Source organism: Mycobacterium colombiense, assembly GCF_001665835.1.
GTDB lineage: Bacteria > Actinomycetota > Actinomycetes > Mycobacteriales > Mycobacteriaceae > Mycobacterium > Mycobacterium colombiense_A.
Map to the genome: position 1 here is coordinate 1 of NZ_LZSX01000090.1, position 56,491 is coordinate 56,491.

Annotated in this window: 55 protein-coding genes and 1 pseudogene (1 of these 56 cut by a window edge); 22 read left to right on the forward strand and 34 right to left on the reverse strand. The window is 65.5% G+C overall.

Going from position 1 to position 56,491, the window contains the following annotated elements; translation table 11 throughout:
* Window positions 1-93: 93 nt before the first annotated feature.
* The 3 genes from A5760_RS22925 to A5760_RS22935 all read right to left on the reverse strand — a co-directional run bounded on the left by A5760_RS22925 (window position 94) and on the right by A5760_RS22935 (window position 3,006).
* Window positions 94-867 (reverse strand): enoyl-CoA hydratase/isomerase family protein, encoded by a 774-nt coding sequence (locus tag A5760_RS22925; protein ID WP_064885081.1) that lies wholly within the window; start codon window positions 865-867, stop codon window positions 94-96.
* A gap of 59 nt (window positions 868-926) precedes the next feature.
* The gene (locus A5760_RS22930; protein ID WP_064885084.1) at window positions 927-1,949 is read right to left on the reverse strand and encodes a YihY/virulence factor BrkB family protein; all 1,023 of its coding nucleotides are present in this window, start codon (window positions 1,947-1,949) and stop codon (window positions 927-929) included.
* 73 nt (window positions 1,950-2,022) lie between these two features.
* A complete protein-coding gene (locus A5760_RS22935; RefSeq protein WP_064885086.1) occupies window positions 2,023-3,006 on the reverse strand; it encodes a GGDEF domain-containing protein in 984 nt (327 codons plus the stop codon).
* Window positions 3,007-3,199: 193 nt separating this feature from the next.
* On the opposite strand from A5760_RS22935, the gene hrpA reads away from it, so the two are divergent.
* The 3 genes from hrpA (at window position 3,200) to A5760_RS22950 (ending at window position 9,863) form a co-directional block, all read left to right on the forward strand.
* On the forward strand, window positions 3,200-7,180 hold the full coding sequence (gene hrpA, locus A5760_RS22940) for an ATP-dependent RNA helicase HrpA (protein ID WP_064885088.1): 3,981 nt from the start codon (window positions 3,200-3,202) through the stop codon (window positions 7,178-7,180).
* Between the two features lie 114 nt (window positions 7,181-7,294).
* The gene (locus tag A5760_RS22945) at window positions 7,295-8,821 is read left to right on the forward strand and encodes an FAD-dependent monooxygenase (RefSeq protein WP_196772182.1); all 1,527 of its coding nucleotides are present in this window, start codon (window positions 7,295-7,297) and stop codon (window positions 8,819-8,821) included.
* A gap of 64 nt (window positions 8,822-8,885) precedes the next feature.
* A complete protein-coding gene (locus A5760_RS22950; protein ID WP_064885090.1) occupies window positions 8,886-9,863 on the forward strand; it encodes a hypothetical protein in 978 nt (325 codons plus the stop codon).
* Between the two features lie 31 nt (window positions 9,864-9,894).
* Here A5760_RS22950 and A5760_RS22955 read toward each other — a convergent pair whose 3' ends face one another.
* A complete protein-coding gene (locus A5760_RS22955; RefSeq protein WP_040629827.1) occupies window positions 9,895-10,077 on the reverse strand; it encodes a hypothetical protein in 183 nt (60 codons plus the stop codon).
* A gap of 134 nt (window positions 10,078-10,211) precedes the next feature.
* Here A5760_RS22955 and zwf point away from each other — a divergent pair, with 134 nt between their 5' ends.
* On the forward strand, window positions 10,212-11,711 hold the full coding sequence (zwf, locus tag A5760_RS22960) for a glucose-6-phosphate dehydrogenase (protein ID WP_064885092.1): 1,500 nt from the start codon (window positions 10,212-10,214) through the stop codon (window positions 11,709-11,711).
* 16 nt (window positions 11,712-11,727) lie between these two features.
* Here zwf and A5760_RS22965 read toward each other — a convergent pair whose 3' ends face one another.
* Complete coding sequence (locus A5760_RS22965) at window positions 11,728-12,651, reverse strand: class I SAM-dependent methyltransferase (RefSeq protein WP_064885094.1); 924 nt, start codon at window positions 12,649-12,651, stop codon at window positions 11,728-11,730.
* Window positions 12,652-12,836: 185 nt separating this feature from the next.
* On the opposite strand from A5760_RS22965, the gene A5760_RS22970 reads away from it, so the two are divergent.
* The gene (locus A5760_RS22970; protein WP_064885096.1) at window positions 12,837-13,718 is read left to right on the forward strand and encodes an HpcH/HpaI aldolase/citrate lyase family protein; all 882 of its coding nucleotides are present in this window, start codon (window positions 12,837-12,839) and stop codon (window positions 13,716-13,718) included.
* Between the two features lie 118 nt (window positions 13,719-13,836).
* Window positions 13,837-15,072 carry an osmoprotectant NAGGN system M42 family peptidase gene (locus A5760_RS22975; protein ID WP_064885098.1) on the forward strand — a complete coding sequence of 412 codons (1,236 nt, stop codon included), beginning with the start codon at window positions 13,837-13,839 and terminating at the stop codon, window positions 15,070-15,072.
* 5 nt (window positions 15,073-15,077) lie between these two features.
* On the opposite strand, the gene A5760_RS22980 is transcribed toward A5760_RS22975, so the two are convergent.
* The 3 genes from A5760_RS22980 to A5760_RS22990 all read right to left on the reverse strand — a co-directional run bounded on the left by A5760_RS22980 (window position 15,078) and on the right by A5760_RS22990 (window position 18,134).
* Window positions 15,078-16,535 carry an aldehyde dehydrogenase family protein gene (locus A5760_RS22980; protein ID WP_064885100.1) on the reverse strand — a complete coding sequence of 486 codons (1,458 nt, stop codon included), beginning with the start codon at window positions 16,533-16,535 and terminating at the stop codon, window positions 15,078-15,080.
* A gap of 95 nt (window positions 16,536-16,630) precedes the next feature.
* Window positions 16,631-17,398 carry a class I SAM-dependent methyltransferase gene (locus A5760_RS22985; protein ID WP_064885102.1) on the reverse strand — a complete coding sequence of 256 codons (768 nt, stop codon included), beginning with the start codon at window positions 17,396-17,398 and terminating at the stop codon, window positions 16,631-16,633.
* A 52-nt stretch (window positions 17,399-17,450) separates the two neighbouring features.
* Window positions 17,451-18,134: a GAP family protein gene (locus A5760_RS22990; RefSeq protein ID WP_064885104.1), complete on the reverse strand. Its 684-nt coding sequence runs from the start codon at window positions 18,132-18,134 to the stop codon at window positions 17,451-17,453.
* A 272-nt stretch (window positions 18,135-18,406) separates the two neighbouring features.
* Here A5760_RS22990 and A5760_RS22995 point away from each other — a divergent pair, with 272 nt between their 5' ends.
* Window positions 18,407-18,871 (forward strand): lipocalin-like domain-containing protein, encoded by a 465-nt coding sequence (locus A5760_RS22995; protein ID WP_064885106.1) that lies wholly within the window; start codon window positions 18,407-18,409, stop codon window positions 18,869-18,871.
* 48 nt (window positions 18,872-18,919) lie between these two features.
* The gene (locus A5760_RS23000; RefSeq protein WP_064885108.1) at window positions 18,920-19,681 is read left to right on the forward strand and encodes an SDR family NAD(P)-dependent oxidoreductase; all 762 of its coding nucleotides are present in this window, start codon (window positions 18,920-18,922) and stop codon (window positions 19,679-19,681) included.
* 31 nt (window positions 19,682-19,712) lie between these two features.
* Here the strand turns inward: A5760_RS23000 and A5760_RS23005 are convergent, their stop codons facing one another.
* Window positions 19,713-20,366, reverse strand: a complete 654-nt coding sequence (locus A5760_RS23005) for a heme oxygenase (biliverdin-producing) (RefSeq protein WP_064885110.1) — start codon at window positions 20,364-20,366, stop codon at window positions 19,713-19,715.
* Between the two features lie 294 nt (window positions 20,367-20,660).
* On the opposite strand from A5760_RS23005, the gene A5760_RS23010 reads away from it, so the two are divergent.
* Window positions 20,661-21,104 carry a limonene-1,2-epoxide hydrolase family protein gene (locus A5760_RS23010; protein ID WP_064885112.1) on the forward strand — a complete coding sequence of 148 codons (444 nt, stop codon included), beginning with the start codon at window positions 20,661-20,663 and terminating at the stop codon, window positions 21,102-21,104.
* A gap of 29 nt (window positions 21,105-21,133) precedes the next feature.
* On the opposite strand, the gene A5760_RS23015 is transcribed toward A5760_RS23010, so the two are convergent.
* Both A5760_RS23015 and A5760_RS23020 read right to left on the reverse strand, forming a co-directional pair.
* Window positions 21,134-21,676, reverse strand: coding sequence for an FKBP-type peptidyl-prolyl cis-trans isomerase (locus A5760_RS23015; RefSeq protein ID WP_419538272.1), 543 nt, complete (start codon window positions 21,674-21,676; stop codon window positions 21,134-21,136).
* A gap of 80 nt (window positions 21,677-21,756) precedes the next feature.
* On the reverse strand, window positions 21,757-22,191 hold the full coding sequence (locus A5760_RS23020; protein WP_064885114.1) for a MarR family winged helix-turn-helix transcriptional regulator: 435 nt from the start codon (window positions 22,189-22,191) through the stop codon (window positions 21,757-21,759).
* Window positions 22,192-22,236: 45 nt separating this feature from the next.
* Between A5760_RS23020 and A5760_RS23025 the strand changes: the two genes are divergently transcribed.
* The gene (locus tag A5760_RS23025; RefSeq protein WP_064885116.1) at window positions 22,237-22,875 is read left to right on the forward strand and encodes a TIGR03086 family metal-binding protein; all 639 of its coding nucleotides are present in this window, start codon (window positions 22,237-22,239) and stop codon (window positions 22,873-22,875) included.
* Between the two features lie 27 nt (window positions 22,876-22,902).
* Here the strand turns inward: A5760_RS23025 and A5760_RS23030 are convergent, their stop codons facing one another.
* The 4 genes from A5760_RS23030 to A5760_RS23045 all read right to left on the reverse strand — a co-directional run bounded on the left by A5760_RS23030 (window position 22,903) and on the right by A5760_RS23045 (window position 26,257).
* Entirely contained in the window at window positions 22,903-23,196 is a 294-nt protein-coding gene (locus A5760_RS23030; protein ID WP_419538271.1) for a DUF732 domain-containing protein, read from the reverse strand.
* A 238-nt stretch (window positions 23,197-23,434) separates the two neighbouring features.
* Window positions 23,435-23,632, reverse strand: coding sequence for an NAD(P)H-binding protein (locus tag A5760_RS23035; protein ID WP_064885120.1), 198 nt, complete (start codon window positions 23,630-23,632; stop codon window positions 23,435-23,437).
* 26 nt (window positions 23,633-23,658) lie between these two features.
* A complete protein-coding gene (locus A5760_RS23040; RefSeq protein WP_064885122.1) occupies window positions 23,659-24,843 on the reverse strand; it encodes a cytochrome P450 in 1,185 nt (394 codons plus the stop codon).
* A complete protein-coding gene (locus A5760_RS23045) occupies window positions 24,830-26,257 on the reverse strand; it encodes an ABC1 kinase family protein (RefSeq protein WP_082279584.1) in 1,428 nt (475 codons plus the stop codon). The genes A5760_RS23040 and A5760_RS23045 overlap by 14 nt, the downstream gene beginning before the upstream one ends.
* A gap of 52 nt (window positions 26,258-26,309) precedes the next feature.
* Between A5760_RS23045 and A5760_RS23050 the strand changes: the two genes are divergently transcribed.
* Window positions 26,310-26,939, forward strand: coding sequence for a TetR/AcrR family transcriptional regulator (locus A5760_RS23050; RefSeq protein WP_064885126.1), 630 nt, complete (start codon window positions 26,310-26,312; stop codon window positions 26,937-26,939).
* Between the two features lie 45 nt (window positions 26,940-26,984).
* Here A5760_RS23050 and A5760_RS23055 read toward each other — a convergent pair whose 3' ends face one another.
* The gene (locus tag A5760_RS23055; RefSeq protein WP_064885128.1) at window positions 26,985-27,425 is read right to left on the reverse strand and encodes a nuclear transport factor 2 family protein; all 441 of its coding nucleotides are present in this window, start codon (window positions 27,423-27,425) and stop codon (window positions 26,985-26,987) included.
* Between the two features lie 64 nt (window positions 27,426-27,489).
* On the opposite strand from A5760_RS23055, the gene A5760_RS23060 reads away from it, so the two are divergent.
* Complete coding sequence (locus tag A5760_RS23060; protein WP_064885193.1) at window positions 27,490-28,284, forward strand: ArsR/SmtB family transcription factor; 795 nt, start codon at window positions 27,490-27,492, stop codon at window positions 28,282-28,284.
* A 125-nt stretch (window positions 28,285-28,409) separates the two neighbouring features.
* Here A5760_RS23060 and A5760_RS23065 read toward each other — a convergent pair whose 3' ends face one another.
* The 5 genes from A5760_RS23065 to A5760_RS23085 all read right to left on the reverse strand — a co-directional run bounded on the left by A5760_RS23065 (window position 28,410) and on the right by A5760_RS23085 (window position 33,874).
* On the reverse strand, window positions 28,410-29,603 hold the full coding sequence (locus A5760_RS23065) for a serine hydrolase domain-containing protein (RefSeq protein ID WP_064885130.1): 1,194 nt from the start codon (window positions 29,601-29,603) through the stop codon (window positions 28,410-28,412).
* Window positions 29,600-31,063, reverse strand: a complete 1,464-nt coding sequence (locus tag A5760_RS23070) for a biotin carboxylase (protein ID WP_064885132.1) — start codon at window positions 31,061-31,063, stop codon at window positions 29,600-29,602. The genes A5760_RS23065 and A5760_RS23070 overlap by 4 nt, the downstream gene beginning before the upstream one ends.
* A gap of 178 nt (window positions 31,064-31,241) precedes the next feature.
* Window positions 31,242-32,546: a cytochrome P450 gene (locus A5760_RS23075; RefSeq protein WP_064885134.1), complete on the reverse strand. Its 1,305-nt coding sequence runs from the start codon at window positions 32,544-32,546 to the stop codon at window positions 31,242-31,244.
* Between the two features lie 162 nt (window positions 32,547-32,708).
* On the reverse strand, window positions 32,709-33,182 hold the full coding sequence (locus tag A5760_RS23080) for an SRPBCC family protein (protein ID WP_064885136.1): 474 nt from the start codon (window positions 33,180-33,182) through the stop codon (window positions 32,709-32,711).
* Complete coding sequence (locus A5760_RS23085) at window positions 33,179-33,874, reverse strand: DUF899 domain-containing protein (protein WP_064885138.1); 696 nt, start codon at window positions 33,872-33,874, stop codon at window positions 33,179-33,181. Before A5760_RS23085 ends, A5760_RS23080 begins: the two co-directional genes overlap by 4 nt.
* Window positions 33,875-34,038: 164 nt before the next feature.
* Between A5760_RS23085 and A5760_RS23090 the strand changes: the two genes are divergently transcribed.
* Window positions 34,039-34,359, forward strand: a complete 321-nt coding sequence (locus tag A5760_RS23090; protein ID WP_064885140.1) for a hypothetical protein — start codon at window positions 34,039-34,041, stop codon at window positions 34,357-34,359.
* A gap of 74 nt (window positions 34,360-34,433) precedes the next feature.
* Here A5760_RS23090 and A5760_RS23095 read toward each other — a convergent pair whose 3' ends face one another.
* Both A5760_RS23095 and A5760_RS23100 read right to left on the reverse strand, forming a co-directional pair.
* Window positions 34,434-35,225 (reverse strand): SDR family NAD(P)-dependent oxidoreductase, encoded by a 792-nt coding sequence (locus A5760_RS23095; RefSeq protein ID WP_064885142.1) that lies wholly within the window; start codon window positions 35,223-35,225, stop codon window positions 34,434-34,436.
* Window positions 35,226-35,305: 80 nt separating this feature from the next.
* Window positions 35,306-36,100 carry an SDR family NAD(P)-dependent oxidoreductase gene (locus A5760_RS23100; RefSeq protein WP_196772183.1) on the reverse strand — a complete coding sequence of 265 codons (795 nt, stop codon included), beginning with the start codon at window positions 36,098-36,100 and terminating at the stop codon, window positions 35,306-35,308.
* Between the two features lie 68 nt (window positions 36,101-36,168).
* Between A5760_RS23100 and A5760_RS23105 the strand changes: the two genes are divergently transcribed.
* Window positions 36,169-37,176 carry a sigma-70 family RNA polymerase sigma factor gene (locus A5760_RS23105; protein ID WP_064885146.1) on the forward strand — a complete coding sequence of 336 codons (1,008 nt, stop codon included), beginning with the start codon at window positions 36,169-36,171 and terminating at the stop codon, window positions 37,174-37,176.
* Between the two features lie 11 nt (window positions 37,177-37,187).
* Here A5760_RS23105 and A5760_RS26820 read toward each other — a convergent pair whose 3' ends face one another.
* The 5 genes from A5760_RS26820 to A5760_RS23125 form a co-directional block, all read right to left on the reverse strand.
* Window positions 37,188-37,592, reverse strand: a complete 405-nt coding sequence (locus tag A5760_RS26820; protein WP_155764431.1) for a hypothetical protein — start codon at window positions 37,590-37,592, stop codon at window positions 37,188-37,190.
* 122 nt (window positions 37,593-37,714) lie between these two features.
* Window positions 37,715-41,077 (reverse strand): ATP-binding protein, encoded by a 3,363-nt coding sequence (locus A5760_RS23110; protein ID WP_064885147.1) that lies wholly within the window; start codon window positions 41,075-41,077, stop codon window positions 37,715-37,717.
* Entirely contained in the window at window positions 41,070-41,792 is a 723-nt protein-coding gene (locus A5760_RS23115) for a DUF4194 domain-containing protein (RefSeq protein ID WP_064885149.1), read from the reverse strand. The genes A5760_RS23110 and A5760_RS23115 overlap by 8 nt, the downstream gene beginning before the upstream one ends.
* Complete coding sequence (locus A5760_RS23120) at window positions 41,789-43,264, reverse strand: DUF3375 domain-containing protein (protein WP_064885195.1); 1,476 nt, start codon at window positions 43,262-43,264, stop codon at window positions 41,789-41,791. The genes A5760_RS23115 and A5760_RS23120 overlap by 4 nt, the downstream gene beginning before the upstream one ends.
* Before the next feature lie 453 nt (window positions 43,265-43,717).
* Window positions 43,718-44,140: a hypothetical protein gene (locus A5760_RS23125; RefSeq protein ID WP_231122719.1), complete on the reverse strand. Its 423-nt coding sequence runs from the start codon at window positions 44,138-44,140 to the stop codon at window positions 43,718-43,720.
* Between the two features lie 145 nt (window positions 44,141-44,285).
* On the opposite strand from A5760_RS23125, the gene A5760_RS23130 reads away from it, so the two are divergent.
* On the forward strand, window positions 44,286-45,095 hold the full coding sequence (locus A5760_RS23130) for a PPOX class F420-dependent oxidoreductase (RefSeq protein WP_064885153.1): 810 nt from the start codon (window positions 44,286-44,288) through the stop codon (window positions 45,093-45,095).
* A gap of 24 nt (window positions 45,096-45,119) precedes the next feature.
* Here the strand turns inward: A5760_RS23130 and A5760_RS23135 are convergent, their stop codons facing one another.
* Entirely contained in the window at window positions 45,120-45,830 is a 711-nt protein-coding gene (locus tag A5760_RS23135) for a cutinase family protein (protein WP_064885155.1), read from the reverse strand.
* 203 nt (window positions 45,831-46,033) lie between these two features.
* Between A5760_RS23135 and A5760_RS23140 the strand changes: the two genes are divergently transcribed.
* The 4 genes from A5760_RS23140 to A5760_RS23155 all read left to right on the forward strand — a co-directional run bounded on the left by A5760_RS23140 (window position 46,034) and on the right by A5760_RS23155 (window position 49,437).
* Complete coding sequence (locus A5760_RS23140; protein ID WP_064885157.1) at window positions 46,034-46,615, forward strand: dihydrofolate reductase family protein; 582 nt, start codon at window positions 46,034-46,036, stop codon at window positions 46,613-46,615.
* Window positions 46,616-46,832: 217 nt separating this feature from the next.
* Window positions 46,833-47,618 (forward strand): 2-keto-4-pentenoate hydratase, encoded by a 786-nt coding sequence (locus A5760_RS23145; RefSeq protein ID WP_064885159.1) that lies wholly within the window; start codon window positions 46,833-46,835, stop codon window positions 47,616-47,618.
* Window positions 47,619-47,793: 175 nt separating this feature from the next.
* Entirely contained in the window at window positions 47,794-48,222 is a 429-nt protein-coding gene (locus A5760_RS23150) for a cellulose-binding domain-containing protein (protein WP_064885161.1), read from the forward strand.
* A gap of 606 nt (window positions 48,223-48,828) precedes the next feature.
* Window positions 48,829-49,437 carry an LGFP repeat-containing protein gene (locus A5760_RS23155; RefSeq protein WP_064885163.1) on the forward strand — a complete coding sequence of 203 codons (609 nt, stop codon included), beginning with the start codon at window positions 48,829-48,831 and terminating at the stop codon, window positions 49,435-49,437.
* 34 nt (window positions 49,438-49,471) lie between these two features.
* Here the strand turns inward: A5760_RS23155 and A5760_RS23160 are convergent, their stop codons facing one another.
* On the reverse strand, window positions 49,472-49,930 hold the full coding sequence (locus A5760_RS23160) for an MPT63 family protein (RefSeq protein ID WP_064885165.1): 459 nt from the start codon (window positions 49,928-49,930) through the stop codon (window positions 49,472-49,474).
* A 269-nt stretch (window positions 49,931-50,199) separates the two neighbouring features.
* Here A5760_RS23160 and A5760_RS26385 point away from each other — a divergent pair.
* Window positions 50,200-50,523 (forward strand): annotated as a pseudogene (locus A5760_RS26385) (LGFP repeat-containing protein); the annotation flags it as partial.
* A gap of 139 nt (window positions 50,524-50,662) precedes the next feature.
* Here A5760_RS26385 and A5760_RS23170 read toward each other — a convergent pair.
* Both A5760_RS23170 and A5760_RS23175 read right to left on the reverse strand, forming a co-directional pair.
* Window positions 50,663-51,490, reverse strand: a complete 828-nt coding sequence (locus tag A5760_RS23170; protein ID WP_064885169.1) for a DUF1906 domain-containing protein — start codon at window positions 51,488-51,490, stop codon at window positions 50,663-50,665.
* 156 nt (window positions 51,491-51,646) lie between these two features.
* On the reverse strand, window positions 51,647-53,341 hold the full coding sequence (locus A5760_RS23175) for a GMC family oxidoreductase (protein ID WP_064885171.1): 1,695 nt from the start codon (window positions 53,339-53,341) through the stop codon (window positions 51,647-51,649).
* A 184-nt stretch (window positions 53,342-53,525) separates the two neighbouring features.
* Here A5760_RS23175 and A5760_RS23180 point away from each other — a divergent pair, with 184 nt between their 5' ends.
* Window positions 53,526-54,092 carry a dihydrofolate reductase family protein gene (locus tag A5760_RS23180; protein ID WP_064885197.1) on the forward strand — a complete coding sequence of 189 codons (567 nt, stop codon included), beginning with the start codon at window positions 53,526-53,528 and terminating at the stop codon, window positions 54,090-54,092.
* 321 nt (window positions 54,093-54,413) lie between these two features.
* Window positions 54,414-54,656 (forward strand): hypothetical protein, encoded by a 243-nt coding sequence (locus tag A5760_RS23185; protein ID WP_064885173.1) that lies wholly within the window; start codon window positions 54,414-54,416, stop codon window positions 54,654-54,656.
* 992 nt (window positions 54,657-55,648) lie between these two features.
* Here the strand turns inward: A5760_RS23185 and A5760_RS23190 are convergent.
* Together A5760_RS23190 and A5760_RS23195 are read right to left on the reverse strand one after the other, a co-directional pair.
* Window positions 55,649-55,879 carry a DUF6400 family protein gene (locus A5760_RS23190; RefSeq protein ID WP_231122720.1) on the reverse strand — a complete coding sequence of 77 codons (231 nt, stop codon included), beginning with the start codon at window positions 55,877-55,879 and terminating at the stop codon, window positions 55,649-55,651.
* 304 nt (window positions 55,880-56,183) lie between these two features.
* Window positions 56,184-56,491, reverse strand: the final stretch of a protein-coding gene (locus A5760_RS23195) for an acyl-CoA thioesterase (RefSeq protein WP_064885177.1). It continues 520 nt past the right edge of the window; only the last 308 of its 828 coding nucleotides appear in the window; its start codon lies off the right edge, out of view; the stop codon is at window positions 56,184-56,186.

A 56,491-nucleotide genomic window follows, 5' to 3' on the forward strand; every position in this document is an offset into this window, starting at 1 on the left:
CGACCTTGCCGCGCTGTGTGATCTCCACCTCGCCCGACCCGGCGAGCCGCGTTGCGGCCCGCGCCGCTGTTCTGACGCCGGCCGGACCGACCGTCACCGGCCGCGCCACTGCGGTTTGCGCTTCTCCGCCCAGGCGCGCAGCCCCTCGGCGACGTCCTCGGTCGCACCGGCCACCTTGCGCATGGTCTCGCCGAAGCGCACGGATTCGATCCAGCCCATGTCGGCGGTTCGCCACGCCACTTCTTTGGTCGCCCGCTGGGCCAGCGGTGCGGCCTCGGTCAGGGTGCGCGCCCAGGCCTGGGCTTCGGCCTGCAGCTGGTCGGGCTCGACCAGCTTCCAGACCAGACCGATTTCCTTGGCCCGCTCGGCGCTCATGGGTTTGCCGGTCAGCAGTAGCTCCATCGCGTTGGCCCACCCCACCCGGTGCGGGAGCCGAATGGCTCCGACGATGGTGGGCACCCCGATCGACACCTCGGGGAAGCAGAACGTCGCCTCGGTGCTGGCGATGACGAAGTCGCAGAACAGCACGCCTGTTACGCCGTAGCCGATGCACGGGCCGTGCACGGCGGCGATGGTCGGCTTGAACAATTCCATGCCGGATTCGAACGAGTTGATGGTCGGCTTCTCCCAGAAGGTGCCGCCGAAGCTGCCGACCGAGCCTTCGCCGTCCTTCAGGTCGCCGCCCGCGCAGAAGACGCTGCCGTTGGCGGTCAGGATCCCGACCCACGCGTCCAGGTCGTCGCGAAAGCGATCCCAGGCGGCGTTGAGGTCCTGGCGCAGCGCGCCGTTGATGGCGTTGCGCGCCTCGGGGCGGTTCAGGGTGATGGTCGCAACGTGGTCTTGCAGCTCATAGGTGACCAGACTCATCACTGCAGACTATTGGTCCGGGCCCACAACCTCGCCATAAGCTGGGAACAAACGCGTTCTCATGGCGTGCGGGGGCGGTGAGAGTCATGGAATCTCCCAAGGCGTCCAAGGGTTTTCGACGGAAGGCGTTTGACGTCGTCGAAATGCACGTGAACCCGCTCGAACGCTTTGACCCGTTCGGCTTTGACTTTGTTCGTGTAGGTCCGCCGATCCGCCAGCGTCAGATCCGCGTCGTCGCTGAACGCGCCCAGCAGCGCGCGCGGGTAGAGCCGCTCCACCAAGACGACGTTGATCTCGGCGCACATCACCAGTGCCACCGACGCGAGGAACAGAAACGCCAACGCCCCCAACACCAGTGCGAACACACTGTTGGTGGCGCTGGCCCGTTTCACGGTGTGGGCCACATAGCCGGCCCCGAACCACTGCAGCATCTGCCAAATGAACGCTGCGGCAACCGCTCCCGGTAGCACCTGCCGATACGTCAGGGCCCGCGCGGTCGTCACCCGGAAGGCCACCAGGCAGATCAGCGCGTTGATGACCACCGCGACGAGCGCGAGACCGATCTTGCTGGAGATGCCAAGGGACCCGGTGGCGTGGCCCGCCGCGGCCAACAAGGTGGCGGCGACGGCGGCCGAGCCGAGCACCAACAGCAGCATCAGGCTGCGCAGCCGGGACCGGATCGGGTTGGGGCGCTTGTGCTTCGGTACCGCCCACACCGTGTCCATCGCGTTCTGCAGCGCCTGCCCCACCCCCAGACCGCCGTAGAGCGCGCCGAGCAGGCCCACGATCACGCCCACCGCCCCTCCGCTGAGGCCTTCGGGGTGGTGCAGCTGTGCGCCCAGTACCGGGAACTGGCTCAACGTGCTGTGCAGCACCTGGGCTTGCAGATCGGGCCGGCCGGCCAGCACCACCCCAAGACCGGTGGTCAACAGCAACAGCATCGGAAACAGCGACACCAGTCCGTAATAGGTGATCAGAGCGGCCAGGTAGCCGCCCTGATCGTCGTTGTACTTGTAGACAACGGCGACGATCACACCGACGACTCGATTACGCCGCTGCAGCTCGTCCAGCCAACCGACCATCGCCGATCACTTCCCCCACCAGCCGGCATCCAATTCGATGCACTCGCCGGGTGATACCCGGATTCAGCTGCCGTCAACCGCGCGACGGCCGCAGATCGGGGTCTCGTCTCGCACGCTTGACGCTGTACAGCTTCGCGTCGGCGGCCGCGTACAGCGAGGTGACGTCGGCGCTCTCGCCGCTGCGCGACGCGGTGCCGACGCTGGTGCCCGGCGTGTGCTCGCGGACGCTGGCAATGAACTTCTCCGCTTCGGCACCCGTCGGACGACGGTCGGTGATGCACACCGCGAACTCATCGCCGCCAAATCTGGCCAGAACGGCGCTGGGGGGCGCGACTTGTCGCCAGAAAGCCGCGCAGCTGATCAGATGTTGGTCACCGGCGACGTGGCCGTGGGCGTCGTTGAGACTTTTGAAGTTGTCGATGTCCATCGCGATGACGGTGACAGTGATTGCATCCGAACGGGATCGGGTCAACAGGTCCCCGGTGGCGATCTCCCACCCTGCACGGTTGAGCAGCCCCGTGAGTGGATCGGTGCACGCCGCCGCGACCAGGGCGCGCGTCAGCAACCCGAAAGACTCCGCGGCTCCGACGATCGCGATCACGAAAATGACGTAGTCGATCCATAACTTCGGCGTGGGTGCGAGCGCGAGGGCCACAACGGACAGCCCTGTGAGGACGGCGACCAGGGTCGCGCCGCGACGTGGCGAATAAAAGGCGCGCAGGTACATCGCCAGGAACATCGGCGCGATCAGGCAGACGAACTCGGCAATGATCGCCCGATGGAACGCCATCACGATGGGTGTGGCCACGATCGCCGCTACCGTCGCGGGCGTGGGTTTGTCGGGTCGGGCGGCCAGCCAGGCCAGCGCCGCGAAACCGAGGCCGACCGCAACGATTCCCCCGGCCGGATTCGACAGGGTCAGCCCCGAACGGATCGGGAACAAGGTGAACACCACACCGTAGGCGTACAGGAATGTGGTGGCTCCGAAGAAGATTCGTAGCATCCGCGCCTGTTGTGTGCGGTAGAAGACGCTCCCGGCATCGGCGCGCAGCCGCAATCGATATCGGCGAGTGTCCCGACCGCCGTATGGGCCACCGAAGCTATGGCGCATCCCGTTAAATCTCCTCGTCACCCCCCGTGATGGCGACGTGCGACAAATTGCGGCAGTGCCATTTTGACACCATGTCGACCAACACATCGTCACCGACACCTCACGGCTGGCGTTGCCGGTGACGCCTATCGTTGCAGCAGTGGCCGAACCGTCTGCAGCGCAGTTGCGCAAACAGCTCGACGGTCTGACCCTGCGCGACGCCGCCCGCATCGGCCGGCGCCTGAAGAACCTCCGTGGCGCCTCGCCCGAGAAACTGCGGCAGCTGGCCGACCAGGTCGCCGCGGCGCACAGGGTCGTCGCCGCCCGTCAAGCCGCGGTCCCCACCATCACCTACCCCGACCTGCCGGTCAGCCAGCGGCGTCAGGAAATCGCCGAGGCGATACGGACCCATCAGGTGGTGGTGATCGCGGGGGAGACCGGTTCGGGGAAGACCACCCAACTGCCCAAGATCTGTCTCGAGGCCGGCCGCGGCATCCGCGGGACCATCGGCCACACCCAGCCCCGCCGGCTGGCCGCCCGCACCGTTGCCCAGCGCATCGCCGACGAGCTGGGCAGCCCACTTGGCGACACCGTCGGCTATACCGTGCGCTTCACCGACCAGGTCAGCGACCGCACGCTGATCAAGCTGATGACCGACGGTATTCTGCTCGCCGAGATCCAGCGCGACCGCCGCCTGCTGCGCTACGACACGCTGATCCTCGACGAGGCGCACGAGCGCAGCCTCAATATCGACTTCCTGCTCGGTTACCTGCGTGAGTTGCTGCCTCGCCGACCAGATCTGAAGGTGATCATCACCTCGGCGACGATCGAGCCGCAGCGTTTCGCGGCGCACTTCGGTGGAGCCGAACATGTGCTCAGCGGCGGAGCCGAACATGTGCTCAGCGGTGGAGCCGAACATGTGCTCAGCGAGAACGCGCCGATCATCGAGGTGACCGGGCGCACGTATCCGGTCGAGGTGCGCTACCGGCCGCTGGAGATTGCCGTGCCGTCCGCCTCCGATGACGATCCGGACGACCCCGACCGCGAGATCGTGCGTACCGAGACCCGCGACGAGGTCGAGGCGATCGTCGACGCGATCGGTGAACTAGAGGCCGAGCCGCCGGGCGATATTCTGGTCTTTCTCTCCGGCGAGCGCGAAATCCGTGATACCGCAGAGGCTTTGAGTGGAATCAAACACACCGAGGTGCTCCCGCTGTACGCGCGGCTGCCCACCGCCGAGCAGCAGAAGGTGTTCGCGCCCCATACCGGGCGCCGCGTCGTGCTGGCAACGAACGTCGCCGAGACGTCGTTGACCGTGCCGGGGATCCGCTACGTCATCGATCCCGGCAATGCCCGGATTTCGCGCTACAGCCGGCGATTGAAGGTGCAGCGCCTGCCGATCGAGCCCATCTCACAGGCGTCGGCGGCGCAGCGGGCCGGCCGATGCGGTCGGGTCGGCCCCGGCGTGTGCATCCGGCTCTACTCCGAGCAGGACTTCGCGGCGCGGCCGCGTTACACCGAACCCGAGATACTGCGGACGAACCTCGCCGCCGTGCTGCTGCAGATGGCGGCGCTGCAGCTCGGCGACATCGAGGAGTTTCCCTTCCTCGATCCGCCGGACCGACGCAGCGTCCGCGACGGCGCGCAACTGCTGGCCGAACTCGGCGCGTTCGACCAGCACGGCACCATCACCGATCTCGGCCGCCGCCTCGCACGACTGCCCGTCGATCCGCGGCTGGGCCGGATGATTCTGCAGGCACAGACCGAGGGGTGCGTCCGCGAGATGCTGGTCTTGGCCGCGGCGCTGACGATCCCGGACCCGCGGGAACGCCCGAGCGACCGCGAGGAGGCGGCCCGCGCAAAGCACGCCCGTTTCGCCGACGAGCACTCCGACTTCATGTCCTATCTCAACCTGTGGCGCTATCTTCGTGAGCAGCGGACGTCTTTATCCGGCAACGTGTTTCGCCGCATGTGCCGCGCGGAGTTCCTGCATTATCTGCGCATCCGCGAATGGCAGGATCTGGTCGGGCAGCTGCGCAGCATCGCCCGCGACCTGGGCATCTTCGAAGACGGCGCATCCGAGGAGCCGGCCGATGCGGCGCGGGTGCACGCGGCGCTGCTGGCCGGGCTGTTGTCGCATGTGGGCATGCGCCGCGAGGACACCCGCGAATACCTGGGCGCCCGCAACTCGCACTTCGTGCTGGCGCCCGGCTCATCGCTCACCAAACGGCCGCCGCGCTGGGTCGTCGTGGCGGAGCTGGTCGAGACCAGCCGCCTGTACGGGCGCACCGCCGCCCGCGTCCAGCCCGAGGTGGTGGAGCGGGTCGCCGGCGATTTGGTGCAACGCACCTACAGCGAACCGCATTGGGACGCCAAACGCGGCGAGGTGATGGCCTACGAGCGGGTGACGTTGTACGGGCTGCCGCTGGCCGCGCGCCGCCGCGTCGGGTACGCGCGCATCGAGCCGGTAGTGGCGCGCGAGTTGTTCATCCGCCACGCGCTGGTCGAGGGGCAGTGGCACACCCGCCATCACTTCTTCGCGGACAACGCGCGGCTGCGGGCCGAACTCGAGGAGCTGGAGGAGCGGGCCCGCCGCCGCGACCTGCTGGTCGGCGACGACGACGTGTACGCGCTCTACGACGCCCGGGTCCCCGCGGACGTCGTCTCCGCGCGGCATTTCGACGCCTGGTGGAAGAAGCAGCGCCACAAGACACCGGAACTGCTGACGTTCACTCGCACCGACCTGCTGCGCACCGGCGAGGCGGCCGACGCGGACCGGCCGAGCACGTGGCGCACCGGCGATGTCGCGTTGCCTTTGACCTACCGGTTCGAACCCGGCGCCGCTGACGACGGTGTCACCGTGCACGTGCCGATGGACGTGCTGGCGCGCTTGGGTGGCGACGAGTTCGCCTGGCAGGTACCGGCGCTGCGCGAGGAACTCGTGACCGCGCTCATCCGCTCACTGCCGAAAGACTTGCGCCGCAACTTCGTTCCCGCCCCCGACACGGCCCGCGCGGTGCTGGCGGCCATCGATCCGGCCGCCGAGCCGCTGCTGCCGGCGCTGCAACGCGAGTTACGCCGTCGCACCGGGGTTTTGGTGCCCATCGATGCCTTCGACCTGGACAAGCTGCCCTCGCATCTGCGGGTGACATTCGCGGTCGAGTCCGGCGACGGCGCCGAGGTGGCCCGGGGCAAGGATCTGCGGGCGCTGCAGGAGCGGCTCACGGCGCCGGCCCGGCAGGCTGTCGCGCATGCGGTCGCGGGCGAGCTGGAGCGGACGGGGTTGCGCGGCTGGCCCGAGGACCTCGATGAACTGCCGCGCGTCGTCGAACGCACGATTGATGGACGCACGGTGCGGGGCTTTCCCGCGTTCGTCGACGCGGGCGGCGTCGTCGACCTTCGTGTGTTCGCCACCTCGGCCGAGCAGGACCACGCGATGGGACCCGGCATCCGGCGGATGGTGCGGCTGAGCGTCGCCTCACCGGTCAAAGCCATTGCGCGTCAACTCGATCCACGGACCCGACTCGCCCTCGGCACCAACCCGGATGGTGATCTGCCCGCGCTGCTGGACGACTGCGCCGACGCGGCGACCGACGCGCTCGTGTCGGCGCCGGTGTGGACGCGCGCGGAGTTCGTTGCGCTGCAACAGCGGGCGGGAAAGTCCCTGCCGCCCACCACCGTCGACATCGTGGGCCGTGTCGAGAAGGTGCTGGCCACCGCTCAGGAGGTGCAGCTCCTGGTGCCCGCGAATCCACCGCCCGCGCACACCGACGCGGTCGCCGACATTCGTACGCAGTTAGACCGGCTGTTGCCCGCCGGTTTCGTCACCGCCACCGGGGCCGCTCGGCTCGCCGATCTCACCCGCTACCTGCTCGGGATTCGTCGCCGCCTCGAGGGGCTGCCTCGCGCCGCCCAGGCCGATCGGGAGCGCATGCAACGAGTGCGCGCCGTCCAGGAAGCCTTCGACGAGCTGGTGCATGTGCTGCCGCAGCCGGCGAGGGCGGCCGTCGAGGTTCGCGATATCGCCCGGCAGATCGAGGAACTCAGGGTGAGCCTGTGGGCCCAGCAACTCGGCACGCCTCGGCCGGTCAGCGAGCAGCGGATCTACCGCGCGATCGACGCGGTGCGCGACCGTTGGTGATTATTTTCCCCGCCACTTTCAACCTATAGCGCATATGGGGGCTTGCCGCAAGACCCGGGTGATGATGCAAAATCGCTGTCCTCGACCGGAATTGAGGCGAATTGGGGTGGCGAAGTGGAAGTTTCGGGGGCATCGGAGAACGGCGGCATCGAGCACGCGGTGCTCATCGCCGGGGGCGGCCCGACCGGGCTGATGCTGGCGGGCGAGTTGGCTTTGGCCGGGGTCGACGCCGCCATCGTGGAGCGACGCACCAGCCAGGACTTGATCGGAGCTCGGGCGGGCGGCCTGCACTCCCGCACCATCGAAGTTCTCGATCAGCGTGGCATCGCCGATCGATTCCTGTCCCGGGGCCAGGTGGCGCAGGTCGCCGGATTCTCCCAGATCCGGCTGGACATCAGTGACTTTCCCACCCGGCACCCCTACGGGCTCGCGCTGTGGCAGAACGAGATCGAACGCATCCTGGCCGAGTGGGTCGGCGAGCTCGGCGTGCCGATCTACCGCGACAAAGAGATAGCAACCTTCGCCCAGGACCACAGCGGCGTCGACGTCGGACTGTCCGACGGCCGCATCATGCGGGGGGAGTATCTCGTCGGGTGCGACGGAGGACGCAGCGTGATCCGCAAGGCGGCCGGCATCGAATTTCCCGGATGGGACGCGACCACCAGCTATCTGCTCGCCGAGGTCGAAATGGATTTCGGGACCGGGCAATCCCCGCAGTGGGGCATCCGCCACGACGCAATCGGCGTGCATGCCCTGTCCACCGCCGAGGAGGGCGGACCGGTTCGGGTGATGGTCACCGAGGCGCAGCTTGGACCGGCCACCGAACCCACGCTGCGCAGCCTGAGCCAGGCACTCGTCGCCGTCTACGGGACCGACTACGGAATCCACAGTCCCACTTGGCTTTCCCGGTTCACCGACGCGGCGCGGCAGGCCGCCGCCTACCGCCGCGGGCGGGTCCTGCTCGCCGGCGACGCCGCACATATCCACCACCCGGTGGGCGGGCAGGGCCTCAACACCGGCGTGCAGGATGCGGTGAATCTGGGCTGGAAGCTGGGCCAGGTGGTCAACAAGACATCGCCCGACAGCCTCCTGGACAGCTACCACGCCGAACGGCACCCGGTTGCCCGGCGGGTGCTGCGCAACGCGTTGGCGCAGATGGCGCTCCTTCACCCCGACGAACGCACCCAGGCGCTGCGCGACACCGTGTCCGACCTTCTCGCCATGGACCAGCCCCGCACCTGCTTCGCCGCGATGATGTCGGGTCTGGACATCCATTACGACCTGGGCGAGGGACACCCGCTGGTCGGCCGCCGCATGCCCGACCTGGACCTGGTCACCCCCGACGGGTCGCTGCGCGTGTTCGACCTGCTGCGGGACGCCCGCCCGGTGCTGCTCAATTTCGGCGACACCGGCCGCATCGACATCGCGCCCTGGGCGGACCGGGTTCCGACGGTCGACGCGAAACCCGTTGACCGGTGCGTGCTTCCGGTGCTCGGCGCCGTGACCGTGCCGCCCGTGGTGGTGATCCGGCCGGACGGACACGTCGCCTGGGCGGGCGACGGCACCGACCCGGCGCTACACGACGCGCTCGCCACCTGGTTCGGGCCGGCCACCGCGACGCGAGGCGACCAAAAAGGGTGACTTGTGCTGGCCGGCGCAGGGTGTAACGTGCGTGTTCGCTGTTCAAGAGCAGGAAGCACCGACCGTGGACATGGCAACCGAGCAACCGCCGACTCCGCCCGTGGATTGGGCCGAGGCCCAACCCTTGCTCCGGCCGGTGCTGCGCCCGCAAAGCTACGTCAACGGCTTGGTCAACACCGGGGCCCAGCCCTGGGTCCGCCCGGTGTTCCCCTTCATCAACGAGGTGGTGGTCGTCGACCTCCCCACCGTGCGGGCCATAGTGTCGCCGGCGGAAACGGGCGCTTGGGGCATCACCGGCGATCAGGCGTTCGCGGTGGCCAGGGAGAACCTTTCCGCGCGCCAGCAGGCCTTCCAGCCGGGCGAGAAGTACCTGTTGAAGGATGCGGACGGCGGCACCTACATCGATTCGATGATCCTGGCCACCGGCTGGTTGGGTTCGCTGGCGGTCGCCGGCGGCCATCGCCCACTGGTGTTTTTCCCGGGCGATGGCGTGTTACTGCTGGGCACCGACGCGCCCGACAACGCCGCCGACCTCTTCGAGGTCGCCGAGCAGATGTACCTCGATGCCGATCAGCCCATCTCGCCGCAGGGCTACACCATTGTGGGCAGCGTCATCGCGCCGTTCGATCAGGCAGGCCCGCACCCCCTGCGCGGGTTGGCGTTGAGGGCCCGAACCCTGTTGGCCACAGCGGAATACAAGCACCAGGCCGAATTCTTGCGGGAGCACTATGAGCGCGAGCTGTTCCCGCACTACGTCGGCGACGCGCAGATGATCGAGACGGCCTGGGGTCGGCGCACCAATGCGGTGTGGGGGCAGGGGATCCCGTGGGAGCTGCCGCAGACCGATTACGTGACGTTCGTGGTCGGCGAGCCGTCGAATGTGTCCGACAAGTTCACCGTGCCGTTCCCGACGGTGGTCGATGCGGTGGGCATCCTTCCCGTCGCGGGAATCAATCCGGTCCGCTACCGGGCCGACGAATGGCCGACGGCCGAGATGCTGGCGACGCTGAAGGCACACGCCGTCGATATACCGAGCGAATGACGCTGCTCACCTGAGCCAGGCCGGCGACCCGCTAGTCCGGCGGCTCGCTGGTCGTGCCGCGGACAGCCGCTTGTTCCCGGTCGCTGCGGTTGCCGGGAACGCCTTCGGCTTCGCTCTCCTCGGTAACCTTTTCCTCGAGCTGATCGACGATGTTTTCCAGCTCCTGAGCGCGGCTCAGCGGGTCTTTGTCGGGTTTGGTCATGTCGCTTTCCATGGGCGTTGGTGGGGGACGGGCCCCGGCGCCGGGAACCCGCCGCTATTCCATACCCGATCGCGCGTTCGCTAACCAGATCCAGAGGCCGTCAAACGAACGAGACACAGCGCCGCCGCGATGGAAGTATCGCAAGAGTGGCTACCGAGAAACCTCAGACCATCGCCTACCCAGCTCCTGACGCACGCCAGCGTCGCCACCATGCCGACCCGCTCGATCCGCACGTCATCGTCCTTTTCGGGGCGACGGGCGATCTGGCGAAACGAAAGCTGCTCCCCGGTCTGGCGTACCTGGACCAGTCCGAACTGGCGCCCGATATTCAGATCGTCGCTACGTCGCTGGAAGACTTGAGTCAAGACGAATTCCGCGATCTCGCCAAGAAGGCGATCGATTCCTTCGGCACCCACAAGCTCACGACCGAACAGTGGTCGAACTTCGCCAACATCGTCACCTACGTCCCGCAGGGCGCCGGGCCCGAGGCGCTGGCCGAGGCGGTGGCGCAGGCCGAGGACAACCTGGGGCCGAACGTCCGGCGACTGCACTACCTGTCGGTGCCGCCCAAGGCGGCGCGCGCCGTCATCACCATGCTGCGCGATGCCAAGCTTGTCGAACGCTCACGGTTGGTGATGGAGAAACCGTTCGGCACCGATCTGGCCAGCGCGGTGGCGCTCAACGACTTCGTGCACGAAACCTTCGAGGAATCCCAGATTTTCCGCATCGACCACTTCTTGGGCAAGGAGGCCGCACAGAACATTTTGGCGTTCCGCTTCGCCAACGGCCTCTTCGAGCCCATTTGGAACCGAAACTTCATCGACCACATCCAAATCGATATTCCCGAGGCGTTGGGCCTGGATCAACGGGCGAACTTCTACGAAGAAACCGGCGCCTACAAGGACATGGTGGTGACACACCTGTTCCAGGTGATGGCGTTCGTGGTGATGGAGCCGCCGACGGCGCTCGAACCGTTCGCCATCAGTGAAGAGAAGAACAAGGTGTTCCGGTCGATGCTGCCGGTCAAACCCGCCAATGTGGTTCGCGGCCAGTACAACGGATATCGCGAAGAATCTGGAGTGGCAAAGGATTCCGACACCGAGACGTTCATCGCGCTGAAGGTCGGTATCGACAACTGGCGCTGGGCCGGGGTTCCCATCTATCTGCGCACCGGCAAGAAGATGGCCGAGGGCATCCGGATCATCTCGATCGCGTTCAAAGAGGCTCCGCGAACTATGTTCCCACCCGGATCCGGGGTAGGCACCCAGGGTCCCGACCACCTCACGTTCGACCTTGCCGACAATTCGAAGGTGTCGCTGTCTTTCTATGGCAAGCGGCCCGGACCCGGCATGAAGCTGGACAAGCTGTCGATGCAGTTCTCCTCGCAGGAGATCGAGACCGTCGTCGATGTGCTGGAGGCCTACGAACGACTGATCCTGGATGCGATGCGCGGCGACCACACGCTGTTCAACACCGCCGAAGGCATCGAATCACTGTGGGAGCGTTCGGAAGATCTGCTCACCGATCCGCCGCCGGCCAAGCTGTATCAGCCGGGCACGTGGGGCCCCAACGCGATTCACCAATTGATCGCGCCGAATGCGTGGCGGCTGCCGTTCGAGCGAGAGTGGCGCGAGGCCAGGCCTTAGCGGAAGCGCCTCGAGCTCAGTGCAATTCGGCGCTGAGGTAACTGATTGCGTGACGGAACTGTTTGAGGATTTCGTTGTCCGGCAGCACGAATCCGTAATCGGCATAGACCTGTTCGGTGGGGTGGCGGGTGACGTTCCAGCCGGTGGCACCCAGGTGCTCAGCGGCGGGGCGGCGCTCCCCGAGCCAAATCAGCTCGGCGACATCGATGTCCAGTCCGTGCTGCCGCCAGGTGCTGCGCATCGCCCGGGCCCGTTCGTCGGTGAAGACGCTCATGTCGGTGATGTTCTCGGTGGCCAGCCGGCTGCCCGGCGCGCTGAGCGCGGTGATGTTGTCCAACAGTCGGTCCTGGGCATCGGGCGGTAGATAGGGCAGCAAGCCTTCGGCGATCCACACGGTGGGGGAGTCGGTGTCAAAGCCGCTGTCGCGCAGCGCCGTTGGCCAATCGTCGCGGAGATCAATGGCGACGGTCCGGCGCTCGGCGGTCGGTTCCGCGCCGATCTGGGCGAGCGTGGCGGTCTTGAAGGCGATGACTTCGGGCTGGTCGACCTCGAACACCACCGTGCCCGATGGCCACGACAATCGATAGGCCCGCGCGTCGAGTCCGGCGGCCAAGATGACCGCCTGCCGGATTCCGGCGGCGGTGGCGGCGCCGAAGAAATCGTCGAAAAACCTGGTCCGCACCGTCATCTGCTCGCGCCGCTGCTGCAGCGTCATCGGCATGTCGTCGGTGTCGAGCGGGATCTGACCGTCCAGCATGCGAGTGAAGAAGGGATGCCCGACCGCCCGCACCAACGGCTCGGCGAACGGGTCATCGAGTAGTGGATCGGGCTCGCGTGATGCCAGCGCTCGGGAGGCCGCAACCATCGTCGCGGTCGCCCCCACGCTGGAGGCCAGGTCCCAGCTGTCGCCCTCGGTACGCGCCGAGCCAGATGATGACATTCGCTTTCCCCTTCCGGGATCCACCCGCCGCGTCGGCCAATTCGCCCTCTGGACCGCTCACCACCGGCGACTACACCACCGGTACCGAAGGGTACTTTCTGGCTAGGCCGCGCGCACCACGCACCCGTCGCGCGGGCATCTGACTCCCGTCCCCGCCGCACGACGACCGGAAAGTGAATCACTCCATGGCACCGACCCTGCGCCCTCGCCGATCCGCTCTCTACCTGCCCGGCAACAAGCCGCGCGCGCTGGAGAAGTGTAAGTCGCTGCCGGCGGACGTGCTGATATTCGACCTCGAGGATGCGGTGGGACCCGACGCGAAAGCTGATTCGAGGGCGAAGGTGTGCGACGCGATCTCGTCGGAGAGTTACCGGCCCCGCGAAGTCGTGGTACGGATCAACGGGTTGGACACCGAATGGCACCAGGACGACCTGGCCGCCGTGGCCGGGTCGACGGCCGACGGCGTGCTGGTGCCGAAAGTCGAGACGGGTCAACAGGTTCAAGCTCTGGCCGAGGCGCTCGACTCCTTGGGAGCGCCGAAATCGTTGCAGCTGTGGGTGATGATCGAAACGCCCCGGGCTTTTCTGCGGGCCGAGGAGGTCGCGTCGGCCAGCGATCGCCTGGCCGGGTTGGTGGTGGGTACCAACGACCTGGTCAACGAGCTGCACGGGCTGCACGTCCCCGGGCGCGCACCCGCAGTGCCCGCCCTCGGCCTGGCGTTGTTGGGAGCGAGGGCGGCCGGAAAGGTGATCTTGGATGGCGTGTTCAACGACATCAGCGACGAGGGCGCCTTCCGGGCCGAGGCCCACCAGGGCCGCGAAATGGGATTCGACGGCAAGACCCTGATCCACCCGTCGCAGATCGCCCCCGCCAACGAGCTGTTCGGTCCGTCACAGGAGGAGCTGGAGGACGCCCGCAAGATCGTGTCGGCGTACGAGCAGGCTCAGGCGGCCGGGACCAGCGTGATCACGGTCGACGGCCGCATGATCGAGAGCCTGCACGTCCGCGACGCCCAGCGAACGCTCACCCTGGCGGATTTGATCTCGGCGATGGAATCCGCCTCCTAGGGCAGTAGACACATCAGGGCGCGCGGCGGCGGGTGCGCGACGGCGGCCCGCAACGGGCGTTCGGTGCCGGGCACACGGTAGGTTGAACGCGTTCGGCGACGACTCGAGAGGAGATGACGTGGGCCAGACCGCGGCCATGGCCGAGGCCGACCGCACGTGGATGATCGACACGCTGCTCGCGCTACTGCAGACCCCGAGCCCGGCGGGGCGCACGGACGCGGTGATGCAGGTGATCGGCGACATTTTCGACCACTTCGGGGTGCCCTTCACACTGACCCGGCGCGGGGCGTTGACCGCCGAACTTCCGGGCGAGTCGGCGACCATCGATCGGGCACTGGTGGTTCACTCCGACACCATCGGCTGCATGGTCCGCAACCTCAAGGACAACGGCCGCCTCGAGATCGTTCCGGTCGGCACCTTTTCGGCGCGCTTCGCCGCGGGTGCCCGGGTGCGCATCTTCATCGACGACCCCGACGAGTTCATCACCGGCACGGTCATGCCGCTCAAGTCCAGTGGGCACGCGTTCGGCGACGAGATCGACACCCAACCCACGAACTGGGAGCACGTCGAGGTTCGCATCGACCGCAGGGTGTCGACGCGGGACGACCTGGTTCGGCTCGGCCTGCAGGTCGGTGATTTCGTGGCCCTGATCACCAGTCCCGAGCTCACCGCCGACGGCTTCATCGTTTCCCGTCACCTGGATGGGAAGGCGGGCGTCGCGATCGCGCTCGCACTGGCCAAGAACTTCTCCGAGAACAAAGTGGTGCTGCCACACCGCACCACGATCATGGTCACGATCACCGAGGAGGTCGGCCACGGGGCCAGTCACGGCCTACCCGCGGATGTCGCCGAGCTGGTCTCGGTGGACAACGCAGTGTGCGCGCCCGGCCAGCACTCTCTCGAGGACGGCGTGACGATCCCGATGGCCGACATGCACGGCCCGTTCGATTACCACCTGACCCGGAAACTGTGCCGACTCGCCCAGGAGCGGGGAATACCGTTCGCGCGTGACATCTTTCGCTATTACCGATCCGACGCCGCGGCGGCGATCGAGGCGGGAGCCAACACCCGCGCGGCGCTGGTCGGCTTCGGGCTCGACGGCAGCCATGGCTGGGAACGCACCCACATCGATTCGCTGGAAGCCGCCTACAACCTCTTGCACGCCTGGCTGCAGACACCGTTGACGTTCGCCGAGTGGGACGCCAAGCCGACGGGCGACCTGCGTGACTTCCCATCGTCTGAGCAGCCCGCGCCCATTGAGCGTTGGGTGCCGCTGTCTCGCGGCGATTTCGAAAGCCCCGGCGAAGCGTGGCCCGGGACGGTCTGGCCACCCTCGGAGGGACCCCAGGCCTGAGGCCCTTACATCTGGGCCCAGACGATCTTCGTCTGTAGGTAGGTCTCGATGCCGGCCTTGCCGGACTCGTGGCCCCAGCCGGACTGCTTGTAGCCGCCGAACGGCATCGAGTGGTCGTACGGGAAGGCGCAGTTGAGCCCGACGGTTCCGGCCTTGAGCCGCTTGGCCAGTCGATGGGAGCGGCCAAGATCCTTGGTCCATACGGTGGCGGCCAGCCCGTAGGTGCTGTTGTTGGCCAACGCGACGGCCTCATCCTCGTCGTCGAAGGGCAGGATCGTGACGACCGGCCCGAAGATCTCCTCCTGGAACAGCCGGCTGGTGTCGGGATCGACATTGGTGACGACCGTCGGGTGCACGAAGTAGCCCTTGCGGTCGAGCCGGTGTCCACCGGTCACGATCTCCGCGCCGTCGGACTTACCCTGTTCGAGGTAACCCAGCACGCGATTGAGCTGCTTCTGGCTGATCAGCGGGCCGCTCATGGTGCCCTCTTCTTTGGGGCCGCCCATCTTCATGGCGTTGGCGACCCTCGCCATGCCCTCGACGACCTGGTCGTAGACGCCGCGCTGCACCAGAATGCGCGAGCCGCAGACGCAGGCCTGCCCCGAGTGGACGAAGGTGCCGAACGCCGACATCGGGATCGCCTTCTTCAGCTTCGCGTCGTCGAAGATCAGCACCGGCGACTTGCCGCCGAGCTCCAGGGTGACCTTGTTGAGGTTGCTGTCCGCCGAGGCGTGCACGATCGCGCGGCCGACCTCCGTCGAGCCGGTGAAGGCGACCTTCTCCACGTCGGGGTGCGCGGTGATGGCCGCGCCGACGGTGTGCCCGTAACCGTTGACCAGGTTGGCCACGCCGTCCGGCACGCCGGCCTCGGCCAGCAGGCGCATCAGGACATGCGCTGAAAGCGGTGTCTCCTCAGCGGGTTTGACCACGCTGTTGCAGCCAGCCGCCAAGGCCGGCGCGAGCTTGGCGCAGAAATTGAACACCGGCCCGTTCCACGGGAAGATCAGCCCCACCACGCCATAGGGCTCGCGCACCGTGTAGGTGTGCATGTGGGAGTCGACACCGGTCAGGCCGCCGGTGTTCACATCCCGTGCGATGCCGTCGATCTTGGTACACCAGCCGGCGTAGTAGCGGAACCACTCGGCGCCGATCTTCACCTGCATCTGCGCCTGCGCGGGATACATTCCGGCGTTGAGCATTTCGAGCTCGGCGAGCAGCTCGGCGTTCTCGTCGATCAGGTCGGCGACGCGCCACAGGATCTTGGCCCGCTCGTAATCGGGCTTGCCGGACCAGATCCCGGACTCCGCGCTGGCTTTCGCACGCGCAACCGCCTCGTCGACGGCTTCGGTGCCGCAGTCGGTGAACGAGCTGATCTGTTCCTCGGTGGAGGGATCGAAGATCGGGATCACGTCACCGGTACCGGGGCGTTCCCGAACCTCGTCCAGTACGGATTGCACCGTCATGCGTCTCCTCCTCGCCGGGCTGGTTGCGGCAGAAGTTACGCGCTTAACCCTGTGCTGTCTACGACATTCGGAAGAAAAGCGACCCAGCGCGGGGGCTAGCGGCCGCGGGCGATCCGGTCGGCGCGCCAGCACCGGGACTGCATCGGCATGTCGATGGCTTCGGCGCCCGGGAAACGCTCGGCCAGCACGGATCGGGCGTTGTCGAGCCGCTGCGCGCGGTCATCCGGAGAGGCGATGATCACCCGGCTGTAGGTGGCGAGCATCGCGACGACGTCGTCGATCTTCATCGTCCGCACGAACCCGAACGTCTCCCGCGCGACGTGGTGGAAAATCTGCGGATCGGGCAGGACGACGTTCTCGTGGCGCCGGCGGAAGCGGTCGGGCGCATCCAGTTCGGAGGCGTCGTCTTTGGGCAGCACCTCGAGGTCGCGAACCCAGTCGACGGCGCGATCTCGACTGGTCCAGATCAGCCCGAACCGCCCGCCGTCGCGCAGCACCCGGCCGATCTCCGGCACCGCCTGTTCGGGATCCATCCAGTGCCACGCCGACGAGACGAACACCGCGTCAGCGGAGTCATCGGGGAGGGGAATCGCCTCGCCGGTGCCCTCCACGGCGCGAACCCCTGGAGACCGCTCGGCCAGCACCGCGCGCATCCGCGCATCGGGCTCGACGGCGACGACGCGCGCCGCCTTGCCGACGAGTGTGCGGGTGAACAAGCCGGTGCCCGCACCGACGTCGACGGCCACCTCACAGCCAGGTGGCAACAACCAGTCCACCGCCTGCTGCGGCGGGTGCGGCCGCAGCCCGTCGTAGTCCTCGGCGATCGAACCGAAGGACATTGCGCGCTCTCGACGATCAGTCACACGCGACAAGGTAATCCGGCTCGCTGTGCAAGACATGAGAAGTTGTGGTGCATCACCAGAGTGCGCTGTGATTGACGAGTGCATCGGCGATGAGCCCGGTTCCGAAAACCAGGAACAACAGCCTCACCGACATCGGCCCGTAGCGCGTGAGCGCACGGACGATCGCGCGCTGAATGCGCTTGGCTCGCATGGTTTTCCTCATCGAGAGCCCAAGGATCACCAGCGGCGGCGACAGGGCGATCGCCCAATAGGCGATGATGACCAGTGGCCAGAGCGGCGGTCGTGGGTGCAGCGCGGCGAGCATCGCCAATCCGGTGAGGTATGGCACGGCGGTCGGGGCCTGTCCACTGCCCACCGCCAGCCCCAGGAATCCGAGCAGCCACGGCCGTTGCCGCATCGCCGCCAGCGCCCAGCCGGGTGCCGATGATTGTGCGGTCAGCGGGAAGTAGGCCAAACCGATCAGGACGACCCCCAGCAGCAGTTCGCCCCGGAACCGGATGGCCGGCGTCAGGTGAAAGTCGAGTACCTCGGTGATGAAGCCGATGCCCAGCACGGTGCACACGCCGAAGGCGGTCGTCACCGCGAACACGCCCGCGATGTAGCTCAGCGCACCGGGAATTGGTGACCGGCGCCCCAGCCGGCTGTCGAAGATGACGGCCGAGACCACTCCGACGTTGAGCACATTGAGCGAGTCGAGAAACGCCAGTCCGGCAAGCGCCAACGCCAGGGCCGCCACGCGTCTGTACCGGGCCTACCGTGCGGATTCATCGGCTGCCCGCGGCGGGCGGCCCGCTGACCACGGCGACAGGACCAAAGCGGCGATCATGCTGCAGACTTTAGTTCGAGTGAGAACCTGTCGGCGAGGCTGCCGCTTGTCACGGGGGACGGGGGCCGATGGTGTCGGGGCAGGTAATGCGCGGCAATATCGATGCGTCGGCGGCGCGCGTATTTCGATACCGCGATCGACGCGGTCAAGCGGTGACAACACATCACAGAGGGGCGCCAACGATGACCACACTCACCACGCAGGATCTACGTGAGTACCTCGTCGGGGCCTGGACGTTGGAGTCATACGAGAGCTCCGACGTGGATGGCTCGAACGTGCGCTATCCGCTGGGAACCGACGCCCGCGGAATCATCATGTACACCGCCGACGGCTACATGTCCGCCCAGCTCATGCGCGCGGACCGCGCGCCGACCGCCCGCGGCGACCTTCAAATCGCCACGGACGACGAATTGGCCGCGGCGGCCAGGGGGTATCTGGCCTACGCCGGCCCGTACAGCGTTCTCGACGACGGCGTGATCGCCCACCACGTGGATGTCAGCCTGCTACCCAACTGGATCGGCGGAACCCAGTACCGCGCAGCGCAAGTCGGCGATGACCGCCTGCAGCTCGGCCCCGCCGAGCCGGTGCTGATCAAGGGCAAGCTCCGCAACGGACGCCTGATCTGGCAGCGTGCGAAACAGGGATAGCCGGGGGAGCAGAACGCCAATTTCGGCCGCGCACCTCAGGAGAACCGAATGGGATTGCTGGACAACAAGACCGCCGTCATCACCGGCGCCAACTCCGGGATAGGGCTGGCCACCGCACAGCGGTTCCTTGACGAGGGCGCCGACCGGGTGTTCGTCACGGGCCGGCGTCAGCCCGAACTCGACGAGGCGGCAAGGAAATTGGGCCCGCGCGCCACCGCAGTGCGCGGTGACGTCGGAAGACCGGAGGACCTGGACCGGCTCTACGACGAGGTCGCGGCCGCCGGTAACGGTCTCGACATCGTGATGGCCAACGCCGGATTGACGCGGGTGGCGCGACTGGGGGAGATCACCGACGACGACCTCGATGCGCTGCTGACCACCAACGTCAAGGGAGTCGTCTACACCGTGCAGAAAGCGCTGCCGCTGCTCAACGACGGCGCCTCCATCATCCTGACCGGTTCCACCACCGCCGACCGGGGCCGCGCCGGGCTCAGCATCTACGCCGCCACCAAGGCGGCCGTCCGGTCACTGGCCCGGGCATGGGCCAACGAACTCGCTGACCGCAACATCCGGGTCAACGTCATCGTGGCCGGCTCCACAGCCACGCCGGGAAGCAACGCATTGGCCGCGCAGACCGATCCCGACGCTTCGATCGAAGAGTTCCGCGCCGAACGCATCACTACGATCCCGCTGGGCCGCTTCGCCGATCCCACCGAGATCGCCAATGCGGCAGTGTTTTTGGCCAGCGATCTGTCCAGCTTCAGCACCGGATCCACGGTCACCGCCGACGGCGGATTCAACCAAGTTTGACAGTTTCGCCGGGCCGGCCCATAGGCGTGCGTCAGCGCTGAGGTTCCGCGATGCTGTCGGCCAATTCATCGAAGATGGCCTGGTTCAGGCCGAACGCGAATTTCACCTCGCCGACGATGCGATCGATTTCGCCGGTGTCGGCGCGAAGGGCGTCGAGGCGAGCGCGATAGGCGTCTTTGTAGGGTTTGGGCCGCACCGGGAAGTCATAGAACGCAAGGCCGGCGCCGCCGAGATCGAATGTGCGATCCAGGATTTTGCCGATGCCCCGGCCGCCGGAGAGATCCCCGAGATAACGCGTGTAGTGGTGGGCCACCAGCGCCCCACCCCACCTGAGGGCGCCGAGCCGTTCGGCGTAGGCCGCCGCCGCGGGGGAGTCGACGTCGCGTGCGGCATCCCGGGGCAGCCAGTGTTCGAGGTCGGCGTCGATAGCCGTGAGGCGCTCCAACGCGGGGTCGTAGACGGCGGCAACCATGGAGTCGTCGCGCCGGGTCCGCACGGCGTTCTCGAGGGCGGCGTACATCACGCGTAACCGCAGCAGATAGTCGGAATAGCCCGCCGCGCTAATCCGTCCGGCGAGCAGTTCGGACATGAATGGGCTCTGCTCGGCGGCATCGTGTTCGGCCGCCGAGCCCTCCTTCATCGCGACCGACAGGCGGCGACTTGCTGGGAGGGCGATCGAGCACATGGCCTGCTCAGATTACATTGGTGATCGCGGCGGGGGGAGTTGTCGCGGCGGATGCGATTCAGTGATGGGCAAATCCGGTTGGAAATGCGGACCGCGGCCGACCTGGTCCAGAATGGCGACACACGTTGATGGCTTGGCGATGGCATCGGGCCACACCGACGACGACGTCACCATCATCACGCTGCGTCGACCCTGAACTTTCGCTAAGCGATTCGTATATCAGCGCCTAATCGAGCGGCTGCCATCTACAGTTCGACGAATAGCGAACAGTAACCGCCCCTAAAGGACAATGAGATGCCGAAAAGTGTTGCGACCAAAAACAACAACGAAAAGATCGTGGCCGATTTTATACATGCCGCTTACGGCCGGAGCATGGACATCGACGCGATGACCGCACTGATGGCCGAGGACTTCGTCTGGCAACTCCACGTGCCGCTCTCACCGATCGTCCACGGACGTGACGCGGCGCGCGCGGAACTCGAGAAGCACAACAGCCTGTCGACGGGCATGATCGAGGGCAGCGAAATCCGCACGATCGTGTCCGACAGCGACACCGTCATCGTTGAGCGGGTCGACGTGAACGCCATCAACGGCGTCGCGGTCACGTTCCACGTCACGGCCCTGTTCGAGGTGCACGACGGTGCGATCACGCACTGGCGTGAGTATTGGGACACCGCTCACGTCGCCCAACAACTCGGCATAGACCCCGCGCTCATGTTCGCGCCGTTAGGCGATTGAGCTACGCACGAGGGATCTGGTGGGTCGAGCTAACCCGTGGCGTTCAGAATCTTGATCGCGAAGACGAGCGAGTCGCCGGGCTGGATCCCCGCGCTGGGCTGGCCTTGGGGGTAGCCATCGGCAGGGACCATCGCGACGGCAACAGTCGACCCCACCTTCTGCCCTGCGATGGCCTTCTGGAAACCCGGCACGACTCCGGTCAGCGGGAAGTCGACCGGGGCGCCGCGCTGGTAGCTGCTGTCGAACACCGACCCGTCACGTCCGTTTACGCCCATGTAGCAGACCGAGACCCTGGCGGTGTTGGACACCACCGGCCCGTCTCCGGCGTGCAGCGTATGCACCTGGGTCTGGCTCACGCTGAACGGTGCGGTCACGTTCACCAGCGGAGCGGTCGTGTCCGTGGATCCGGTGACCGCGACGCTGCCGGTGGTGCCGCTCAGAGTCCAGTCGGGCGTCCCGCCGTTCTGCGGCGCCGCAGTAGGGCATGAGCCGGCCGCGACGGCCGTGCCAGCGCCGGCGAGCGTCGTAACGGTTGCTGCGACGGAAGCCGCAAGCGCGACGGACGAATACATCCGGGAGGATTTCACCGCCGTCACGCTACAGCCACATTGGTTCGCAAGAGTCGCGGGGCATCAGAAATCGCCCGGTACGGTCAATCATCGGTTGGGCGAGGCGTGAGTTGTTGAAGAATGCGCAACAGCGACTTGCGGTCCGACGGAGTCAGCTGGCAAAGCCAACGCTCTTCGCCACGCTGAATCGCCTGCTGCGCCTGTCTTTTGATCGTCCGTCCGCGCTGGGAGAGCTCAAGCAGCCGGACCCGACGGTCGTCAGGATCAGGGCGGCGGTCGATGTATCCGAGCTGCTGCAGATCGTCCAATACAGCGATGATGCGGGTCTTGTCCGCGCCGATAGCCGCTGCCAGGGCGGCTTGAGTGCGCACAGGTGAGTTGTCCAGCTCGGTCAGCACGGTGTAACCCCACATCGACAGCCCGTGGCGCTCAAGAATCGGCAGCTCGGCGGCCACGAGTTCGCGCACCAGCGGTCCGAGCATCGCCGCAAGATCAGGTCGGGACTGCCCTTTGGTCATGACGCGATAGTAGAGGAAACGCGATTATATGCTTATGCTTACGGTATGAGTACGCATACGATAGATATACTGCGGACACACCACCGCGAGGCCGTGATGGCCACCATCGACATTGTCCAGAGGGTCAGCACCAGCGACCTCGAGCGCCCAACCCCATGCAGCGACTGGAATCTGCTTGAACTGCTGGCCCATATGACCGCGCAGCATCGAGGGTTCGCCGCGGCCGCTCACGGCGCCGGCGCCGATCCCGCGGTGTGGGAGACTTCTGCGGTGATCGACGCGGTAGCGGCCGACCCGGCAGGCAGTTATGCGGCCGCTGCTTGCGAGTTGCTCACGGCAATCGCCGAGGACGAGACGCTCGCCGTGCCCTTCGAATTACCCGACTTCGGCAAGGGTGCCGTGTTTCCCTTCGAGCAGGCGATCGGGTTTCACTTCGTCGACTACGTCGTGCACGGCTGGGATGTGGCGCGCGCAATTCGCATTCCATTCAAGTTGCCCGACAACGTGATTGACGCGGCGCTGGTGCTCGGATTGCAAGTTCCGCGCGGAGCCTACCGCACCGGCGCTGCCGCCCCGTTTGGGCCGGCGCTCGACCAAGTGCCGGACGGCACTGGTTTCGACCGCCTATTGCGTCATCTCGGTCGCTCGCCGGGATGGAGTTCAGCCAACAAACAACCGGCGTGACCTCCTGCGGCCAATGACGTGCGGCCGTCAGGTGCAAAGGCTGGGGGCGTCGCACACGTTGCCGGGGCAATAGATCGAATGGGCGGCGTTGACCAGGCTTCCGACGTCGAGCAACGTCACGCCCTTGGTGTCCAAACGGGCGTGCAGGTCGTCGGCGATCTGTTGCGGTGTCCAACCCCAAGTGAGGTCGTAACATACGTCGTGCGCCTCGGCGATGAGTGCCTCTTCCGTCTTCGGCGGCCAGGTGAGGCCGACGGCGCGCAATTGCGCGAGGTATGCATCGTCTTGGGGGGTAGCAGACGCAATGCCGGCGCTGCTCACAACTGCAAGGGAAACCATGATGGGGACGGCGATTCCGAGCCTTCGGGGTGAGGGCATTTCTTGTCTCCCTGGGGTCAGAAGCGTGCCGGTCCAAAGCTGCGCGAATATGAAGAATAGCGAAAGGCCCAAAAGGCAGCCACCGGGAACAGCTCAGTTCCTCGCATTCGCCATCGCCCGGTAGCCCTCTCGCACGCTGGGGAATTGAGGCTTCCAGGTGGTGGCTGAGCAGAAGCGAGCCTTACTGACGGGTGAACGCGGCGGCGAGCGCGGGACGGTCGAACAGCGAAACCATCACGGGTGTAGCGCCCTGGTCATGCACCGTGCGGGCTTTGGTTTCGTTGCGCACCAAAGCTGAGACCGTATGTCCGGCAGCGACGAGTGCGGGCACCGTGTAGCTGCCGATCGCTCCGGTGCCCCCGGTGACGAATACGCGCACAGTTTGCTTTCCTGCTCGATCCGGGATCATGTGCTCCTGAACATCATCGGCACGCTCAGGGGTCCGCGGACGGCGGGCGTATCGCGCCATTGCACCGGCCCCGCCAAAACGGGTTGGCGGGCCAGGATTTTCGATATCGCAGTGCTCAGTTCCAGTTGGGCAAGGGCGGCACCCAGGCAGTAATGTGCCCCGTACCCGAACGACAACGGTGCCGGTGCTTTGCGGTCGAGCCGAAAACTGGCGGGCTCGTCGAAGACCGCGGGATCACGGTTCGCGGCCGCAACCACTGCCAGAACGCTTTGTCCGCACTGGATTTCGACCCCACTGATCATGTGGTCGCCGGTAGCGGTGCGTGCGGTGGACTGCACGGGGCCGTTGAGTCTGAGCAGTTCGGTCACCAAACCTGCATCGGCAGGGTCGATGCGATCGGCGATCCGACTCCCGTCGTCGGCAGGTGTGAGCATCGTGATAAGTCCGGCGCCAAGCATATTGGCGGTGGTCTCGTGGCCCGCGACGGCGATCAGTATCGCCATCATAACGACCTCTTCTAGCAACAAGTCTGGGTCCGCGGCGATGAAGCTCAGCAAGTCGTCTTGCGGGTGGGCCCGCCGGTCTGCGGCAAGGGGAAGAAACTCGGCCGTCAGTATGGCCGACGCGGCCGCGCCCGCGGCAACCTCCTCGCGATCGGCAAGCGTGCCCAGCATGCGGATGATCACCGGCGATAGCTCACGCAGCAGCTGCGAGCTCGCTGGCTCCAGGTTGAGCCATTCGCCGATCACCGCGATCGGCAATGGCAGGGCGATCTCTGCCATGAAGTCGAAGGGGATGCTCGCGGGCTGCTGATCGATCAGAGCCGCAGCGAGCGCTTCGACGCCGGCGCTTAGATTGGTGACGAATGATCGCGTGAATACGTCGCGTACCGATGCACGCAGGCGTTGATGATCGCCACCGTCGGCGAAAAGCATGGACTTCTTCACGAAGTCCTGGCTGACGACATCTATTGCCACCCGCGCCAGCGGGTTGGCCAGCGGGTCGCTGGTCCATCCGGCTCCACCGAGCACTTGGCGGGCGGCGTCGTAGCTTAGGACGAGCCAGGCTTGGGCGGTGTCGTCCCACACGACGTCTCCCTCGCGGCGCCTCGCTTCATAGAAAGGGTAGGGGTTTGCCGCATCCCAGGGCAGCCGGGCGCTGGTGATATTAGTTGTCGTCATGATCGTCCAGTCCAAAAGGCAAGCCACGCTTGCGCACCCATGAGACATGCTGTCGGCCCAGCTCGGTGGCTGGTGCAGCCACGCCGTCCATGTCGTCGACCAACGCTCGGGCATTGAGGGTGGCCCGCAGGGCGGTGAAGATCGCATTCATCGACAGGTTGAGCCGGGAGAAGAACACGAAATCGGGCGGCACCGCCATTCTGCGCATCGGGTGATCGGACGAGCGCACGTCAAGCAGCAACTGGATGGCGCGCTCGGAGGCCTGCTCGGTGTAGGTGGCCGGCTGCGGGGCCAGCAGCTCGTGAATGATCCCCTCCCACCACTGATAGGCCTCGTCGGAGGTCAGGGTGGAATCCGCAGTAAGGAACCCGCTTTCGCTCATCAGCTCGCGTAGGTCGTCTTTGCGCCCGTTCACGGCGGCGCGCAGCATGTCCACGATCTGGCGGCGCTGGCGCTCGGAGAGGACCTTGACACAGCCGAAGTCCACGAACCCGACCGTGCCATCCTCACCGAAGCGATAGTTGCCCGGGTGCGGATCGGCGTGGAACAGGTTGGCGTGCCGGTAGGAGCCGGTGATGAACCGTGCGATTATCTCGGCCCAGGTGTTTTTCAAGGCTTGGCCAGCGTGTTGTGCCGCGGCCCAGTCCAATCCATCCAGATAGGTCATCGTCAGAACCTGGTCGGCCGACGCCTCCGGGACCACCTCGGGCACGCGGATGAACGGATGCCCGCGATACAAGTCGCTGAAAGCGGTGATATTGGCGGCTTCGCGCCGATAGTCGACCTCCTCGGAGATCCGCGCAGATATCTCCTCGGCGACCTCTTGGATGTCGGGCATCGCCGCGCCCAGCGCTCCGGCCGCACCCGCGGCGAAACGGAAGACCGTCGCCAGCAACTCGGTGTTGGACAGATCATCCCGAATTGCCTGTGCCACACCGGGATACTGGATCTTGACGGCGGCCCGGCGGCCGTCACGCAGGACGGCGCGATGAACTTGCCCGATAGAGGCCGCCGCCATCGGCTCCCCGCAGAACTCCGCGAACACCTCTTCGGCGGGTCGGCCGAGTTCCGTCGCCAAGACCTTCAACGCCAACGCCGACTCCATCGGCGGGGCGTCAGCCTGTAGCCGAGTCAGCGCCTTCTGATACGGCGACAGCTCCCCGGCGCCGACGGCGCCCGCGTCAACCATCGAGACCAATTGACCGGCCTTCATCAACACGCCCTTGGAGTGGCCGAGCAACTCGACGTAGCGCTCGGCGGTGCGCTCATGAAAACGCTGCACCGCACCCAGATCACCGGTCTTCTCGCGCAACCCGGCAAGCATGCGCCCACCGGCGGCGCGGGCCGTGAAGCCGGCCATCGGCATCGTGCGCCGCACCCTGCCGCGAGGCACCGGCCGATCGGTATCCGTCATCACGACCTCCTCCGAGCGACCGGGCTTGCTATAGTGACCTACTACAGAATATATGTACTCACTTATAGGATGGTCAAGGGTGGAAACCTCGACAAAGGAGCGACTGGTCAGTGAGGCCATGAGGCTTTTCAGCCAGCAGGGCTACCGCGCGACCAGCATCAATCAAATCGAGAAAGCCGCCGGCCTGGTGCCCGGCTGTGGCGCGCTCTACAACCACTTCAAGTCCAAAGAAGCCCTGCTGGCTGCGGGTATCGACCGCCAACTCGACCGCCGCCGCGCGATGCATGACATCAGCGCCCTGTTCGCCGGGCAAGGCGACCTGCGCACCGAACTGTCGCTGTTGTGTCGGTACCTGATGAGCGTTCTCGATCGGGAAAGCGAATTCCTCCAAGTCGCGGCCCGAACCCCCGCCGATCAGTCGCCTCGCCTGAACAACGCCTACGGCGCCCTCATTGATGGTCTCTACAGCGAACTCGCCGACTGGATAAAGGGTTGCGCGCCAACGATCGACGACCCTGAAGCCAAGAGGATCGCCGTCGTCGGCATCAATGCTCTGCTCGGAAAACGCGCTACCCGCATCGTCTTCCACAGCCCACAAGTCGATACACCTGACGACGAATTCGTCAGCGACTGGACAGCGATGCTGGCAGGTCGAATCGAACAGCCCGCCAGGCCGCGTTGACGCGGGTGGGCCCGAGACGTTTGAAATACGTTGGTTGGCGCACGATCAGGAATCCCGGTGGTATTCGTCGTTCATCAGCACCTCGACGCCGCGCCAGCCCCAATACACCCGGTGGGCCTGGATCAAACCGTCCTCGATCTCCATCACCTCGACGAAATCCATTTGCTCGCCCTGCGGCGTCACACGCGGATACTCCCAAGTCGCTCGCCGACCGTCGGTGAAAAAGCCGGCCCGGTGATAGGTGCGCAGCTGCGGAGTGCGAGCCACCACCTCGGCGAGAAACGGACGTAGTTGCTCGTGACCTTGGCGGATCCCATTACCGCCGGTGATGTGGGCGACCGGGCTTTCCAAGGTCGCGTCGGGCGCATAGCAGGCCAGCAGGGCATCCAGGTCATGAGCGGCCAGGGCGCTTTCCCAAGCGTGCATCACTGCCTGGATCTCGCCGGGCGAGGCGGACTGGTTCGCTGCGGTGCCATCGGTGTCCATAGCCCCATCTTGGCGCCGATTTACTTCGGCGGGACCCGAAATGTTTGCCGCCTATCGTGGTGGCATGTCCAGCGATCCTGCAGTCGCTGTTGCAGCCGAGCAAGGCGGGGACGCCGATATCGCCAGGGTTGCCGCACTGATCGGCGAGCCTACTCGTGCACGGGTGTTGATGGCGTTGCTCGACGGGCGCGCGCTGCCGGCCGGCGTGCTCGCCGCCGAAGCGGGCGTGGCCGCCTCCACGGCCAGCGAGCACCTCGCCCAGCTGGTGGCTGCCGACCTGCTGACCGTGCACCGTCAAGGCCGCGCCCGCTACTACCGTCTGGCTGGCTCGGCAGTCGCCGAAGCCTTGGAGGCACTTGCCCGGATCTCTGCACCGGAGCCGATTCGCTCCCTGCGGCAAGGGACCCGTGCGCATGCGCTCCGCCGGGCCCGCACCTGCTACAACCACCTCGCCGGGCGGCTGGGCGTGGCGGTCATGAGCGCGATGCTCGACCAGGACCTGCTCACCGGTGGCGACGGACACTACCGTCCCGAACAAGCCATCGCCGACCGACTGTCGGGTCCCGGAACCGACCTGACCTACCGGCTCACCCCGCGAGGTCGAGAAACCTTGTCCGCCATAGGTATAGACCTGGACTCCCTAAGCCGCAACAAGCCCATGATCCGCTATTGCGTGGACTGGTCCGAACAACGCCACCACCTCGCCGGCGCACTCGGGGTGGCACTAACCCGGCGCATGTTCGACCTGGACTGGATCCGTCGCATCAATCAACGCCGCGCGGTGGTACTCACCGACACCGGACGGCAAGGGCTCACCGAGACTTTCGGAGTACCCGAAAACTGGGATAGCGCCCGGTAGAGCAACTTTCGTGGACGCTGATTTCACCGGCAACTCTACGGACCTCCTACCGACATCGTCTAGGTCGCGGTATACCTGGTTCAGCTGACGATCAAGGTGTCTAGGGATACCGCGGAACCGGCAGGCTAGCTAGTGATTCCCGCCAATTCGCGTGCCACCGCGTCGAACGCGCGCAATGTGTCGAGCATGTGCGGTTCGTGCGAGTCCAGTTGGGTGGACAGCTTGGCGGCGACCAGCTCCGCGCGACGGTTGACGTAGATCATCTGTCCGCACATGCCCTGGCACAACACGACGTCGTTGCCCGGATAGGGGAACCACATCTGATTGCGGTACATCCCGCCGGGCATTTCGTTGTCGTCAGGGCTGGCGGTGAACGCCTGGCGCGAGTCGGGCCCGCCGTCGAGGGTGTCGGCGATCCACGCCGCCGGCACCACTTGTTGGCCGGTCAACGAAGCACCGTCACGCAAGAACAGCGACCCGAATCGGATCATGTCGGTAAGGCAGGCGCTGATACCGCCGTCAAAAAACCCTGTGCCGCTTCCATCTACGCCGATGGTGGCATCGCATTGGGCACCGATGCGGGTCCAGAGGAGTTGCGACATCAGTTCGGGCATTCGCAGGCCGCCGGCGACCTCGCAGATCCAGCCCAGCACATCGGTTTCACACGAACGATATTCGAACGGGCCGCCATGAGCGGACTTCTGCCGCAGGGTCAACAGGAATTCCTGCAGCGTGGCGGGGGCGTCGGGGCTGTTCCTGGGCGCCCAGCCCATCGCCTGGTCGAGAAGATGTATCTCCGCAGCCGGGTCCTGATAGTTCTCCGAGAAGCCGATGCCCGACCTCATGTCCAGCAGGTGCCGCACCGTGGCTCCAGCGTAGCCGCAATCCGCCAGTGCCGGAACATATTTCGTGACCGGCGCGTCGAGCGCGATCGCACCGGCCTCGTGCAGCGAACCGACGACCGCCGCCACCAGCGACTTGCTCACCGAGAACAGCAGGTGCCGAGTCTGCGCGCCCATGCCGCCGAGGTACTCCTCGGCCACCATCGCCTCGCGGTGACAGACGGCCCACGCGTCGGTGCCGGTGGTGGCCATTACCGCCCCCACGGTGCTGACCTTCCCGCCATTGCTGGTCACCCGGATCGCCGACACGGGAGCGGCGGCCGCGGGCAACGTCGCGACCGGCCCGGTCCCGCACGAGATGACGTCAGTCGGCACAAAATCTTCCACGTGTTGGAAGGACCACTGCGCGTAGGGCGCCGAGAGCCAGTTGTCCAGTGAGATGCCGGCCGGGGCGTGAGCCGTACGGCCGTCGGTCACGCGCGTGCGACGAGCCGGGAGACGATCGGCGCGGCGGGCGTCAGGGGCGTCGAGACGAACTTCGCCTTCATACCCTTGACCCAGCGCTGGCAGCGCTCGCTGAGCTTGTAGTCGTCCGTCTGCAGGTGTGAGCGAGTGACCAGCACGCCGAGTTGGGCACCCTCGGAACGTAAGTCGCCGGGCGCCGCGACCCGCATGTAAAAGGCCTCGGAGCCGTCGAGCAGCGTGGCCCAGTCGTTGGCGGTCCGCGAAAAGGAGACCCGACCGTCGTCGTCGATGCGCCATACCCCGGTGCGTGGCGTCGCGGTGAACAGCTCGACGTCCGGCGACGTCTCCGTAATGACCACCTGACCCCAGACCTCGTCCTCGCCATAGCCGCGCTCCCAGCGCGAGTTGATCTCGTCGATGTCGAGCTCGTACTCCACGTCCATGTACTCGAGCAGATGAAAGAGGAACAGCGGCATGTCGGCGTAGGCCTCGGTGGTCAGGTTCGTCATCGGGCTTGCGCCGGACAGGCGGGGGTTCACCTCGCCGAGGTAGAGCTCGTTGGAGTCCAGGTCATGCAGAAGGTCCACCTCGAAGTAGCCGAGGTAACCCTCGCGGCGCATGACGTCGCCCAACTTTGCCACCATTTCTCGCGCGGCGTGGGTCTGGGCGGGCGGCAGCACCTCGCGCCAGATGTCATTGCCACACCAGCTGCCCCGGCTCGGAGTCAGCTCCGAATAACCGACGAGGCTTGTCATCGCGGGGCCGACCACGGTGCCGTGGCGGGTCACGGCACCCTCAAGGCACACCTCGACATTACGGATGCGCTTCATGACTTTGACTTCTTGTTGCGTGGTCAGGTCACGAGCATGCTCGTCCCAGTCGCGCTGACCGTGCACAAAGAACGTCCCGCTGCCGGCGTTGCCGTAAGCGACCGAGATGACGAGGTCATCTTTCAATCCGGCGTTCTGCGCGAGCGCCAGTAGTTCGTCGTAGGAGCCGGCCCGTCCGATTACGTGTGGCACGCTCGGTATGCCCGCCTCGTTGGCCAGACGCGTCATGACGATCTTGGAGCCCAGGCGCTGGCGCAGCTCGAACGGCGGATGCATGACCTCGAGGCCTGCCGACCGCGCGAGGGCCTGGATTTCCTCGTTCAGCATTACAAAGCAGCACTTGCCACCGGGACCTTTACCGGCGATGAATTCAACCGTCTCGGGATCGGACAGGAGGTGGCTGCACACCTCGTCCATGGAGTCGAAATCACGGCGGTCGCGCCGCCGGGGCACGAACACGCGCGAATGTGTGCCCTCGAAAGAGTCAAAGTAGGTCAGGTAGAAGAAGTTTCGTATCCATCGGTCAACGCCGAGCAGATTGAACGGCGTCGGCGAGATGAAGTACAGCGGCACCTTGTTCGTGTGAAAGAACGCGCGTATGTCCGACAGGCCGTTCAGCGTCCGGCGCGGCTCGGACCCCATCACGTCTGCCGCGGTGACGTCGAGGCGCGAAACCGGGGCGAGGGTTGTGTCGCAACCCGAGGCGGTGCGGTCAGCGCAACGGCGACGAAATGGCATACCTCCATTCGACAAGTGTGCGCCCTACCCGTGCCCGTGTCGAAGAATCGAATGCCTGAACGCGGGCCGACGATTGCGGATCTCAGCCTGCATTGACTCTGGCGGGTCCGAGGTGGACGGGTAGGTACTTGATTCCGTGCAACAGGGTGCTGTCGTTCGGGATCGGTGCGCCGGCGAGCGTGAGTTGGGGAAAGCGTTCGAAGAGCGCCTGCAGACCGACGTTCAATTCCATGCGGGCGAGCGGTGCGCCGAGGCAGGCGTGAACACCCGTGCCGAAGCCGATGTGCTCGCGGGCGTTGACACGGGTGGTGTCGAATTCGTCGGGGCGCTCGAAGACCGCAGGATCGCGGTTGGCTCCGGCGATGCTGAGGAAGACGGTCGAGCCTCGAAGCACGGTGTGGCCGTCGATCTGCACTGTTTGGGTGGCCACCCGGGCCCCGAATTGAGCGACGCAGTTGTAGCGCAGCGTCTCTTCGACCGCGTTGGGCCAGCCCTCGGGATTCGCATGAAGGCGGGCCAACTGGTCGGGGTGATCGACGAGCGTCACGACGGCGTTACCGAATGCGTGGGTGGTGGTAATGAAGCCGGCACCGAGTAGCAGGCCCGCGAACATCCTGACTTCGAGGGCGGTGAGCTCGGTTTCTTGAAGGACCGCAGACAAGATGCTGCTGTCGCCGCCACTGCGGCGGAGCCGCTCGATGTGCGCGTCGCTGTAGCGTTCGAACTCGCGCAATGCCGTGAGGGCTGTCTGGAAATCCGCCCACGACGGCACCGTGGTGGTGAGCAGTTTGGCGCCGGGTTCGGCCAGCGCGTGCAGATAGGGGATTTCCTCGCGGGGGATTCCCAGCATCTCGGCGATGACCTCGATGGGGATTCGCGAGGCAAAGTCGGCGATCAGGTCGCAACCAGTGTGTTCAGCGAGATCGTCGACCGCGGCGTTGGCGATCTCCTGAATGCGGTGGCGCAGTCGGTCGATCGCCCGCGGAGTGAATGCCCGCGACACCAGGCGTCGTAGGCGCTCATGCTCGGGTGGATCGATGACCAGCAAAGACGGTGGCTCCAGGCCGTTCAGCACACCTGGGTTCGTCTTCGTCAGCACCCACCGAGCGATCCGAAATGGCGACCGGTCGCGGGGTTTAGCGGTTCGGAACCTATCGTCACGCAACACCTCACGCACGAGCTGCGCATCGGCGGTGACCCAGCCGGCGATCACCGGCGAAATGCGCCCCCGCTCGCGGATCTGCTCGATGAGGCGCTGCGCGTTGTCGGGCCGGTTGTTATCGATCACCAACTCGGCGAAGGGATCGCCCCGGCGAGCAAGCACCTTCAGCGTCGCGCGAGCCAGCCCGTAGCCGAACAACCAATGCGACCGGGTTTTGAGGTCCATCCCCGCATTGTTCGCTCTGCCAAGCCTTATGGATAGAGGCGAGCACGCCGCAGTCGCCGACGCCGGCGGGCGAGTGCAGACGGTCGCATGCTGCGGATCCTCGAGATAGCGGCGCACCACGCGAAATCCGTTGCGGGAGTGCGGGCGTAGGAAGCTGACTGCTTAGCTGGCGACCGACCGCTCCAACGTCGCCAGCGACGCGGCGAGGTAATCCTCGGCGAAAATCGGCATCTGGCCGACGCGTTCCCGGAACGCCTGCGGCGTGCCGCTCCAGTCGTAGGTGAGGGTGACGTCCGTGCGGCCACCGTTGGGGGCGAGGTCGTAACGCCAGAACCAACCGCCGGGGGTGTGGTTACCCGAATCGTCGAGGATCCCCGGCAGCCACCCGATGGCGCGGTCCCGCTCGAACACGTTGACCAGGTTGTACGTGACGTAGTCGCCGCCCGCCTGCGTGAGGTACATGTTCATCGCGAACATCTGTCCTGCGCCCGTGATCGGCGCGGTGTCCACCGCGTCGCGGACCCAGTCGGTGGGTTCGGTGTTCCGGTGGCGGGAGGGGTCGGCGAGGACGCTGAAAACCTCGGCCGCGGTGGCGGCGATGGTGCGGGTGACGACGTACTGTTCGGTGGCGCTCATGATCGGTCCGGTCCGTACGCGGCCGCGATATCGGGGGAGTCGAGCCACCCCGAGTAGGTGGGTCGCGAAGGCCAACCCTCGGGCGAATCGAGCCATTCCTCTTGGCGACCCCACGGCAGAATGTCGATCAGTCCGAAGGAGTGACTGAGCTGCTCGGTGCCTCGCCCGTTCGTATGCCACGTGCGGTACACCGTGTCGCCGTCGCGTAAGAACACGTTGACGCCGAAACCACCACCCGGCGGCGCGTCCATGTCGGCGGCGAACGTGCTCTGCGACGACGAATACCAGTCCATGCAATTGCCGACCCGGCGCTTGTAGGCGAGTGCTTCCTCGATCGGTCCGTTGGTGACGATGACGAACCGGGCGTCGTAGTTGGCGAGGAACTCCAGCCGGGTGAATTGCGAGGTGAAACCAGTGCATCCACCGCACTGCCACTGCGCGCCGTCGGACCACATGTGGTGATAGACGATCAGCTGCGATCGGCCGCCGAAGACATCGGCCAGCCGGATTGGACCGTCGGCACCGACCAGGGTGTAGTCGGCCAATTCGACCATCGGCAGCCGCCGCCGCTGGGCGGCGATCGCATCCAGTTCGCGGGTGGCGGCCTTTTCGCGTTGGCGTAATTCGTCAAGTGCGGCGCGCCAGGTGTGGTGATCGACAACCGGCGGCAACGCCGTGTTTTTCGTGGTCATGTCTCCACCTTTGCTCTTAATTTCTCCGTCTGGAAGGTCTGACCGGTGGACGGCGCCAAATTCATCGGGAAAAGACGCCACCCCCACTACTCGATCGCGAAAAATGCTCTTGACCCGCATGCCCAGTGCTGGGTTCGATATTGAAGAACGATGGGAGGCCCGCGATGAGGACGTTCATTCGCCATTTTGTAGTCATCGCCATGTTGGCGTTCGCCTCGATGGCGGCCGTGACAATCATGACGCCCGCGGTGAGTAAGGCCGACTGCGGTGACGGTGAGTGGTGGGACCCGACCGGCAAGGTCTGCCGACCGCTCGGAGTCGGGCCACAACCCTTGGCCTGCGACCCGGGCCAGTGGTGGGACCCGACGGCCAACGTGTGCCGGCCCCTCGGTGTCGGGCCGCAACCGCTCGCGTGCGACAACGGCTGGTGGTGGGATCCGGGCGCCAACGAATGCCGTCCGCCCGCGGTACCGCCGGCCGGCTGATACGCACACCCGGGTCGCGAAAACATAAGTCTCGCACCGCGGAAGGCCATTGGCGGTGACTTCGCGATTGTCACTCAGTCGACGATGATCCCACCGGTCAGATTGGCAACAGTCCCGGTCATCGCCGACGCACGATCGGAAGCCACCAATACGGCGGCCTGGGCGAGTTCCGCCAGGGTAGTCGCCCGGTTTCGGTGACTGTTGGCGGCCATCGTGGCCGCGAATTCCGTTGGGGTGGTGTGGTATGCGCGGGCGTGTAAGCCGAAGACGACGTCGATGGTCGAGGTTTCTTCGATGCCGCTGGTACGTAGGCAGACGGCGCGCACGCCGTGCGGCGCCCATTCCGCCGAGAACGCCCGATTGAGTGCTTCCATCGCGGCCCACGCCGGACTCATACCGCCGAGCAGCGGTATGCCCAATCGGGCAGGCTCGGGTGTGTGCATGAGGATGACTCCCGATTTCTGGGGGATCATGTGTCGTGCGGCCGCTCGAGCGGTGAGGAAATGCGCCTGAGCGTACGTCGTGATCGGCAGCGAGAAATTCTCGAGTGACAGCTCGGTCAGCGGTGTTCCCTGCATATGATCTTGCGCGATCCCGATGGCGTTGAACGAGATATCGACCGTCGCCGCTTTTTCGGCGACGGCATCGAGGTGTTCCGCCACCGCCTGTTCGTCGAGCGCGTCGACCTGCGCGGCTTCCGCCGTTCCGCCGGCGGCGGTGATTTCTTTGGCGACGGTGTTGATCGCCTCGAGGTCGCGTCCGGTCACAAAGACGCGTGCGCCCTCCTGGGCGAATGCGCGGGAAACCGCGGCGCCTACGGCACCTGCGGCGCCGTAGACGATCGCGGTCTTGTTGTCGAGCAGCATGGTGGTCCTCCCTCCGCCGTCTAGCGGCGGTTTGATTGCGGCTGAACGTGATTCGGTTTTAACAAGCGGCCTTCGCAGGCCTAGCGGGCCGGTTCCGGGTTCATCAGAGCGGCGTATCGGACTTCGAGCGCCTTGGCCGCGCCGCTGCGCCAACTCTGCGAAACCGACTGCGACATCGGATCGGGAAAGATCTCTTCGGCCCCTTGCTCCACCCCGTCAAGGATGGCGCGCGCCACGGAGTCCGCAGCCGATTTGGGTATGTCGAGCCCTCGGGTCATGTCGGTGTCCACCGGTCCGGTCAGGACCGCGTGAACGCGGACGCCCTGTCCTGACAACAGAACCCGCAAGGATTGCGTCAAGTTGAATGCGGCCGCCTTGGAGATGGAATAGGCGGGAATCAGGGGCAGCGGGGCCAGCGCGTTCACGGAGAGGTTGTTGACGATGGCTCCCCGCGACCGAATCAGCAACGGCAGCAAGGCCTGCGTGAGGTCGTAGGTACCGAAAAGATTGACCGCGAGGTGTTGTTGGAGCACGGTGCGATCGCTCAAGTCGTCGTAGAGCGCAACCCCGGCGTTGTTGATCAGGATGTCGAGGGATTCGACTTCCCTGGCGGCCTGCTCAACCTGTGCCGCATCGGTGATGTCCAGCGTCAGGGCCTTCACGCGTGGATCTGGGTGGGCGACCGGCCGGCGTGTACCGGCGTACACCCGCGCGGCGTCTCGGTGCAAAGCCTCCTCGACGATGGCCCTCCCGATGCCACGGTTGGCACCGGTCACCAAGACGGTCTTACCAGCGATGGTCATGAGTCCTCCTAAATCAAAGCAAGTAGCGGTCAGAGGTATGGATGCGGCGTGGCGCAGAAACTGGGCGGCCATGGCGCGCCCATTTTGGGGCGCGGCCGGTGTCTGTATAGGTAAACAAGACAAAGGAAGCGAAGTGGTAGGTGATGGCAACCGAATTGATAGCCAGGGCGCGGGGCGGCGATGGGGAGGCGTTCCAGCGCTTGACGGAGCCGCACCGCCGCGAGCTTTTGGTGCACTGCTACCGGATGCTCGGGTCGTTGCAAGACGCCGAGGACGCGCTGCAGGACACGCTGCTGTCGGCCTGGCAGAGCATCGACGGGTTCGAGGGACGCGCCTCGATCCGCACCTGGCTTTACCGCATCGCCACCAACCGCTGCCTCAACACCCTGCGCATGAAAAGTCGACGCCCGGCCAAGGCGTGGAACGTGCCGGAGAATAATCCGCCGGAGCCCACCCGACTCGGCGAAATCACCTGGCTTGAGCCATATCCTGACGCTCTCCTTGAAGGCGCGCTGCATGCACCGCCGGGACCGGAAGCACGCTACGAGCAAACCGAGGCCATCTCACTGGCGTTCGTAACCGCGCTCAATGTGCTGCCGGCCCGCCAGCGCGCAGTGCTCATCCTGCGCGAAGTGCTCGGCTACCACGCCGGCGAAGTCGCCGAAATGCTGGACAGCACAGTCGAATCAGTGAACAGCGCGCTGAAGCGCGCCCGCTCCGGCCTACAGCGTCACCTCGCAGAACACGAAGCCGAAGCGCCCCCCGCTCCCGACTCACCAGCCGAACAAGCGCTGGTGACGAAATTCGTCCGCGCCTACCAGGACGGCGACGTTGACGCCCTCGTCACCCTGCTCACCGACGACGTCCGGGTCTCCATGCCGCCGATTCCCCTTGAATACCACGGCCGTGACGTCGTGGCTCGCTTCTACGCCAGCATCTTTCACACAACCCGCGCATATCACCTCATTCCCACCCGCGCCAACGGCCAACCCGCCTTCGGCGCCTACCTCCGCGCTCGCCACGGCAATGTCCAGCGCGGGGCGGGGCTGCTCGTGCTGACCCTCACGGGCGGCCGCATCAGCGCACTCACCCGTTTCGACAACGACCTGCTGCCGCACTGGGGACTCCCACGCTCACTGCCGAACTGATCGGGCCCTGATCACGGCGTTCCTGAGCACATGAAGGGAAATCCGCACCACGGCTTCCGCGTCGCCTCGGGCGGCGGTGGGCCGCCTTCCCAAATACCCGGGGCGGCGTTTCCGTGCCCCCAGACGACGCCGTACCAGATGTGGCATTGACTCGCGTCCCAGTTGACCTGCGTCCCCGGACATCCGCGGCCGGTCTGGGGGTGCAGCCCGGTCTTCTGGTCTTCTGGGCAACAGGTGTAGGGCCCGCTGGCACCGGGCGGCACCGGCCCGTCTTGTGCCAGCAGGCCAGGCGTCTCCGGCATCGTGTCGGGCTGGGCCTGGGCACTGCCCAGCGCGAGCCCCATTCCGGCCGCCGCGAGGCTCCCCGACAACAGGGCTGCGCCAACAACCTTCTTCAGGGTTCGGGGAGCGTCCACAGCATTGTCCTTTCGCTGCTACCTGGCATCTAACGCCGAAAGCTCGCGAAAGTCTTACGTTTTTGCTCGGCTACCGATCCCAAACAGGTGCTCGCGGTCGGTGCTCCGTCTCGGCGAAGGCGTTACACCCCGGCGGGGACCAACGCGGCCGACGTCCGCATCTCGTGCCGGAGCGCGGTGAAGTCCGTGATCGTCTTGGTGCTCACGGTCGCCACCGGGCGGGAGTTGCGGCCGGTGGCTTCGCGCTTGGACACCATCACCACGCTGTCGATGTAGGGCTGAATGGTGGTGGCGTTCTGCACGGTCGCCACGATCACCAGTTGGAAGCCGAACTTGCGGAACGCCTGCAGAGCCTGCTGCGCGAACTGTGGGTCGGACTTGGAAAACGCCTCATCGAGCATCAGCTGGGCGAAAACCGGTTTGTTGTCCGCACTTTCGGGGTTGGCCAGGTTGAAGCTCAGCGCACCGGCGAGGCAGAAAGCCATCAGCTTCTCCTGCTCGCCACCCGAGTTGTCGCCGGCGTTGCTGTGGCTGCGGATCAGTTCATCGCTGCTGACGTCCCATTCGGCGCAGTCGAAGGTGAACCGGTTGCGCACGTCGAGGGCGTCGCGGGTCCAGGCCTTGTCTTCCGGGGCGGTCGACGCCAATCGGTTGCGCAGCCGCAAGATGTCGGCGTACTGGTCCAGGATGGCCTGCTTGTCGCCGAGGCCGACCTCGGCGATGCGCCGTGAGATGGCCCGCACGATCTCGGTGAGTTCGGCGACCGCGGTCAGGCTGCGCGAGGTGGCGCGCAGGGTGAGCCGGGTGCCGCGGTTGAATTCCACCGCCCCCAGGCCGGTGTTGACCCGTTCGATCTGCTCGCTGATTCGCCGGGTCTCCTGCTCGGCCACCCGGTGCAGGGTCAGGATGGCGTCGGGCGCCTGCTCGGTGACCAGGCGCATCATGCGCTCGTAGGCCTCGGGCAGTTCCCGCTCATCGATATGACGGCACAACGCGACGTAATCGTGCACGCGCTCGTCGAACACGTCGCTGTCGTTGGGGATCGCGTCGGGGAACGCGGTGTCGAACGTGTTGAGAATGCGCGCGAGCTCATCGTATGAGCGCCTGCGGCTTTCGCGCAGTTGCTCGCGTTCGCGCCGGATCGCGGTAAAGACCGCGTCGCGGTGCGGTTCCGGGTTGAGCATGTCGAGGGCAACCGGCACATCGGCGGCGTAGCGGTTCAGCAGGTCGGTCAGCGGCTCGGACACGAATGCCGGAGCGAGCCGTTCTTGCAACTCGAGCAGCTGGGTGCGGCGCCGGTCGAGATCGTCGCGGCGGGTCTGGATGGCGCCGCGGCGGGTCATCAGGGCCTGGATCTGTTCCCAGCACTCCTCGGCGCGGGCCGTGAGCGCCTCGATATCGGGGTTGTCGGCCAGCAGCAGCTCGAACTGCTCGCGCAGCCGGTCGGCGTGCCCGTCGGCGGTCTCGGCGTCGACGTGGGTCCACTGCTCGAACTGATCGCAGATGGCCTTGAACGCCGCGGCCCGGTCCCGCCACTGCTGGCGCTCGGCGGCGATCTCGTCGGCGACGCTGCGGGCCCGGCGGAACGCCTCTTCGGCGTTGGCGAGATCCACCGTCAGCGCGTCGACCTTGGCGGCGACATCGCCCTGGTAGATGTAGTCGGCCTGCTTGAGCGGCCGTCGGTCGTCCTTGATGGCCAGGCGCTCGGAGTCCTTGTACAGGCCGGTGTCGGTGACGGCGCGCCGGAACCGGGAGAACACATCGGGGGTGTCGACGCAGATGTGATCACCGGCGGCGGCGATGACGTCGGCAGCCTCGGCGGCGCAGTCATGGGTCGGGTCGACCACGAACAGCTTGCCCGCCAACGTGTTCGGCTCGGCCTCGGCGACCTCCGCGCCGACGAACCGGGCGCGGACGTGGTGCAGCTGCAGTCGCCCGCCCATGTTGGTCTCGTTGACGAACCGCAGCACCGCCGCGTAGTGGCTGTCGGGGACGAGCAGCCGCAGACCAACACCGCGAAGCACCTTTTCGACAGCGACGCGCCACCGGCTCTGCTCGGGCCGCAGATCCATCAGCTCGGCGATATAGGGCAGCTCACCGGGATCGAGACCCACAGCTGCGCAAATGTGTTCGCGCATGGTGAGCGCGAACTCCGGCAGCGCCGAGCCGACGCGCTCGACGCGTTTGAGTTCCTTGGCGGCGTCGTCGCGCGCGATGCGGGCGACCTTCTGGGAGTACTCAGCATCGGTCGAGGCTTCCCGGCCGCGATCCAGTCTGGCCAGCAGCTCGGTGGCACGCGTGCTGAGTTCCTCGCGCAGATTCCAGAATTCGTCGGCGGTGTCCGGGATGTCGAGACCGTGTGTGTTGAGCATGGATTCGTACGCGCTGCGCCGGCGCGACACCTGCTCGGCGTGCGCCTCGGCGGCGGCCACCTGCGACTGCAGCGGCCCCAGGCTGGCGCTGGATCCGCTGATCTGTGCGTTCAGCGAATCACCCTCGGCCTTGGCAAGATTGAGCTGGCGGGTGACGTCTTCGTATTCGTTGCCGAGCTGATCGATGGTGGCGTCCAGCGATTCGATCTGCCCGGGGCACTGCGCGAGCCGGACGTGATCGGTGTAGGCGCGGACCATCGGCTGGTCGACGAGGTCGATGATGCCCAGGTCGGAGGACTCCGAGGCGTAGCGCTGCTGGATCTTTTCGATGTCGCCGAGGATCTTGCGTTTGCGTTGCGCGACGGCCAGCAGTTCACGGGCGTCGACCAAGGGGTCGATCTGCTTGAGAGCTTCGGGCAACCGGCTCAGGCTGCTGGGCTCGTCGAGCATGAACTCCCGGACGAATTGCTCAAGCCCACCAACGCTTTTCAGCGATTTGGCCTTGCCGAGCAGCTGCTGCGCGGCGTCGGAGGCACGGATGCCGATGGTGGCGTACAGCTGGGCGAGGTACTGCGATTCCACCTTGGTGGAGAACCGCCAGTCGTCTTTGAACACCGCGGCGTCGAAGCGCCCCGTGGCCCAGCGGTTGCAGACGTTCTCGATATCGCGGTCGCCGTCGGCCAGCACGAACCGGCTCGAGGAGTCCGACCGAGATTCGCCGGTGAGCCACTTGAGCACCAGGCCGGTGACGGTGCGGCCGGTGTTGCTGCGGTACGTGACGGCGATCGCCGACCACGCGGTGCCGTCGCCGCGCAGGTACATGACCTTGCTGGTGCCGGCATCGCTGCGCTGGCCCCAGGCGCCGCGGACGTATTTATCGACGGTCCGCCGGCCCGCGCTCGACCCGGCGGCGGTGTTGTCGCCGGAGGCGTTGAAGTTACGCCGGTTGAACGGCAGGAAGCCGAGCGAAATGGCATCCAGCAGTGAAGATTTCCCGCTGCCGGAGGCGCCGGCGATCAGTGCGCCGCCTTCACTGAACGGGATGGAATGATACCCGTCGAAGACACCCCAGTTGATGACCTGCAGGCGCGACAAGTGGAACTGTTCAGTCATCCTCGCGTTCCTCCTCGTCGTCGAGACCCTGCTCCTCGGGAACGCCGCCGCCCAGAAGGATCTCGAACTGCCGCTGCAGCTCGGTGATCACCGAGGCCGTCATGACGGCGTTGATGACCGGGCTCACGGTGTAGCTGTCCTCGTCGTCGCGGGTCTTGCGCAAGATCTCCAGAGACGCCAGCCGCGCGATGGCCCCGTCGATGCGCGCGGTGAACGTGACGGCGTCGCGGTCGACATCGTTGAGCACGCCGGAGAACAGCCCGTGCATTTCGTCGCGGCTGATCACGACGGCCTGATCACCCGAGGCGCGCATCATCTGGGCCAGATGGAGCGCCAGGATCGAGTCGTAGGTGCCCAGCGGCTCACGGCGCAAAAGCTTTACGCCCCGGGCGGATTCGTAGCGAGCCTGCTCGACGAACGCGACGTCAGCGCCCTCGACGACGCGCAGCAGAAGATCCAGTTCGGAGAGTCTGACCGACAGTTGGGCGCGGTACTCCAGCACCCAGGTGTAGACGTCGCGATCGGCTTCGGCACTGATGTAGCGGCGCGTCAGCAGCTGTTGCAGCGCCCAGCAGGCCCGGTCGGGCAGCTCGGATACGTCGCCGTCGAACCGGGGTCGGCGCTGGTGCGGGGCGCGGGCCGTCTGGTCGACCTGGGGGAGTGCGGAGAACCCGCTATAGTCCGTGGTCTCTTTAAAGGTCTCTTCGACGGTCACGCGGTAGCCCCGAGCAGGGTGGAAACCGGTTCGGTGAACATCAAGTGCGGCACCTCCATTTCGCGATCGCGCCCGTCCAGGGACTGAAAGCGGACCGTGACCGACTCGGAACCCCGTGTGGAGTCCGGTTGTTTGAGCGCCCAGGACCACAGCACGATGACGTGGCCGAGGTAGGCCGAATCGAGCATCGCGACCGCATCCGGGAGCGACAGTTTCGCCCCGGAACTGATTGCGGTGTTGATCATCTCCGACATCGCGGGTGCGTCGACCTGGGTGGTGAGCGCTGTGAAGCTGGTCAGGTCGACCTCGCCCTCGGCGACCTGAGCGGGCTTCGGGTTGGACAGGTCGCCGATCCGGAAGCTCAGCGCGCCAACCGAACTGAACGCGTGGCGGGCCAGGGGGAGTTCGATGTCCAGCCGGGAGTCGGTCAACGACGCCTTGAGCAGGTTGCGGGCGGCGCCGATTGCCTCGTTGAGCTGACGGGCCACGCCGCGACTCTGTTCGAGGGTGCCGAACGCGGTGAACCGTTTGACGCGCTGCGCGCAGCGCTGCTGGATGCGCTCCACCTCGTCGATCTGATGGCCGACCAGTTCGAAGAAGCCGGCCATCACCTTGCGCAGGGCGGGGTCGAGGGCGGGGAGGGCATCGGCGACGGCGACGACGTCGGCTTCGAACTCGGCGCGCTGGTCGGGGTCGTTGATCATCCGCAGGAACGCGCGGTGCGAGTCGCGGCCCTGGGAGTCCCAGGCGGCCTCGTAGTCGGCGTACATGCGTCGCTGCCGGTCGCGGTATTCGATGTTGCTGTCGATCGGCTCGTCGAGGGCAGCGGTGGCTCGTTCGATCATGGTCCCGTACTGGCCGATGTCGGTGATCAGGCGTTCCATCTGCAGGGCGATGGCGTGGGCTTCGTCGTAGGCATCGGTGAGGTCGGCGTCGTGGCTGCGCTCACCCGGGCTGATGTTTTGGTCCAGGGCATCGAGTTCGGTTTGTAGAGCGGCGATTTCGGCTGCTATGCCGGTGCGGATGCGGTCGGGGTCATTGCCGACGCGCAGCGCGACCTGTTTGAGGCGGGATGCGATGCCGTTGATCGAGCCGCCGGTGGCGATGGTGTCCTGCCGGCGCATGCCGCGCAGGAAGTCGAGCGCCCGGCGCGCCTCCTGGGTCAGGTAACACAGGTTGCGTTCGACGCCGGAGCGCTGGTCGGCGACGCGGTGCAGCCAGCCCTGGCTGGCCCAGGACTTGATCAGGGCCAGGCCCGACTGCTCGCCGGCCTGGTCGAGCGCGGCGAGGTCGCGCTCGAGCCGTACGACAAGGTCGGTCTCGGGGACCACGCCGCCGCTGAGCTGGCGCTCCATCAGGGTGGCATAGAGGTTCAGGTTCAGTGTGGCCAGCAGGCGGACCGTCGGCGAGCCCTGAAGGCCACGATTGAATTCGAGCAGGTCGGCAGGCGACAGCGTGGTGTCGTCGTCCAGCACATGCCCTCCGTCTCGATCGATCGCGTCTCGGACGATCCAAGATATGGCACGGGGCCGACAATCGGTGCCCAGCGGGTGGGGTGTCGGGGGATGGTTTGGGCTAGTCGGCCCCAGTGGTCTCAGGCATCGCTCGAGTCCCGTAGTCACCGGCGAAAGCCGGACGAACGCTTGATCGGCACCGCGGAAACGGCGAGCCCTTCTCGCCTTGACGACACACCTGGTTGCCAAAGCGTTATTGCTGGGCTTTCTCATTGTGGGCTGCGGCGTCCTCACTGTGACTTACGTGCGCAGGCGTCGCGCCGGCGTGCAGCCATGGAGAAACCCTTACGCCTCACCGTATCTCGACATATATCGCGGCGGACTGCCTCCGATACCGCCGCCGCCCTCATCTGCCTACGAGCGGCCCGCTGACGGCGAGTATTCCTCGCGCGATCCCGACTGGGGTGCCAGTTAGCCCCAGTAGGCGAAGTCGCATGTGGGCCGCGGTTCACTCTTGAGGGATACCACCTTGTCGCCATCCATGATGATCGTGCAGATGAGGGCGTCGTCCCCGCCGTCGGCGGTTACCTGCGACTCCAGTTGGTTGTAGACGGGGTACTGCTTTTCCCACGGCAGCGGCGCATCGGTCTCGGTCTGTTCTGGGCCTCCGTTGATCCGGTAACGGATCGTAACCGGGCCGCTGCCACCACTGACCTTCATTACCGCCGTACCGACTGGCTGACCGGTGGGCGCCGCGGACGTTGGCGTCGGTGGTGCCGACGAGGCTATCTGTGAGGTGGTACCCACACCGCTGGTGGTGTGTACTGCCTGTCCGGAGGTGCTCTTGGTGCATGCCGTCGCGGCAACGCCAGCCGCTGCGATGCTGATGGTCACTGCGACGGCACAACGACACGAGCGCATGCCCAAAGTCGGGAGCAAACCGTGCCGACAATGATCCAGATCGCGCCCGTGGTCACACGCTGATGCCCTACTTCGTCATGAAATGAGGAAGAGAAGAATTTTGTCGGAGGGCGCAACGATGGATCGCTTGAATATGGTGGTGCGGATCTACTTGATCGCCGTGACAGCAGTTACGGCGGTCGTCACCGCAGGGATTGGGATCTGGTGTCTGATCGGGCCGAAGTCATTCGCCCATGCGGTGGGGTTCGAAGCGCACCGGCACTTCTTACATGACGTGGGTGCATTCCAGCTGGGTCTGGGCGTCATCCTGCTTCTCGCACTGATTTGGTCCGACGCGTTGGCTACCGCGCTCGCCGGATTCATCGTGGCCAACACCGTGCACACGCTCAATCACGTTGTAGACCTCGACGTGGGTGGTTCTGCCGCGCAAGCGTGGGCCCTCGGTGCCGTGTCTGTGGCGTTGATACTGGCATTCGTGTTGCGGCTGCGTCAACTCGGCTATGTGCTGGGAACCGTTGGCACGGCAGCCGATTCGGCACTAGCACCGTTCGTGCGACAGAAGACCATCTCGCTCACCACCTTTCGTAAGAACGGCGACCCCGGGTCTAGTCCGGTCAGCATCGTGGTGGACGGCGATCGCGCCTATTTTCGGAGTTTTGAGCGGGCGGTCAAAGTGCGCCGGATTCGGCGCAATCCCAGGATCGAATTCGCGGCGGCAACGGCATCCGGCAAACTGACGGGCCCAGCGCTGTGCGGCACCGTACGTCTGTTGGATGGAGCTGAATACTCAAAAGCAGGGCATCTGCTGCGGCAAAAGTATCCGATCCTCCACGGCTTGTTGGTGCCGCTGGCGCACCGGCTCATGCGGTCCAAGTATGGCCGCACCGTACACGTCGAGTTGACGCCGGCATCCGAGTTCGCCCGCTAGCAGACGACGTCCGGCCTATGCCGACTAAAGGTGACTTGCGGCGAAATCCGCGCCTTGGCCCACCATTCCGTTGGCCGCGTACATGGTGTGCGCGATACCGGGCGGCCCAGGAGGCGCGCCATTGCAAACGGTGTCGTCCGGGGCGCACAACTGGATGGTCTTGGGCGCGTACAGGGGGCCAATCGTGATGGGCGGCGCGCCGGCACCGCTCAGGAACTCTTTGGACGGAGTTCCGAACAGGACCACCGCGGCAACATGATTAGCCACCGCCGGCGGCATCGGCTGGGGTACGTAGGACACAAATTCCTGCGGGACTTCCTTTGGCACGGATGCCGAGGTGACGAATCCGGCCACGGCGGCGCCCTGCGAGTACCCGCCAAGCACCACTCGGGTGTTCGGACAATTCGCCGCCGTGGACTCGATATGCGTGCCGGCGTCCCTGATCCCGTCCACGACGGTTCTGGCGAATGCGATGCCGCCGTTGAAGTCGCTGCTCGCCTCGTAATTGACCGGATAGACGCCGACCGACTTGCCACCCACCCGGGACCCGAGCGCATCGACGAACGCCTGCCCGATTCCGCCGACACCAGGCGGCTCGCCGGTACCTCGGGCAAACACGACTTCAACGTTGGGACACGGCTCGGCGGAGGCCGCCGGGGTGGGGGCGCAGATCGTCCCCGCCCAGGCTGCTATTGCCGCAGTAGCGAGGTAACAAATGGTTCGTAGCGAGCTCATGACTGCGAATGCCCAGACACCATGGCGTCGAAACAGGTATCCGTTAGGACCATCGTGACGCGCGTTCGTCCCGCCCGCCGAGTCATACCGACCACGGTCGAAGTGGGTCCACGGCAGTCGAGGAGAGCGAGGGCGATTAATTCCCACATCGCTTCCAGTCTGTATCCCCGACACGGCATCAACCGCACTCGAGGAGAGCACCGATGACTGCTACGTATACCTTCGACGTGTTTTCCAGCCTCGACGGCTTCGGCGGCGTCAGCGGCGGTGATTGGGGCGGTTACTGGGGCAAGCAAGGTCCAGAACTGCTCGACCACCGCCTCGCGTTGTACGGCGGGAAGCAGCGAATGATCATGGGCGCCAACACATATCGGCTATTCGCACAGATGCTGGCCGAGAGCATCGAGGATTCCGACGTGCGCGACCCGTGGGTCACCCGGATGAGACACCTCCCGGCGACGGTGGTGTCAACCACCGTGGATGAACCTCTCGACTGGCCTGACGCGACCGTCGTGCGCGGCGACGCCGTCGACGTCGTTGCCAGGCTCAAGGAGGAGTCCGAGGTGCCGTTGCGCTCGCACGGCAGCCTGTCGATGAACCGAGCGCTGATGGCCGCCGGCCTGGTCGACCGGGTCCAGGTGACGCTCTTCCCTGTGATCACAGGTCAGACCGGCGATGCCAGAATCTTCCAGGGTGCGGCCGACTTCGACCTCGAGCTGATCGACAGCCGAACGCTGGACGGCAATATCCAAGAGCTCGTCTACCGGCCCACCCTGCATGTCTGACCCCCCATCCGCGCCGCCTCGGGCGCCTTAGGTGGACGACCGTTGAACCTTTAAACGCCGAGGATCGTGTTGACGGCTGTGGTCGCTTGTCTTCGCGCTTCTGACTTTCGCGTGCCTTGGCCCGACGACGACCTCGCATTCCTGCGCTGACATGTGAACACGTCTCTGCCCACGGTGGCGGTGCCTGCCCGGGCAGACGGATGAGGGGACTTCGGCAATGCTCAGTGTTGCGATCCGAGACGAGCTGGCCGCCGAGCTCGCCGAGGCCGAACGCAGTCGCGAGCCTATCGCTCCGTTGATCGCCGCCTATCCGGACATTGACGTCGTCGACGCCTACGAGATCCAGCTGATCAACATCCGGAATCGGGTGGCCGAGGGTGCGCGGGTGGTGGGCCACAAGGTGGGACTGTCGTCGTTGGCGATGCAGCAGATGATGGCGGTCGACGAGCCGGACTACGGCCACTTGCTCGACGAGATGCAGGTGTTCGAGGATGTCCCGGTCGATGCGGGGCGCTACCTGTACCCGCGGGTCGAGGTTGAGGTGGGGTTCATCCTGTCCGAGGACCTACCGGGCGCCTGTTGCACCGAGGACGACGTCCTGGCGGCCACCGAGGCGCTGGCCCCGTCGATCGAGTTGATTGACACGCGCATCACCGACTGGAAGATCGCGCTGTGCGACACCATCGCCGATAACGCCTCCTCGGCGGGCTTCGTGCTGGGGGAGGCGCGGGTGCCGCCGCGTGATCTGGACGCCAAGGCGATCGATGCGGTGTTGACGCGCAACGGCAAGGTGGTCGCCGAGGGCCGCGGTGACGCGGTGCTGGGCAACCCCGTCACGGCCGTGGCCTGGTTGGCCCGCAAGGTCGAAAGTTTCGGCGTGCGACTGCGAAGAGGGGACATCGTCCTGCCCGGATCGTGCACGCGCGCGATTGATGCGCGCCCCGGCGACGAGTTCGTCGCCGACTTCTCGGGCCTCGGTTCGGTCCAGCTGTCGTTCGAATAGGTCGCCACCGTGTTCGCAATGCGATGCGGGACTCGTTGACTCCCAAGCGAAAGCGGGAGTGAGAAGCAGTGGATCGAGGCCAACATTTCAGGACGATGTCAGTTGGGCCAAGGAATTGCAGCTTACCCGTGTGCGACGGCCGACATCCGCCTGTTTCGCTTTAGTGTCGGCTGCTATGGACCGACAGAAAAATCACGTGAAGCGCTGGCGCACAGCGCTTCACGCAACCGTGTCGGCACTGATGGTTGCGATCCTCGGACTGGCCATCAGCCCCGCGGCCCACGCTGCTGCGGCCACGGCGACGTTGTCGGTGGCACATACGTGGCAGACCGGTTTCATCGCCAACTTCACCGTTACCAACGCGAGCATGGCGCCGCTATCCGACTGGAAGCTCGAATTCGACATGCCGCCGGGACAATCCGTCCTGCACACATGGAACAGCACCGTCACCCAATCTGGCACGCACTACGTCCTGACCCCCGCGAATTGGAATCGCGTCATAGCACCCGGGGGTTCGGCCACAGGTGGTCTCAGAGGCGTGCTGACCGGTTCCTACTCGCCACCGGCGAATTGTGTGCTCAACGGGCAATATCCCTGCACCTAGCGGCGATTGCACACTAGGGGCTTCCGGACGGAACCGGCCCACCCGCATGCCTTGAGACCATCGGTTTTTGACGTACTGCGCATCAGTGACGATGAGTTTGGTTCAAGGCTTTCACGGTTGCGGTCCATTTGAATCCTTCACCAGTCGCCCCTGCGACCCTTGCACAGGATGCCCGCCAGGGCAGTTTGCTCTTCGTGATGTCCGGCATGTGTGGATCTGGCGGGTCAGCGCTGGCAACCGGGGCAGAAGATGCGAGAACCGTCGCAAAGCTCAACACGACAGCGCAACGGCGAAAATGCTCTAGTTTCATCTGACTCCGTGTAAGTGCTGAATCGACTCGACGGATCGAGATAATCCATCGTTTCCTCTACAACTGTGCGAGCGCCAAATCCAATCTTCCCGCTCAACGCGTCTGATTGTCGCCGGCGCGACGGCAACACAATTCCCTCCAGGGCCAGGCAGTACGGCATCCAACACCTGCGATCCTTACTCAGGTGCGCTGGCTCGCCGTCTATGACCGCGGCGTAAGTTCGTTCGAAGTCCCGGCCGGGCGAAGATGTGAGCCGCAACTTGGCCTATAGCACAAGAAGACGCGAGAGGAAGCCCATGAGAACGATCGAATACCGCCACGCGGCAGTCGTCGGCCTGGCCGCCGTCGCGCTGATCGCTGCGGGCTGCAGCAATGGCAAGAGCGTCAACGCGCCGGCGCCGCCACAGGTCGGGGCGAACGCCACCTCCACGTCTCAAACCCCAGCGCAGCCCACCGAGGTGAAGATCATCGGGGAGCGCGACGTCGAGGTCACTCTGACCGGCCCGATCGCTGCCAAGTACTCGTCGGCAACCGACGATCAGAAGAAGGCTCTCGGCAAGCCGCTGACGGGTGACCGCAATGCGGGAACCCGGGACAGCGGCGTGGTATTCCAGCAGTTCCAGGGCGGCGCGATCACCGCCAAGAACGACGAGGCCGGCACGCCCGCATATATCATCCTGGGCAAGATCCGGGAGGCCTGGAACATCCCACGCGGCCCGGACGGCACGCCTGCAGTCACCGGCAATAACGGTTCGGCAGGTCCGCTGGGCGTCCCGATCAGCGACCAGAACGCCGTCGGTGATCTGCTCGTGTCGAACTTCGAGCACGGCAAGATCGAGTACAACCCAAAGACCGGCCAGGTCGAGGTGACGGTAAACGGCAAGGTCGTGCCATCCGGGCTGTAGCCCGAATCAGGCGTTCACCGACTGTGTAGGCGAGTTACGGGCCTTTCCAGACGACCTTGTCCGTGCCTCCGGCATCCCGGTAGACGACACTGTCGGGGTTCGTACCGCTGCGCACGTCGAAGTAGATACGGCCCGTAACCGGGGTGCCTAAGGGGAGTGGCCCCTCAGGAAGGCCGTCGGTCTGATTACCCTTCATCACCGCGAACGTGGAGCTGTTGACGGCCCGAGCATTGAAGTCGGCAATGTTCGGAGTTGCATTACCGCTCACACCTTTTGCCGTGACGTCGGAGTACCAGATGCCGTCGTTGTGGCCGCTGGGCTGCAGGTTGCTCACGGTGTAGTCGATGGTGCCGCCATTACTGGAAAGCTCTGCCGACTGGCCGAATTGCAGCACCTGCGGATCGGCGAATGCCGGTGCCGCCGCGATAAGTCCGGCCGCCGCCAATATGGCTGTTGCTGCCGTTGTTTTGGATGCAATGTGTGAGAACGCCACGTTAGGCTCCCTTCGCGAAATGTGCCGACTGTCCAGGAGCGGCAGCTGATGAGATGGGGTTTATCCAAAGCTCGGACTTTCAAACCTGATGTTTGCTGAATAGCGCCTGCGGATCCTGCGCACTGGTTACTTACTTGCCCTGGCTCGCCTTTGTAACCGCGTTGCAAGTTCGTTCGGAGCTACGACGACCGCGACACCACAGGAAGACGCCAAAGGAAGCCCATGAGAACGATCGCGTACCGCCGCGCGGCAGTCGTCGGCCTGGCCGCCGTCGCGCCGGGACACGGGACAGCGGTCTGGTGTTCCAGCAGTTCCAGGGCGGCGTAATCACCGCCAAGAACGACCAAGGCCGGCACACCCGCATATATCATCCTGGGCAAGATCCGGGAGGCCTGGAATACCCCACGCGACCCGGGCGGCACACCTTCGGTCACCGAAATAACGGTTCGGCAGGTCCGCTGGGCGTCCCGATCAGCGACCAGAACGCCGTCGGTGATCTGCTCGTGTCGAACTTCGAGCACGGCAAGATCGAGTACAACCCAAAGACCGGCCAGGTCGAGGTGACGGTAAACGGCAAGGTCGTACCGCCGGGGCCCAGCCCGAGGCACGAAATATGTTGCACTGCAACGTGTTTGATGTCTGGGCTAACCGACTTATTCCACGATCGCTCGCGTTGCGCACTCTGCGATGAGCATGACCGGCGCGTTGGTACGCCGGAAGTGGCAGCAACACCTATCGCACATCGCCGCTTGGACGACCCGCATGGAGGTTCCACTGGCCGCAGTCGGGGGCCAGGACGTCGTTGACGTCCACTCCGAGTCCGCCGACCTTCGGCCCGGGATTCGACGCGGTGCTCACGACGCGCTGGTAGAGAACAGCTGCGGGGTGGACCTGATCACCGGACCAGGCTCGAGTTTGCCAGGCCCACCGGCGGCCAGGTGTGCTCGAAGACCCGATAACGCCATCGGCCGCGGCCCACTGGCACACCCTGACGCCTCCGTAGACCCCAGTGCGCTGAACCCCAAGAACCGAGTTGATTCCGCGAAACCACGGCAGCGCGGTGTGATTCCAGGTGTCGCGATTGATGTCCTCGTCGATGGTGAAGAAAATCGGGGCACTCTGGCCGCCGCCTGCCGCGGTGTGCAAACGCCAGGCGGTGCGCGCATCTGCGACGCCGCCCTCGTAGCCCCGCGTGAAGTCTGACGGTGCCGACCCACCCGGCTTGCCGTATTGGTAGTTGCTGACGATCGCCAAGCCCGCGGCTATCAGCGAGTCGGCGTAGGAGCGAGTGATCGGCTTGGCGCCAAACGACGAGCCGGGACGTGACAACGAGACGTAGTTGACCACGCCGCTATAGCCGGCAGCTCGGATCTGCTCGGCCGGGATCTGGCGCGCGGCGAAATCGATCAATTGGGGAGGAGCGGCGGCGGCCGCCGTCGCCATGCCGCAGACTACCGACGCGGCGCCCAGACCGGCCAACGCAGCAGCGTAGCGCAGCGCGTCGCGCCGGGAAACCGTTCGCAGTCGCACATCGCTGGCCGGCAGGGGCAAACTGTGCATCGCGCGATGTTAACGATGTGACGGTTGTTACCGATAGACCTGCGCTAGCCGAAACGCGGTTGCATTCCCAAATAGATGCCAAGTGGTGACCGTTCGGCGATGATTTCGGAAGCCGCATGCGAAACAACCCGCCGCGCAAGCAGATTGATGTCAGCGCTAACCGACTTGTCCTACGATCGCCCGCGCTGCGCGCTCGGCGACGAGCATAGTCGGCGCGTTGGTGTTGCCGGAAGTGATGGTGGGCATAGCCGAAGCATCGGCGACTCGAAGGCCGGCGACGCGATATACGCGGCAGTCGGTGTCGAGCACCGTGGCGGCCGAGCGCGGCCGACCATGTGCGTCAAAGGTTCCCATCGCGCAGGTGCCCACCGGGTGGAAAATGGTCGTACCGAGTTCACCGGCCGCCTGTTGCAGCTCGTCGTCGCTCACCAGCCGCGGGCCGGGAAGCAACTCTTGCGGGCGGTAGCGGGCGAGAGCCGGCGCCGCCATAATTTGCCGGGTCATCCGGAGACCAATCACGGCGGTTTGACGATCGGCGTCAGTCGACAGGTAATTGCAGGAAATCTTCGGGTGGGCCAGTGGATCTGCGTCGGCCATGCGCACATAGCCACGCGAGCTGGGCCGCAGATTGCACACCGAGGGAGTGATCGCTCCGAAGGGGTGCAGGGGTTCGCTGAACTTCGGCAAAGACAAGGGCTGCACATGCCACTCCATATCGGGACTGCCTAGCGTCGGGTCGCTCTTGGCGAAAGCCCCCAGGGTGGAAGGCGGCATGGTCATGGGCCCCGATCGCAACAGCAGGTACTGAAGTCCCATGCCCGCGCGGGTGATCCAATTCCGGTACAGCGTGTTGACGGTAGGGGCGCCCCAGATCTGGTAGACCGTTCGAAGCTGCAGGTGGTCCTGGAGGTTTTCGCCCACTCCTGGCAGATCGACGGCCACCGGCACCTGATGCTGGGCGAGCAGGCCGGCCGGGCCCAGACCAGAGACTTGCATCAGGTGCGGCGAGCCGATAGCTCCGGCGCTCAGGATCACCTCGCGGCGGGCTTGGACCTCGATGATTTGGTCACCTTTGAGCAGCCGCAGGCCGGTGACGCGGTGCTGCGCCGTGGTCCAGGCACCGCGACGCTGATCGTCGTGGACCTGGCCGTCCATCAGAAGCCGCAAGGCTTGCGTATGTGTGTAGACGGTGAGATTGGGTCGGTGGGCGATGGGATGCAGGAAAGCATCAGCCATCGACCAGCGACGGCCGCGCCGTTGGTTGACATGAAAGTACGCACTGCCGGCGTTGTCGCCGCGGTTGAACTCCTCGATGGGGGCGATGCCCACCTGCGCGGCGGCGGCCTGCCAGGCGTTCAAGATCTTCCAGCTCACGCGCGGCCGCTCGACGCGGATCTCACCGCCGGCGCCGTGCCAGTCGTCGGCGCCGTCGAAGTAGTCTTCCAACTTTTTGTAGATCGCCAGTGTCTCGCCTGGGGAGTCCGAGCCGCCCCAAAGCCATCGGTCGTCGCCGGTAGCCTGCGCCCACAGGTCGTAGTCGCTGGCCTGTCCGCGCATGTGGATCATCGCGTTGATCGACGAGCAGCCGCCGATGACGCGGCCCCGCGCGTAGAGAATGCTGCGGCCGGCCAGACCTGGATCGGCCTCGGTGGTGAAACCCCAATCGGTACGGGGGTTGGCCATTGTGTACAGATAGCCAACCGGCACCTTGATCCAGAACCAGTCATCTCTGCCGCCGGCCTCAATGAGGAGCACACGGCGATCGGGGTTGGCGCTGAGCCGATTAGCGAGCAGGCAGCCTGCGCTGCCTGCTCCCACAATGATGAAGTCGAATTCGGCGACCGTGCTCATTCCGGTATCGGTCCTCCAAGCGTCGGATGCGCGTCCTAGTGTGCGCGACGACGGCCTCATCTCGTCAGTGAATGATTGGCCCTGAACAAGATACAGACCGTGACCAGGAACAACGCCTTAGCCTCGACGTCTGAAAACTATTCGTGTCGCGATGAGTTTCGCCCTCCGGTGCAGTCTGATCTTCATGGGCAAACTCATCTATGGCTTCAACGTGTCGGTGGACGGGTACATCGCCGACGCACACGGCAGTATCGACTGGGCTGATCTGAGCGAAGAACTGCACCAATACTGGAATGACGTCGAGCGCGAGACCGCCCTGTCGTTCTACGGTCGTCGGCTCTACGAACTGATGTCCGCGTACTGGCCGACCGCCGACAATGCCCCGGACGCCACCCCGATGATTGTCGACTTCGCCCACATCTGGCGCGACATGCCCAAGGTCGTGTTCTCGCGCACGTGTAAGTCCGTCGACTGGAACTCCCGTCTGGAACGCGGCGACCCGGTCGAGGTGGTGACGAGGCTGAAAGCTGAAACCGACGGCAGGTTGCAGGTGGCCGGCGCGACACTGGCCGCACCGATCGTGCAGGCCGGACTGGTGGACGAGTACCGGATCGTGGTCGCGCCCACCGTCGTGGGCGGCGGCACCCCGTTCTTCCCAACACTGCCGTCAGGGACCTCGCTGCGACTTTTGGAAAACCGCACCTTCCCGGGTGGCACGGTCCTGCTGAGGTACGAGGCAATACACGACTGATCGAATACACGGCTCGACGAGCTGCGGACACACGGCGCGAGTCCAAATGCGCTGGCGTGCAATCGAAAACGGAGTGGTTACCGGTGTTCCTCCATATTTGACTCGTGCATATCCCTCGCGCATCGCAGCGGGGGAGGTCTTCCGTCACGATGGCAGCGTCACTGCTCGCCACGCAGTGCGGGAGCAGGACTGTGTGCTGTGACCGTTAAGGATCGTTACCGCAATCGTGATCTCGCACTCGTATCTTCGGATATACGAGAAAGCCGAAGCTTTCGACCGTCGAGTAACGCCTATCGGCGTCCGCAAGCCCGGGGGGCTGATATGACGACCGCAATCGCCGCGCACGACCCAGTGGAGAAAGACGCGGCCGACGGGCACGATCTCCTTTTGGCGGTCGCAAAAGTGAACACAATTGGCTGCCTAGGGGACGCCGTTCACGTCGAATTGAAGCCGCGCCCGAGACTCACGGAAGAAGAGATAGTGCGCGTGGCGATCACGGTGATTTTCGTGGCCCTTGTGACGGTGATTGGCGTCGCCGCGGCCGCAATCTTGACAATGGGTTAGCCCGACGCAGCTTCGCGCCACCGTGGTAGCCGCTCGGTCGGGGCTCGGGTGGATCCGGCTGAAAGCCGCGGTCGAGCGAAACGATCTCAGCGCCATCCAGATCGCGTGTTCACCCCGCTAGGGAAACCAGCAGTCAAGTCGTTTCGCTTAGCGGTTTCGCTGTTTGGTGGCGTCCGATCGAGAATTCACGCTGGTAGAGCGGTTGCACTAGGCCATACTTTACTTGACATAATGTCGCTTATCGGCAAAAGGCTGCGCCCAGGTCAAGCCGTCCAGGATGGTGACCCGCCGTTTTACGCAGTCGCCCGCCGCACCTCCGTGCGGCCTCGCCCTGCCGCCGCCCCGATAGCTCTACCGACGGGCGCCGAGGCCGGATGCCGCGGGCCAATGGCCCGGGCGATCAACTCGAGCGCCGACCACGGATGGGCCAGTTGCGCGTGTAGCGGGCGGCCGCTTACCCCTTCCCGCCTTCTAAGCGATACAGCGATCAATACGTCACTGTGACGAATCGCACTGCACCGCAGGCGCTTTCGAGCCGCCACCCCGACGCATCCCCGGCGGTCGCTCAACGATGCGCAGCGCCGGCCAGCCTCGCTTGCGATTTGAGCAGGAAGCTTCGGGCGTGCGGCGTCAAAGCAATGGTTTTACCTACCCGCACCGCCCGGGCACCCCGCCCCCTCCTCCCCGCTCATCGCCCTCAAAACGTCACTGTGACGAATAGCGGTGCGGCGCAGGGTTATTGAAGATGCGGCGTTGGCCGGTGTTAGTTCGGCTTGTGTCCCCACGACCTGGGGCGCGTGCGGCGGTGCGTGTCGGTCGACCAGAGATGACCACAATCCGCGCACTGCAGATGGACCAGGGTGCCCTTGTTGCTCAGGAGATACTGCCAGTGCGTATCGCAGTTGCGACTGCTTCGGCAATCACCACACGTGGTGCCGTGATCACAGCGTGGGCAGGGCAACCATGCACGGCGACCGCGATCGGCAGTCGGATCAATCGGTAGCACGAGCAGCCGTCCGTTCGGGCAGAACGCCGGCGCGGACCAACTCGTCGTAGACCCGTTGCTGCTCCTCATCGAGATTCGAGTACAGCATGTTGTACGCCTGCTCTTCCTCGCTCAGCACAGCGATGGGGTCCCAGTCGTCACCCATCGCTTCGAACATGGCGCTGCGCCTACGCGCCTCGTCGAGGGTCAGGTCATAGGCAAAGTCGAGGTCGGCCATCGCGCTCCCAGCCATTAGATATGCAAACGAAGGGGCCAGGATGACCCGATTGACGCCGATGGGTCTATGACCTACGTCACTGTTACCGGTTGAGGTTCGTCACACTCGGCGCGGGCGGACGCGACGGCGACGCCACGGTTCGCCAGGCTTCCGCAAGCCCGAAACGGGCTCGCGAATCCCCTGCTCCCCTTCCCCGCCTATCGCCGACAATACGTCACTGTGACGAATATCCTTGCTGGGCAGAGCTTTTGACGATATGCCGATGATTACCCACCCAGCCCGATGCGGCCATCGAGGCGGAGTTTCAGCCGGTGTGCGGCGGAAAGTACATCTCTTGCTTTACGGTGCACACCAATTCGCCGTTGCGATTGACCATCGTCCCACTCGCCAGCGCCAGGGACCCGGCGCTACTCGGTGACGACCGATCGTAGAGCAGCCAATCCGACAACGCGGCCGGTGCATGGAACCACACCGAATGATCACGCTGAGCTGATGCCCCGACACCACTACGTGCCGCATACGCCGGTTCGGTCAACGTCACCGCCGACAGATACGCCACCAGGCTGGCGGTCAGCGCCGGGTCATCGGGAACCTCGCCGTCGGGCCGCCACC

Bases quoted from the DNA above. Each gene is read 5' to 3' on its own strand.
- A5760_RS23085 (WP_064885138.1), bottom strand. From the start codon at position 33,874: ATGACCACGAAAAACACGGCGTTGCCGCCGGTTGTCGATCACCACACC.
- A5760_RS23110 (WP_064885147.1), bottom strand. From the start codon at position 41,077: ATGACTGAACAGTTCCACTTGTCGCGCCTGCAGGTCATCAACTGGGGT.
- A5760_RS23055 (WP_064885128.1), bottom strand. From the start codon at position 27,425: ATGGACACCGATGGCACCGCAGCGAACCAGTCCGCCTCGCCCGGCGAG.
- A5760_RS23180 (WP_064885197.1), top strand. From the start codon at position 53,526: ATGGGCAAACTCATCTATGGCTTCAACGTGTCGGTGGACGGGTACATC.
- A5760_RS23135 (WP_064885155.1), bottom strand. From the start codon at position 45,830: ATGAGCTCGCTACGAACCATTTGTTACCTCGCTACTGCGGCAATAGCA.
- A5760_RS23000 (WP_064885108.1), top strand. From the start codon at position 18,920: ATGGGATTGCTGGACAACAAGACCGCCGTCATCACCGGCGCCAACTCC.
- A5760_RS23005 (WP_064885110.1), bottom strand. From the start codon at position 20,366: ATGTGCTCGATCGCCCTCCCAGCAAGTCGCCGCCTGTCGGTCGCGATG.
- A5760_RS23095 (WP_064885142.1), bottom strand. From the start codon at position 35,225: ATGCTGCTCGACAACAAGACCGCGATCGTCTACGGCGCCGCAGGTGCC.
- A5760_RS23130 (WP_064885153.1), top strand. From the start codon at position 44,286: ATGGATCGCTTGAATATGGTGGTGCGGATCTACTTGATCGCCGTGACA.
- A5760_RS23170 (WP_064885169.1), bottom strand. From the start codon at position 51,490: ATGCACAGTTTGCCCCTGCCGGCCAGCGATGTGCGACTGCGAACGGTT.
- A5760_RS22980 (WP_064885100.1), bottom strand. From the start codon at position 16,535: ATGACGGTGCAATCCGTACTGGACGAGGTTCGGGAACGCCCCGGTACC.
- A5760_RS22955 (WP_040629827.1), bottom strand. From the start codon at position 10,077: ATGGAAAGCGACATGACCAAACCCGACAAAGACCCGCTGAGCCGCGCT.
- A5760_RS23090 (WP_064885140.1), top strand. From the start codon at position 34,039: ATGAGGACGTTCATTCGCCATTTTGTAGTCATCGCCATGTTGGCGTTC.
- A5760_RS23145 (WP_064885159.1), top strand. From the start codon at position 46,833: ATGCTCAGTGTTGCGATCCGAGACGAGCTGGCCGCCGAGCTCGCCGAG.
- A5760_RS23175 (WP_064885171.1), bottom strand. From the start codon at position 53,341: ATGAGCACGGTCGCCGAATTCGACTTCATCATTGTGGGAGCAGGCAGC.
- A5760_RS22925 (WP_064885081.1), bottom strand. From the start codon at position 867: ATGAGTCTGGTCACCTATGAGCTGCAAGACCACGTTGCGACCATCACC.
- A5760_RS23010 (WP_064885112.1), top strand. From the start codon at position 20,661: ATGCCGAAAAGTGTTGCGACCAAAAACAACAACGAAAAGATCGTGGCC.
- A5760_RS22970 (WP_064885096.1), top strand. From the start codon at position 12,837: ATGGCACCGACCCTGCGCCCTCGCCGATCCGCTCTCTACCTGCCCGGC.
- A5760_RS23155 (WP_064885163.1), top strand. From the start codon at position 48,829: ATGAGAACGATCGAATACCGCCACGCGGCAGTCGTCGGCCTGGCCGCC.
- A5760_RS23070 (WP_064885132.1), bottom strand. From the start codon at position 31,063: ATGGGGTCCGAGCCGCGCCGGACGCTGAACGGCCTGTCGGACATACGC.
- A5760_RS23080 (WP_064885136.1), bottom strand. From the start codon at position 33,182: ATGAGCGCCACCGAACAGTACGTCGTCACCCGCACCATCGCCGCCACC.
- A5760_RS22995 (WP_064885106.1), top strand. From the start codon at position 18,407: ATGACCACACTCACCACGCAGGATCTACGTGAGTACCTCGTCGGGGCC.
- A5760_RS22965 (WP_064885094.1), bottom strand. From the start codon at position 12,651: ATGTCATCATCTGGCTCGGCGCGTACCGAGGGCGACAGCTGGGACCTG.
- A5760_RS23045 (WP_082279584.1), bottom strand. From the start codon at position 26,257: ATGACGGATACCGATCGGCCGGTGCCTCGCGGCAGGGTGCGGCGCACG.
- A5760_RS23060 (WP_064885193.1), top strand. From the start codon at position 27,490: ATGTCCAGCGATCCTGCAGTCGCTGTTGCAGCCGAGCAAGGCGGGGAC.
- A5760_RS23050 (WP_064885126.1), top strand. From the start codon at position 26,310: ATGTACTCACTTATAGGATGGTCAAGGGTGGAAACCTCGACAAAGGAG.
- A5760_RS23075 (WP_064885134.1), bottom strand. From the start codon at position 32,546: ATGGACCTCAAAACCCGGTCGCATTGGTTGTTCGGCTACGGGCTGGCT.
- A5760_RS23185 (WP_064885173.1), top strand. From the start codon at position 54,414: ATGACGACCGCAATCGCCGCGCACGACCCAGTGGAGAAAGACGCGGCC.
- A5760_RS23150 (WP_064885161.1), top strand. From the start codon at position 47,794: ATGGACCGACAGAAAAATCACGTGAAGCGCTGGCGCACAGCGCTTCAC.
- A5760_RS23040 (WP_064885122.1), bottom strand. From the start codon at position 24,843: ATGACGACAACTAATATCACCAGCGCCCGGCTGCCCTGGGATGCGGCA.
- A5760_RS23015 (WP_419538272.1), bottom strand. From the start codon at position 21,676: ATGTATTCGTCCGTCGCGCTTGCGGCTTCCGTCGCAGCAACCGTTACG.
- A5760_RS23025 (WP_064885116.1), top strand. From the start codon at position 22,237: ATGAGTACGCATACGATAGATATACTGCGGACACACCACCGCGAGGCC.
- A5760_RS23100 (WP_196772183.1), bottom strand. From the start codon at position 36,100: ATGGCCGCCCAGTTTCTGCGCCACGCCGCATCCATACCTCTGACCGCT.
- A5760_RS23140 (WP_064885157.1), top strand. From the start codon at position 46,034: ATGACTGCTACGTATACCTTCGACGTGTTTTCCAGCCTCGACGGCTTC.
- A5760_RS23020 (WP_064885114.1), bottom strand. From the start codon at position 22,191: ATGACCAAAGGGCAGTCCCGACCTGATCTTGCGGCGATGCTCGGACCG.
- A5760_RS23190 (WP_231122720.1), bottom strand. From the start codon at position 55,879: ATGGCCGACCTCGACTTTGCCTATGACCTGACCCTCGACGAGGCGCGT.
- A5760_RS22930 (WP_064885084.1), bottom strand. From the start codon at position 1,949: ATGGTCGGTTGGCTGGACGAGCTGCAGCGGCGTAATCGAGTCGTCGGT.